Annotated in this window: 47 protein-coding genes, 2 pseudogenes and 1 riboswitch (1 of these 50 running past the window's edge); of the genes and pseudogenes, 36 read left to right on the top strand and 13 right to left on the bottom strand. The window is 50.0% G+C overall.

Going from position 1 to position 57,671, the window contains the following annotated elements; all coding sequences use genetic code 11:
• Together WH45_RS20840 and WH45_RS20835 are read left to right on the top strand one after the other, a co-directional pair.
• Positions 1–1,339, top strand: partial view of an HlyD family secretion protein gene (locus WH45_RS20840; RefSeq protein ID WP_046216341.1) — the 3' portion only. The gene continues 62 nt to the left of window position 1, outside the view; the window shows 1,339 of its 1,401 coding nt (coding positions 63–1,401); its start codon lies beyond the left edge, outside the window; its stop codon occupies positions 1,337–1,339.
• 1 nt (position 1,340) lies between these two features.
• Positions 1,341–2,546 (top strand): ABC transporter permease, encoded by a 1,206-nt coding sequence (locus tag WH45_RS20835; protein ID WP_046216340.1) that lies wholly within the window; start codon positions 1,341–1,343, stop codon positions 2,544–2,546.
• A gap of 270 nt (positions 2,547–2,816) precedes the next feature.
• Here WH45_RS20835 and WH45_RS20830 read toward each other — a convergent pair whose 3' ends face one another.
• Both WH45_RS20830 and WH45_RS20825 read right to left on the bottom strand, forming a co-directional pair.
• Complete coding sequence (locus WH45_RS20830) at positions 2,817–3,788, bottom strand: aldo/keto reductase (RefSeq protein ID WP_200897766.1); 972 nt, start codon at positions 3,786–3,788, stop codon at positions 2,817–2,819.
• A gap of 181 nt (positions 3,789–3,969) precedes the next feature.
• The gene (locus tag WH45_RS20825; protein WP_046216339.1) at positions 3,970–4,704 is read right to left on the bottom strand and encodes an SDR family oxidoreductase; all 735 of its coding nucleotides are present in this window, start codon (positions 4,702–4,704) and stop codon (positions 3,970–3,972) included.
• A 189-nt stretch (positions 4,705–4,893) separates the two neighbouring features.
• Between WH45_RS20825 and WH45_RS20820 the strand changes: the two genes are divergently transcribed.
• From WH45_RS20820 to WH45_RS20780, 9 genes are all read left to right on the top strand, one after another.
• Positions 4,894–5,823, top strand: a complete 930-nt coding sequence (locus tag WH45_RS20820) for an AraC family transcriptional regulator (protein WP_046216338.1) — start codon at positions 4,894–4,896, stop codon at positions 5,821–5,823.
• A 300-nt stretch (positions 5,824–6,123) separates the two neighbouring features.
• Positions 6,124–7,215 carry a D-alanine--D-alanine ligase gene (locus tag WH45_RS20815; RefSeq protein WP_046216337.1) on the top strand — a complete coding sequence of 364 codons (1,092 nt, stop codon included), beginning with the start codon at positions 6,124–6,126 and terminating at the stop codon, positions 7,213–7,215.
• Positions 7,216–7,546: 331 nt separating this feature from the next.
• Positions 7,547–7,864: a hypothetical protein gene (locus tag WH45_RS20810; RefSeq protein WP_046216336.1), complete on the top strand. Its 318-nt coding sequence runs from the start codon at positions 7,547–7,549 to the stop codon at positions 7,862–7,864.
• A gap of 91 nt (positions 7,865–7,955) precedes the next feature.
• Positions 7,956–8,957 (top strand): UV DNA damage repair endonuclease UvsE, encoded by a 1,002-nt coding sequence (gene uvsE / locus WH45_RS20805; RefSeq protein WP_046216335.1) that lies wholly within the window; start codon positions 7,956–7,958, stop codon positions 8,955–8,957.
• 153 nt (positions 8,958–9,110) lie between these two features.
• Positions 9,111–9,971, top strand: a complete 861-nt coding sequence (locus WH45_RS20800; RefSeq protein ID WP_046216334.1) for an inositol monophosphatase family protein — start codon at positions 9,111–9,113, stop codon at positions 9,969–9,971.
• A gap of 185 nt (positions 9,972–10,156) precedes the next feature.
• A complete protein-coding gene (locus WH45_RS20795) occupies positions 10,157–10,405 on the top strand; it encodes a hypothetical protein (RefSeq protein ID WP_046216333.1) in 249 nt (82 codons plus the stop codon).
• A gap of 105 nt (positions 10,406–10,510) precedes the next feature.
• Positions 10,511–11,884, top strand: coding sequence for a stalk domain-containing protein (locus WH45_RS20790; protein ID WP_052723891.1), 1,374 nt, complete (start codon positions 10,511–10,513; stop codon positions 11,882–11,884).
• A gap of 572 nt (positions 11,885–12,456) precedes the next feature.
• The gene (locus WH45_RS20785) at positions 12,457–14,244 is read left to right on the top strand and encodes a sensor histidine kinase (protein ID WP_046216391.1); all 1,788 of its coding nucleotides are present in this window, start codon (positions 12,457–12,459) and stop codon (positions 14,242–14,244) included.
• Positions 14,219–15,778 (top strand): response regulator transcription factor, encoded by a 1,560-nt coding sequence (locus WH45_RS20780; RefSeq protein WP_046216332.1) that lies wholly within the window; start codon positions 14,219–14,221, stop codon positions 15,776–15,778. Before WH45_RS20785 ends, WH45_RS20780 begins: the two co-directional genes overlap by 26 nt.
• A gap of 134 nt (positions 15,779–15,912) precedes the next feature.
• Here WH45_RS20780 and WH45_RS20775 read toward each other — a convergent pair whose 3' ends face one another.
• Entirely contained in the window at positions 15,913–16,371 is a 459-nt protein-coding gene (locus WH45_RS20775) for a copper amine oxidase N-terminal domain-containing protein (protein ID WP_046216331.1), read from the bottom strand.
• A gap of 187 nt (positions 16,372–16,558) precedes the next feature.
• Entirely contained in the window at positions 16,559–17,011 is a 453-nt protein-coding gene (locus tag WH45_RS20770) for a copper amine oxidase N-terminal domain-containing protein (protein WP_046216330.1), read from the bottom strand.
• A gap of 645 nt (positions 17,012–17,656) precedes the next feature.
• Between WH45_RS20770 and WH45_RS20765 the strand changes: the two genes are divergently transcribed.
• The 5 genes from WH45_RS20765 (at position 17,657) to WH45_RS20745 (ending at position 24,454) form a co-directional block, all read left to right on the top strand.
• Positions 17,657–18,946 carry an ABC transporter substrate-binding protein gene (locus tag WH45_RS20765; RefSeq protein ID WP_046216390.1) on the top strand — a complete coding sequence of 430 codons (1,290 nt, stop codon included), beginning with the start codon at positions 17,657–17,659 and terminating at the stop codon, positions 18,944–18,946.
• 275 nt (positions 18,947–19,221) lie between these two features.
• Entirely contained in the window at positions 19,222–20,121 is a 900-nt protein-coding gene (locus WH45_RS20760; RefSeq protein ID WP_046216329.1) for a carbohydrate ABC transporter permease, read from the top strand.
• A gap of 42 nt (positions 20,122–20,163) precedes the next feature.
• Positions 20,164–21,030: a carbohydrate ABC transporter permease gene (locus WH45_RS20755; RefSeq protein ID WP_046216389.1), complete on the top strand. Its 867-nt coding sequence runs from the start codon at positions 20,164–20,166 to the stop codon at positions 21,028–21,030.
• A 681-nt stretch (positions 21,031–21,711) separates the two neighbouring features.
• A complete protein-coding gene (locus tag WH45_RS20750) occupies positions 21,712–22,881 on the top strand; it encodes a rhamnogalacturonan acetylesterase (RefSeq protein ID WP_046216328.1) in 1,170 nt (389 codons plus the stop codon).
• A gap of 442 nt (positions 22,882–23,323) precedes the next feature.
• Positions 23,324–24,454 carry a glycoside hydrolase family 88/105 protein gene (locus tag WH45_RS20745; protein WP_046216327.1) on the top strand — a complete coding sequence of 377 codons (1,131 nt, stop codon included), beginning with the start codon at positions 23,324–23,326 and terminating at the stop codon, positions 24,452–24,454.
• 268 nt (positions 24,455–24,722) lie between these two features.
• Here the strand turns inward: WH45_RS20745 and WH45_RS20740 are convergent, their stop codons facing one another.
• Together WH45_RS20740 and WH45_RS20735 are read right to left on the bottom strand one after the other, a co-directional pair.
• Positions 24,723–25,856, bottom strand: a complete 1,134-nt coding sequence (locus tag WH45_RS20740; RefSeq protein ID WP_152663616.1) for a hypothetical protein — start codon at positions 25,854–25,856, stop codon at positions 24,723–24,725.
• A gap of 147 nt (positions 25,857–26,003) precedes the next feature.
• Entirely contained in the window at positions 26,004–26,915 is a 912-nt protein-coding gene (locus WH45_RS20735) for a DMT family transporter (RefSeq protein ID WP_046216388.1), read from the bottom strand.
• 364 nt (positions 26,916–27,279) lie between these two features.
• On the opposite strand from WH45_RS20735, the gene WH45_RS20730 reads away from it, so the two are divergent.
• Positions 27,280–28,641 carry an aminotransferase-like domain-containing protein gene (locus tag WH45_RS20730; RefSeq protein WP_046216325.1) on the top strand — a complete coding sequence of 454 codons (1,362 nt, stop codon included), beginning with the start codon at positions 27,280–27,282 and terminating at the stop codon, positions 28,639–28,641.
• A 311-nt stretch (positions 28,642–28,952) separates the two neighbouring features.
• On the opposite strand, the gene WH45_RS20720 is transcribed toward WH45_RS20730, so the two are convergent.
• Together WH45_RS20720 and WH45_RS20715 are read right to left on the bottom strand one after the other, a co-directional pair.
• On the bottom strand, positions 28,953–30,269 hold the full coding sequence (locus WH45_RS20720) for a glutamate-1-semialdehyde 2,1-aminomutase (protein ID WP_324292945.1): 1,317 nt from the start codon (positions 30,267–30,269) through the stop codon (positions 28,953–28,955).
• 289 nt (positions 30,270–30,558) lie between these two features.
• Complete coding sequence (locus WH45_RS20715; protein WP_046216323.1) at positions 30,559–31,680, bottom strand: LCP family protein; 1,122 nt, start codon at positions 31,678–31,680, stop codon at positions 30,559–30,561.
• Positions 31,681–31,996: 316 nt separating this feature from the next.
• Between WH45_RS20715 and WH45_RS20710 the strand changes: the two genes are divergently transcribed.
• The 9 genes from WH45_RS20710 to WH45_RS20670 all read left to right on the top strand — a co-directional run bounded on the left by WH45_RS20710 (position 31,997) and on the right by WH45_RS20670 (position 41,340).
• Positions 31,997–33,022 (top strand): ABC transporter ATP-binding protein, encoded by a 1,026-nt coding sequence (locus tag WH45_RS20710; protein ID WP_046216322.1) that lies wholly within the window; start codon positions 31,997–31,999, stop codon positions 33,020–33,022.
• Positions 33,015–33,809 (top strand): ABC transporter permease, encoded by a 795-nt coding sequence (locus WH45_RS20705; RefSeq protein ID WP_046216321.1) that lies wholly within the window; start codon positions 33,015–33,017, stop codon positions 33,807–33,809. The genes WH45_RS20710 and WH45_RS20705 overlap by 8 nt, the downstream gene beginning before the upstream one ends.
• Positions 33,810–33,813: 4 nt before the next feature.
• Complete coding sequence (locus WH45_RS20700) at positions 33,814–34,599, top strand: ABC transporter permease (protein WP_046216320.1); 786 nt, start codon at positions 33,814–33,816, stop codon at positions 34,597–34,599.
• Between the two features lie 454 nt (positions 34,600–35,053).
• Positions 35,054–35,830, top strand: coding sequence for a hypothetical protein (locus WH45_RS20695; RefSeq protein ID WP_046216319.1), 777 nt, complete (start codon positions 35,054–35,056; stop codon positions 35,828–35,830).
• 69 nt (positions 35,831–35,899) lie between these two features.
• Positions 35,900–37,339, top strand: a complete 1,440-nt coding sequence (locus WH45_RS20690) for a TcaA NTF2-like domain-containing protein (RefSeq protein WP_046216318.1) — start codon at positions 35,900–35,902, stop codon at positions 37,337–37,339.
• Between the two features lie 305 nt (positions 37,340–37,644).
• Entirely contained in the window at positions 37,645–38,064 is a 420-nt protein-coding gene (locus WH45_RS20685; protein ID WP_046216317.1) for a universal stress protein, read from the top strand.
• Positions 38,065–38,239: 175 nt separating this feature from the next.
• Entirely contained in the window at positions 38,240–38,707 is a 468-nt protein-coding gene (gene bcp, locus WH45_RS20680) for a thioredoxin-dependent thiol peroxidase (RefSeq protein WP_046216316.1), read from the top strand.
• Between the two features lie 150 nt (positions 38,708–38,857).
• Positions 38,858–40,054, top strand: coding sequence for a DUF3500 domain-containing protein (locus WH45_RS20675; protein WP_162198456.1), 1,197 nt, complete (start codon positions 38,858–38,860; stop codon positions 40,052–40,054).
• On the top strand, positions 40,051–41,340 hold the full coding sequence (locus WH45_RS20670; protein ID WP_046216315.1) for a HupE/UreJ family protein: 1,290 nt from the start codon (positions 40,051–40,053) through the stop codon (positions 41,338–41,340). The genes WH45_RS20675 and WH45_RS20670 overlap by 4 nt, the downstream gene beginning before the upstream one ends.
• A 141-nt stretch (positions 41,341–41,481) precedes the next feature.
• On the opposite strand, the gene WH45_RS20665 is transcribed toward WH45_RS20670, so the two are convergent.
• Positions 41,482–42,135, bottom strand: coding sequence for a DedA family protein (locus WH45_RS20665; RefSeq protein WP_046216314.1), 654 nt, complete (start codon positions 42,133–42,135; stop codon positions 41,482–41,484).
• A gap of 387 nt (positions 42,136–42,522) precedes the next feature.
• On the opposite strand from WH45_RS20665, the gene guaA reads away from it, so the two are divergent.
• Positions 42,523–44,061: a glutamine-hydrolyzing GMP synthase gene (gene guaA, locus WH45_RS20660; protein ID WP_046216313.1), complete on the top strand. Its 1,539-nt coding sequence runs from the start codon at positions 42,523–42,525 to the stop codon at positions 44,059–44,061.
• Between the two features lie 249 nt (positions 44,062–44,310).
• Here the strand turns inward: guaA and WH45_RS20655 are convergent, their stop codons facing one another.
• Complete coding sequence (locus tag WH45_RS20655; protein ID WP_046216385.1) at positions 44,311–45,330, bottom strand: alpha/beta fold hydrolase; 1,020 nt, start codon at positions 45,328–45,330, stop codon at positions 44,311–44,313.
• 145 nt (positions 45,331–45,475) lie between these two features.
• Here WH45_RS20655 and WH45_RS20650 point away from each other — a divergent pair.
• A pseudogene (locus tag WH45_RS20650) lies at positions 45,476–46,380 on the top strand (LysR family transcriptional regulator).
• On the opposite strand, the gene WH45_RS20645 reads toward WH45_RS20650, so the two are convergent.
• A complete protein-coding gene (locus tag WH45_RS20645) occupies positions 46,375–46,878 on the bottom strand; it encodes a MepB family protein (RefSeq protein WP_052723889.1) in 504 nt (167 codons plus the stop codon). The pseudogene WH45_RS20650 and the gene WH45_RS20645 sit on opposite strands and share 6 nt — an antisense overlap.
• A 353-nt stretch (positions 46,879–47,231) precedes the next feature.
• On the opposite strand from WH45_RS20645, the gene WH45_RS20640 reads away from it, so the two are divergent.
• The gene (locus WH45_RS20640) at positions 47,232–47,588 is read left to right on the top strand and encodes a nucleotide excision repair endonuclease (RefSeq protein WP_046216312.1); all 357 of its coding nucleotides are present in this window, start codon (positions 47,232–47,234) and stop codon (positions 47,586–47,588) included.
• Between the two features lie 226 nt (positions 47,589–47,814).
• On the opposite strand, the gene rluF is transcribed toward WH45_RS20640, so the two are convergent.
• Positions 47,815–48,522: a 23S rRNA pseudouridine(2604) synthase RluF gene (rluF, locus tag WH45_RS20635; protein ID WP_046216311.1), complete on the bottom strand. Its 708-nt coding sequence runs from the start codon at positions 48,520–48,522 to the stop codon at positions 47,815–47,817.
• A 451-nt stretch (positions 48,523–48,973) separates the two neighbouring features.
• On the opposite strand from rluF, the gene WH45_RS20630 reads away from it, so the two are divergent.
• From WH45_RS20630 to WH45_RS20605, 7 genes and pseudogenes are all read left to right on the top strand, one after another.
• Positions 48,974–49,573 carry a DUF1349 domain-containing protein gene (locus tag WH45_RS20630; RefSeq protein WP_046216310.1) on the top strand — a complete coding sequence of 200 codons (600 nt, stop codon included), beginning with the start codon at positions 48,974–48,976 and terminating at the stop codon, positions 49,571–49,573.
• Positions 49,574–49,606: 33 nt separating this feature from the next.
• Positions 49,607–49,975 (top strand): hypothetical protein, encoded by a 369-nt coding sequence (locus WH45_RS20625; protein WP_046216309.1) that lies wholly within the window; start codon positions 49,607–49,609, stop codon positions 49,973–49,975.
• Positions 49,976–50,393: 418 nt separating this feature from the next.
• The gene (locus tag WH45_RS20620) at positions 50,394–51,242 is read left to right on the top strand and encodes a helix-turn-helix domain-containing protein (protein ID WP_046216308.1); all 849 of its coding nucleotides are present in this window, start codon (positions 50,394–50,396) and stop codon (positions 51,240–51,242) included.
• Between the two features lie 247 nt (positions 51,243–51,489).
• Positions 51,490–52,527 (top strand): annotated as a pseudogene (locus tag WH45_RS20615) (glycosyl hydrolase family 18 protein); the annotation flags it as partial.
• Positions 52,522–52,725 carry a carbohydrate-binding protein gene (locus tag WH45_RS24165; protein WP_324292946.1) on the top strand — a complete coding sequence of 68 codons (204 nt, stop codon included), beginning with the start codon at positions 52,522–52,524 and terminating at the stop codon, positions 52,723–52,725. The pseudogene WH45_RS20615 and the gene WH45_RS24165, both read left to right, overlap by 6 nt.
• Positions 52,726–52,779: 54 nt before the next feature.
• Complete coding sequence (locus tag WH45_RS20610; protein WP_046216307.1) at positions 52,780–53,568, top strand: lytic polysaccharide monooxygenase; 789 nt, start codon at positions 52,780–52,782, stop codon at positions 53,566–53,568.
• 590 nt (positions 53,569–54,158) lie between these two features.
• A riboswitch (purine riboswitch) is annotated at positions 54,159–54,258 on the top strand.
• A 162-nt stretch (positions 54,259–54,420) separates the two neighbouring features.
• A complete protein-coding gene (locus WH45_RS20605) occupies positions 54,421–55,812 on the top strand; it encodes an NCS2 family permease (RefSeq protein ID WP_046216306.1) in 1,392 nt (463 codons plus the stop codon).
• 325 nt (positions 55,813–56,137) lie between these two features.
• Here the strand turns inward: WH45_RS20605 and WH45_RS20600 are convergent, their stop codons facing one another.
• Complete coding sequence (locus WH45_RS20600) at positions 56,138–57,151, bottom strand: v-SNARE N-terminal domain-containing protein (RefSeq protein ID WP_046216305.1); 1,014 nt, start codon at positions 57,149–57,151, stop codon at positions 56,138–56,140.
• Between the last annotated feature and the right edge of the window lie 520 nt (positions 57,152–57,671).

Raw genomic sequence — 57,671 nt, 5'->3', positions numbered from 1 at the left:
CGGGCTTGTCGCTTTCGGTAAAAAAGGCATCGGCAGCGGTCAGGCCTCTTCACAGCCTACTGCCTATGTGGAGTCCGATACAATCAGCGTCAGTTTCAAAGTCGCCGGCCGAATCAAGGATGTGCTGGTGGACGAAGGGGATATGGTGAAGAAAGGACAGGTCATTGCCCGGCTCGAAAGTCAGGAGCTTAATGACAAGACCGCCCAGGCCCAGGCTGCTTTGCAGGCTGCCCAGGCGAATGTAACCCAGGCGCAGGCAGGCGTATCCCAGGCCAAAGCAGGCATCGTCCAGGCGCAGGCAGGCGTTACGCAGGCCCAAGCAGCGGTTGGTGTGGCCGAGGCCAAGAAGCAGCAGGGCAACGTCGCTGTCAAAGTAACCTCACAATCCGCTGCCAGCAAAATTGCCCAGGCCCAGGCTGCTGCTAACGCCGCCAAAGCTAAATGGGAAGCGGTCAAAAGCGGAGCCAGACCGGAAGAGATCACCCAGGCAAAGGTCAGTGTCGATTCCGCCAAAAAGACACTCAACACTGCGAATAAATCACTGGAACGGGCGCAAAAGTTATTCGATGCCGGACTGGCTGCAGATGCCTCACTGGATGATGCCAAAATGAAGCAGCAGCAGGCGGCCGCCCAGTATGAAGCCGCTGTGCAAAAGCTCAAACTGGCGCAAAATGGAAGCCGTCAGGAAGAGATTGACGCCGCCAAAGCCCAGTACGAGCAGGCACTCGCCGCTGTCAAGGAAGCGCAGGCAGGCGCGGGTCAGGTGGATATTCAGGCCCAGGATGTCAAAGCCGCCGAAGCTTCCGTGCATCAGGCACAGGGAGCCGTATCCCAGGCAGACGGCACCGTCGCTCAGGCCCAGGCTGCCTATGAGCAGGCCCAGTCGATGGTGGAAGCCGCCCGTTCACAGGTCGCCCAGGCGAAGGCAGCGCTGCAGGAAGCCAAGACCTATGTCGGCTATACCGAACTTCGTGCACCGGTGGACGGCGTGGTCAAGTCGCGTTCCCTGCATGCAGGTGAAATGGCCAGTGCGGGTTACACCATCTATTCACTGGAAACGTCCAATCAGCGGTGGGCCAAATTTTATATTAATGAAACCCAGCTGCATGGTCTCAAAGTAGGCGACCCGGTCACCGTGAAGCTATTATCGGATGGCAGTGAAGTGAAAGGCAAAGTCAAAGTGATCGATGCCGCCGCAGACTTTGCCATTCAAAAACCAAGCCAGAGTTCGGGAGATACCGACATACGCGCTTTTGGCGTGAAAGTGCTGTTGACCGGATTGTCTGCGAAGGTGCCGACCGGGGCGACGGTCATTTATCCGGTTCAGGGAGAGCAGTAAAATGAGCCGGCTGAGTGTATGGCATGTATTTCTCGAAGAATGGAGACAGATGGTACGCGACCGCAAGCTACTGGTCATTTTATTGCTTACGCCCATTCTGTATTCCGTGTTGTTCGGGTTCCTGTATTCGCATGAACGGATTACCGAAATGGCTGTCGTCGTGTACGACGGAGATAATTCGCAGCTGAGCCGCCAGATTATCCAGGCCTTTGATGCGACCGATACCTTTGCGGTAAAGGGTCAGGTATGGAATGAAGAAGAAGTCACTCTGGAGGTGCAGAGCGGGGAAGCCAAAGTAGGGATAGTGATTCCCGATAACTTTGCAGCCCGGTTAAAACACGGGGAGAATGTGCCGGTGCTGACACTAATCGATGGCAGTAATATGATGTACTCCAACAGTGCCAGCCGGATCGCCAATCAGGTGATCAGCAGCGTCAGTGCAGGTGCTTCCCTGCAGACACTGGAGCAAAAAGGAATGAACAGCGACCAGGCGTCCTCTGTGCTGAGTACCATTCCATTTCGCTCCAGAGTGCTGTTTAACCCGGTCTATAATTACAAGCTGTTTATGCCGCTGGGTGTGATCGCTGCGGCTCTGCAGCAGTGTCTGCTGCTCGGAATTGCTCTGTCCTGCACACGGGACAAGGAACAGGGAACTTGGGCGCGCTTTGCTGCCTGGCGGTTAACGCCGTGGCGGCTGGCAATAGCCAAGCTGCTGCCGTATTTTCTGGCCGGTATGTTCAATGTGGTGACGACCTTCGGGATCTCCTGCATTGCTTTTCATATTCCGTTTCATGGCGCGGTGCTGCCGCTGATCGTGGTGTCGATCGCATTTAATTTTGCATTATGCGGGCTAGGGTTTGTATTCAGTTTGTTCAGCAAGAGCAGGCTGGATGCGACGCAGACACTGATGCTGATCGCGGTACCTTCATTTATGCTGTCCGGGTATACATGGCCGCTGGAGGCGATGCCTGCGCCGCTGCGCATGATCGGTGAATGTCTGCCGCTGACCTATTTCCTGGAAGCGGTCCGTAACATCACACTTAAGGGACTCGGCTGGACCCATGTCTGGCACGATGTGATGGCGCTGGGCGTGATCGGAATGGTGGGGTTGCTGCTGTCCTTCCTGCTCTATCCATTCGTCTTCCGCCAGCATGCGGCAGAGGAAACGCCGTCCGAGGCTGGCGCAGAGCTGCCGGTCAAAGGATGATTGGATGGAAGAGTGAGTAATGTATCATTTGCAGCGATATAATGGGCAAATATGTGCATAGATGAAATAAACAGATGCATAAGCAAACAAGCCATGTCCGCATATAACGGGCATGGCTTTTTAAGTAGGATGTGATGCCGCATCATGTTAATGGATTGTACAAATAAATGCTATAACTGCCTATTCAGAAAAATCACTCTAAAATAAGGTGTCCGCCACACTCAAATGACTTTGCTGTCACGCCACACATACTCGTACATCCTTCAACCGTTACTCGTAAAAATTGCGTACCCAGCGGTGCTTCTTCAGCAACTCTACCTGTTCCTGCGGCAGACCTTTACCATCACCGATCGCCATATTGCGCTCGACATTGCGTACAGAGCGCATACCCGGAATAACGGTGGAGACAGCCGGATGACTGAGTACATAGCGCAGTGCGGTTTCAGCCATCTGGTCGGTAGAGATGTTCAGTTCCTCGGTGATACGTTGTATCCGATCATATACCTGCTGCTTGCGATCATCACGGAAATAGCGATTGCGGAAGTCGCCCTCCGAGAATTCCGAATCTGGAGTAATCGTACCGGTCAAAGCACCTTCATCCAGAGCGACACGGACAATGACGCCGACATTGTGCTTCTGGCAGGCGGGCAGCAGCTCATCCTCGGGACTTTGATCGAAAATGTTATAGATCACCTGCACCGTATCTACTACACCGCTCTCAATCAGCCGGATCGCATTGGCAGGCTGATGATCATTGATCGAGATGCCGAAATGGCGGATTTTGCCCTGATCTTTCAGTGTTTGCACACCTTCCAGCCAGTCACCCTGACCTACCCATTCATCCGACCAGACATGAAACTGCTGTACATCGATGACATCGAGCTTGAGATGGCTCAGGCTCTTCTCGGTGCTGGAGATAACATGTTCTGCAGTAAAAGCGTCCGATGAAGGGATACCTCCGGGAGCGGGCCAATTTCCATTTTTCGGTGGAATCTTGGAGGCGACATAGATGTGTTCGGAATGCTCTCTGACAACCTGACCGACCAGCTTTTCGCTGTGTCCATCACCATATACAAGTGCCGTATCGATAAAATTAAGCCCCAGTTCAATAGCGCGGTTCAGCGCCTGAAGGGATTCATTATCATCGGCACCGAGCCAGGCCGTTTTGCCGATTCCCCATGCGCCATAGCCAATCTCCGATACATTCAAGCCTGTTTTACCGAGTGTTCTGTAGTTCATCATCTGTTCCACCTCCCTGATAATTGGAATGGTAATCGCTACCATTCTATTCCTTTTAACCACCATACGCCCATTATTGTCGGCAATAGATGGGAAAAATGGTCCACACTACAGGAAAATCAACAAATCATGCGCTCTTACATACAGGAACTGATCGATACATGGATAGACCGATATCGTGAGATTACAGCTGCGCTGTCGGACGGATAATAATCTCGTTCACATCCACATCGTCCGGCTGCTCCATGGCAAAGGCGATTGCGCGGGCGACCGCTTCCGCGGGCATAGCGAGTGCATCGTGGGCTTCTTCCAGGCGGGAGCGGATGTCCGGGTCGGTCACGCCTTCGGCAAATTGGGTACGGGTGATGCCCGGTGAAATGATCGTGACCCGCAGCTTGTCGCCGGCTTCCTGGCGCAGCCCTTCGGAAATGGCCCGTACCGCAAACTTGGTACCGGAATAGACGGCCTGGTTGGGGACGGTCTTGTGTCCCGCTGTCGAAGCGATATTGATGACATGGCCGCATTGCTGATGACGGAATACAGGCAGGGCGGCAGCGATGCCGTACAGCACGCCTTTGATATTAACGTCCACCATGGCGTCCCAATCTTCCACTCGCAGATCATCGAGCGGAGAGATGGGCATCACACCGGCATTATTAATAAAAGCATCCAGCCGACCATACTGCTCGCAGGCCAGCTTGACCAGATTAGCCATATCGGCCTGGCTTCGTACATCCGTAGCAGCATATACCGCCTCGCCGCCCGTGCGGATAATACGCTCTGCCAGTGCTTGCAGCCGGTCCGGCCGTCTTGCGCCGAGCACCAGCTTGACGCCACGTTCAGCAAGCAGGATGGCTGCTGCTTCTCCAATGCCGCTGCTGGCTCCTGTAATGATCGTGACTTTATTGTTTAGACTCATGGATATTCCTTCTTTCTCCTGTTGTATTGACCGGTTATTGGATACACCGGGCTTAACTCAAGGATAAGGAAAAGCCAATGCAGACAGGTAGAATATTGCTGTTCCTCGCTTGCCTATTCCTGTCTGGATTCACTACAATAAGCACCATACTCACCGTCGGCCGTCTGCTGACCCGAAAGGAAAATAACAATGAATCCATTGAGTGCATCCCCGGATATTTCGGTACATCTTCAAGAACTGGCTGCCCTGATTCAGCGGCATACCGGTACAGATGGCACACACATTACAGCCATTCCCGAACTGCGTCTCAGACGCTCTTCCCGACGGATCGAGCCGACGCACAGCGTGCTGACGCCTTCGCTGTGCATCATTGCGCAGGGAGCCAAAATGGCATCGCTGGCTGATGAAAGCTACCATTATGATGCTTCTTCCTATCTGGTCACTCCGGTGCATCTGCCGGTGAGCGGCAAGATTACCGAAGCGTCGCCGAATACTCCTTATCTGAGTCTGCAATTAACGCTGAATCCGGAGCGGGTTCTGGATATTATTCGTGAAAGTAATCTGCAGTGGGATGGACAGACCGGACGCGGCATTCTGGTCAGCCGGTCGGCGCCACCGCTGCTGGAGTCTGCGCTGCGGCTGGTTCGGCTGCTCGACACCCCGGAAGATATGCCGGTGCTGGCTCCGCTGATGATCCGTGAAATCATATACCGGGTGTTGAAGGATGAACAGGGAGCGTGTATTGCCCAGTTTTCCTTTCCCGGCAGTCATGCCCATTCTGTTCTCCGGACAATCCAGCGTATTCATCAGGATTATGCCCGGCCCCTGCAGATCGAGCAGCTCGCCCGGGAAGTCCATCTGAGCCCGTCAGCGCTGCACAAGCATTTCAAAAAAGTAACAGCAATGAGTCCGCTGCAGTATCAAAAGGCGATCCGTCTGCAGTCTGCTCGCCGTCTGCTGCTAACCGAGCATATGGAAGCGGCAGATGCCGGATTCCGGGTAGGGTACGAGAGTCCTTCCCAGTTCAGCCGGGAATATGCCCGGATGTTCGGACGTCCGCCGATCAGCGATATGCGGCATCTGCGTGAGAATGTAGACGCGGCGAATGAATATACTTAATGTATTGTTAGCTGAATATTATGGACATGTTGAGAAGAGGAGATCTGCGGCGTGCAGCGGGCTGGGGGAGAACGAAATGGATGGAATACGACAATCCGGATGTGGATAGGGCCTAGGAGCAGGTGTAACCGCCAAAGTTTTTTTGCAGCCTTCCCTATGAACATTTATACTGAATAGAGGCCGAATTGCGGCCTGTCTGCTTTATCTTTTCATAATGAATCATTCGGTACTGCAGACGATGATAATGGTAACGATAGACGATGAATTTTAACATGCCTAATGACTAACGGGGGTTCCGAAATGACAGCAGCAAAATTGACCGTAGGCCTGATCTACGGAGGCAAATCCGGAGAACATGAAGTATCACTACAGACCGGATTTTCCGTACTGAACGCAATTGACTATAACAAATACGACGTAGTACCCGTATACATTGACAAGGAAGGCCGCTGGAACATGGGCCAGACGTATACAGCAGCACCTTCCCGTCCGGAAGAACTGCAGATCAGCGGCGGACCGGAAGCCACTTCCCAGGCGATGAGCATCCTCTGGCAGAAGCTGAGCGGACAGGAGAGCACGATTGATGTACTGTTCCCGCTGCTGCATGGTACATATGGCGAGGATGGCACAATCCAGGGACTGTTTGAAATGATGGACATGCCATACGTGGGCGCCGGTGTACTGGCTTCCTCTGCCGGTATGGACAAGGTGATCATGAAGAAGCTGTTTGCCCAGGCAGGACTGCCGCAGTGCAAATACGAGAGCTTCATCACTGCTGAGTACGAAGCGAACAAGCATGAGATCCTCGGTGTCATTGAGCACAATCTGGGCTATCCATGCTTTGTCAAACCGGCCAATCTCGGTTCCAGCGTCGGTATTACCAAAGCCAAGGACCGCAGTGAGCTGGAACGCGCGATCGAATACGCATTCCGCTACGATCTGAAAGTAATCGTCGAAGAAAATATCGACGCACGTGAAGTCGAAGTCGGCGTCCTCGGCAATGAGCTGCCGCTCGCATCCGTACCGGGCGAGATCGTGTCCACCAGCGATTACTACGATTACGATGCCAAATACATCGATGGCACCTCCCGCATGGTCATCCCGGCCGAGATCGACAGCGAACTGGCCGAGAACCTGCGTGAACTGGCACTGCGCGCTTTCAAAGCGATCGACGGCAGCGGCCTCTGCCGCGCAGACTTCTTTGTCAGCCGTGTGGATGGTTCCGTCATGATCAACGAAGTCAACACAATGCCAGGCTTCACTGCCTTCAGCATGTACCCGCTGCTCTGGCGTGAGACCGGCAAATCCTATTCGGAACTGCTGGACGAACTCATCCAGCTGGGCATAGACCGCTACAACAAACGCCGCCAACTGCAATTCGGCCGCGATTAAGCCCGATCTATTTGTATTGCATCTGATCTGCTGCCCCATGAAGCAACCATCATAGAGCGAAGGAAAGGGAATGAAGCCAAAGGACGACCTTGAAAAATGGATATTTTCCGCTGCAAGCGGGCATTTCCAATATCTATTCTTAACCGGAGGACGAGGCTTCATCCCTTTCCGCAGCGGATGGTGCACCAGCAAGACGATCGCATGATGCACAACACTAAAGAGCATATTTTAATGCACAATGTGCAGATGATCCAATTCAACACATAACGTATGCTCCGACACAGCATATATTACTTTACAGCCAAATAATGATGTCCAGGGAGGCGAGACAGTGGGATTCCAGACCGAATTCAATTCCGTGTGCAAATTCAAAAACACGCAGGAACTGCTGGATCTGCTCGAATACGGCAGAGGCAAAATGGTCAAACAGGGCTTCCGTGTATTCCCGACCGGCCAGAAAGTAATCGCCTACACGCCGGATAACACCGCAGTTGCGATTGTGAAAATTACCGGATGTATTGCGGAGATTAACTTTCAGGGTAATGAGGTAACAGAAGTGGAGATGCAATTAATCCGCAAATTGACACCGGAAGAATCCAGGGTGCAGACCGACCTCGCATATGAGATGTTTTTCGGGGAGCAGAAGTAATCCTTCTGTATGCAGCATGGCATGGTGATGGAGCGCTGTCCCTGGCTCCGGTGTCCACAACCAGACGGAACCAGAGGAGGCACTCAGCCCTATGATCGTACGATTCGGATATGTGGCGATGTCGCTTGAAGTCAAAGACTCATCGCCTTCCAAAACCATGACCATGGCCAGGTTCAAAAAACTGCCTGACCGTGAAGCCGGGCTGCGATCGCTTGAACAGATCGCCCGCACCAATCTGCATAACACCCTTCGTCTGCTGCGCCATAATGTAGCCGAAGATATTCAGGTCTATCGCATGACCTCCAAAATTATCCCGCTGGCGACTCATACCGATCTGAGCGACTGGGACCCGTACCCGGCGCTGGCCGACTCGTTTGCCGAGGTGGGCGAGTATGTGCGCAGGCACAATCTGCGGGTGTCTTTTCACCCGGATCATTTTACCGTACTGAGTACACCGCGTCCGGAAGTACTGGAATCCTCCATACGCGATCTGCGCTACCATGTGAAAATGCTTGAAGCGATGGGCCTGGATGCCCGTGCCAAGAACAATATTCATATCGGCGGCGCTTATGGGGACAAGCCTACGGCGTCAGAGCGATTTATCGAACATTTCCATCAGCTGGACCCGGATATCCAGTGCCGGATCACGCTGGAAAATGACGACAAAACATTTACTAGCGGGGAGACACTTGCCGTCGCCCAGCGGACCGGACTGCCGATGGTGCTCGATATCCATCATCACATGGTCAACTGTGCCGGTGAACCGGCATCGTACTGGTGGCCGGAAGTCGCTCGTACCTGGGATTCCCCGCTGGCCATGACCGATGTGCCGGAGGGCGTCCATCTGCCACCCAAGATTCATGCGTCCAGTCCCAAGAGTGAGACCGATCGCCGCAGTCATGCGGATGGGGTCGAAGCCGGACCGCTGCTGGACTTTCTGCGGGAAGCGGCACGTACTTCAAGCCATCTCGATGTCATGCTGGAAGCCAAGCACAAGGATGCGGCACTGTTCCAGCTGATGAAGGATCTGCATGCGTACCAGGGCGACGGTGTCCGCATCATCGACAAAGCGAGTATCGAAGTGTTACCGTAAAGGCAGAGCAAAGCAGGGCGGCAGCCGGATGCGGTAACGAACCGCACGACTGTATGCACCGTACTCTGCCGGATAGCCTTTAGACTGCTGGCGAACAGCTGTATCGCATGGCTGTGAGCCGCAGATATTTCATTATATGCAGGGGGATTGAACATGGAAGATAACCAAAAGCAACCCTATGTCGTAAGCAGTAAAAGTCGGGTGGCGGTAGCCATCAACGCGGCATCCAAAACCGGCGAATGGATCAAGACCAAGCTGGGCAGCTACAAGCATCTGGATACCAAGACATCGTCCCAGGATCTGGTGACAGAAGTGGACAAGGGTGCCGAGCAGATGATTCGCAAGCTGGTGCTCACCTACTGCCCGGATGATGAATTTCTGGGAGAAGAAAGTGCCGGCATCGGCGCGGAAGCTTCCATTCAGGCGACCGAGAATGTGCTGGACGCCGACTATGTATGGATCGTGGACCCGATTGATGGTACGACCAACTTTGTGCATGGTTTCCCATACTATTGCGTATCTATCGCAGTCGCCCACAAAGGTGAAGTGATCGTTGGTGTTGTGTATGATCCGACTCATGACGAATTGTTTGTCGCCGAAAAAGGCAAGGGCGCCTATGTGCATGGCAATCGGATGCAGGTAGCCGGCGAGCAGACGCTGGCCGAGAGTCTGGTGGCAACCGGGTTCCCAGCCAATGCCGGTCTGGAGCGCAATACCCGGGCACTCGTGGAGATGGTACCCAAAGTCCGCAGCATCCGCAACGGCGGTTCGGCGGCGCTGCATCTCGCCTATGTGGCGGCAGGACGTCTCAATGCCTACTGGGAAGTCGGCCTGAATGCATGGGATCTGGCTGCCGGAGCGCTGCTTGTGCAGGAATCCGGCGGACGAATCGGTGACATTTCCGGAGAAGATTACACATTGACTGTCCGCAATGTTGCCGCGACGAACGGTCATATCCATGACGAGCTGATTCGTGAACTGCATACGGCTGGTCTGACCGATCTGCCGGTCTGAGTGAATGAAATGGCTGCAGCAGGGTAAATAAAGAGTAGAGTTTATCTTCAGATACTGCAGGGTGGCATCTTGCGAAAGGCGGCTTTATCGGCTGCCGATCATGAGCCAATCGCCTGTAGTCTTGAATAATACTGCTCCAGGTGCTGTGTTGCCTGTCAGATGATCGTGATAAGGAGTGAACCGATATGTCATCATCCGATGAACTGGAACGTAAACTCAGCGAGCGCTTAACCGAAGGACAAATGGAAGAAGAAGAACGGGACAGCCGGGAACGCCGACTGATTCCGCCCAAATACGAAGTACGCATCCAGACGGAGAACGATCCGATTGTGGAAGAGACCCGTCAATACCGTGCGATGGCCAAGGAACTGGACGGACGTTATGATGATTACCTGAACAAGGCCAAACGTCCCGATTCCGAGGACAAGAAATAATCTGGCCGCTAAGGAATAAACGGCTGTTGTAGTCCCTCCGGGCTGCAGCAGCCTTTTTATATTTGGGGATGCATGATCCGAGATAGCCGACAAGGAAAAGGGGAAATGGTGATGCGCAATCTGTTCCAATTGTTCATAGCATTCCGTATACGCAGGGATAGCGCCGCAAGGGCAGCGCAGCATAAACAGGCCGTTACCGGCAATCATTGTCGTCCGGCGAAGGAGGGAATATTTATTTTTATTCAATACTTGATGGTACTCATGCTGCTGGGGTCAGGGAGTGCAGGCTCTGCTTCTACCGTATATGGCGCAGCTGCCACCGGTGCGGACAAGCAGCAGTCTTATGAACATATGGTCTTTCTCGGTGACTCACTCACTGCCGGCTATGAACCGCAGCTTCGTTATGAGGAGTATGACGGGTTCACTACCCGGCTGGCCGAGCAGCAGTTGTTCCGCGGACGTAGCACCGCAGTCAACCATGCGATCCTCGGCCTGACCAGCTCGGGTCTGAAAAATTACATGGATGCGATCAGTGCCGGCCGATCGATCAGCACCGCCAATATCCAGACCGGTCTGCCCGGCAGCAGCCGTACGCTGGATGGCGCGCAGACCGCCCGTGATATTCGTGACGCCGATCTGATCACCATTACGATCGGAGGTAATGATTTTCTCAATGCGCTCGGATCGCTGACTGCACTGCCGGATGATCTGTCCGCTATCGATCTGACTCCGATTACCCGGGGGTATCGCAGCCATATGACGTCGATCATGGATCAACTGACCACGCTTAACCCGCATGCGACCATTGTTATCGCCGATCAGTATCAGCCGGTGCCTCTGCTTGCCGGAGCGGGATTGTATCGCGATCTGAACAAGGCGGCAGCCAGCTTTAGCCGGATAGTGGAAGAGACTGCAGATCATTACAAAGAGCAGGGAAGAGATGTGCGCGTCGCCCATGTGGCCGCTTCGTTCCAGGGCAAGGAATTGGCGATGACCCATATTGGCGAAGGGGATATCCATCCAAATGCGACCGGTTACCAATCGATGGCCGTTGCCTTTAGCCAGGCGATCTGGGGAAGCAGTGGCTATATCACTCCCCCTGCTGCCGGAACCAATGCAGCCGGTACGGTGATCTATACGAATGGCCGCCAGCTGAAGACCGCGGATCAGCCGATCGTCAGAAATGGCCGCACCTATGTTGCTCTGCGCGATGTAACCGCAGCACTGGGAGCCCAGGTCAGCTGGTCGGGAGCGAACCGTTCGGCTGTCATTCGCAGCAGCGGACAGAACATTACCATTCCGCTGAACAGCAAGACGATTCAGGTGGGCGGCAGAGCGGTGCGTACGGACGCAGCTGCCTTTATAAATGGTACGGGCAGCCAGGGCAAAGTCTACGTGCCGCTCAGCATACTGTCGGACAATCTCGGCTATGACGTGAATTACGTCAATCGCTGGAAAGCCGTCTTTATCCGCAGCTGAGTGTGTCCGTAGCATTGGATTGACGTAAGGCAGCAGGGTTATAGGCGAACAAGCGAAAATGATTCGTGATAATCAAGGCCCGAATGAAGCAGCTTTTGTAACGTAGCTTAACGATATGGCGGTCCAGGCATCATCAAGCCATTAATTGTATCTTCATATATATGCAGAAAGGACAGGAGCATCCTGTTCTTTTTATTTGAACAGTATCTTCTATACATAGTAAAAATGTTATACATAAGGACATCAAAGAGCTGGGTTTTCACTTTCTGCTTTGTAAGAACTTTTCACATCTATAGCTTCCACGCTTTTTCGACAATTCGGGCTGAACCATATGCTCAGCGGTTTTTTTCTGGTTCATTAGCCTTGTTTGCCGGAAATCTGCTGTTTTTTACGCAATATCCAAGCTATAATAATATACAGTTAATTACATTTAATTTATATATTTGTAAACGATACAGATGGATGGCTGCATGTATATTCCCGCCATCACGCCCGCTGGGGAGTCGGGCTGCTCCATGCTGCTGCAAGTCACACTTACCACATACTGCATTACGGTAATGGAGGAAGGTATTATGCTCACTCGCTTTAAAAGCGCTTACATTAATCTGGGGATTCACCGTCAGATGCTGCTGCTTATTTCCGTGCTGATGCTGGGCAGTTTTGCTTCTTATCTGCTGGTACTGAATACCGTATACAACACCTATGACAGCCAGATGTACGAGAAGACGTCGGAGCTGCTCAACATGTCTTCGGTGGAGATTGAGAACCAGCTCAAGGATATCGAGAATCTGTCCTTTCGGGTGGTGACGGATGAGCAGCTGCAGCGCTATCTGTCCCAATTGCAGCAGGAATCTTCGATCTACGAGAAAAATGTTATCCGCAAAAAGATCACCAATCGGCTGATCGCCTTTGCCGGTTCGGAGAAATTCGTCTATTCGATGATGGCGATTGACCGTGAGGGAGAGGTCATGTCGGCAGGCAACCGTGAAGGCATCCCGGCCGTGCTGCGCACCGATCTGGTGAGGCTGGCCAAGGACAAAGCCGGTTCCAATTCCTGGTATGTGGGGGAGCAGGGATCGCTGCTCGCTGTGCGGCAGTTCAAGGAGTTCAGCGGGTCTACCTTTACCCTGAACGATCTGGGGACGATTATTGTCCGTATCCGCATCGACCGGATTGTACAGCAGCAGATGGAGAGCAGCTCCGGCAGCCAGCTGATTATCTCGGATGGCGAGGAGATTGTCTATCCGTCCGAACTGGTACCGCCGCTGAACAAAGACGCGATCAGTCAGGAACTGCAGCGCAGTCAGCCGTACGGTGTGGTGACTTTGCCGGAAGAGAGCTATTTCTCGGCACGGATTCAGTCGGCCTATACCGGCTGGACGTATCTGCATATGACTCCATTTGACGAGATGTTCCAGCGGATGGTCTGGATCAAACGTATGGTAACGATTGTATTTATCGGCATCTTCCTGTTGGCGCTGATCTTCGGTACCAAGCTGTCACGCAGCATTACCCGGCCGATGGAGCGGCTGCTGCAGAAGATGCGTACCGTGGAGACCGGTAATCTGGATCAGCTGGGCGAGCTGACGACCGACCCGGTAACCGCCAGTGCGCAGAATGAAGTGGGTATGCTGCATCGTACCTTTAACCGGATGCTGCGGCGAATTCGCGAACTGATCGACGAGAATTATGCCAAGCAGCTGGTCATTCGCGAGACTGAACTCAAGGCACTTCAGGCGCAGATTGATCCGCACTTTCTGTATAACACGCTGGAGTCGATCAACTGGATGGCCAAGGTCAACAAGCAGACTGAGATCTCCCGCATGGTGGAGGCGCTCGGATTTCTGCTGCGCAGCTCGGTCAATATGTCGGACAAGCTGATCCGGCTCGGGGATGAACTGGATATTGTACGCAGCTATGTGACGATCCAGCGGATGCGATTTGAGGAACGGCTGGACTTTACTATTGATGTACCGGAGGAACTGCTGGATACGCAGATCCCCAAGCTGACCCTGCAGCCGCTGGTCGAGAATGCGATTCATTACGCGCTGGAGCCCAAGATCGAGGTATGTCATATCCGCATCACCGCGCGGCTGGAGCAGGATACGGTGCATATTACCGTAGAGGATGACGGACCCGGCATGACTCCGGAATTTCTGGACAGGCTGTATCAGGGACAGGTGCGTACGCGGGGCAAAGGAATTGGACTAAGTAATATCATGGAACGAATCCGGCTGACCTTTGGCCCGGAGTACGGACTGCGTATCGAGAGTGAGCCTGACGTCTGCACTGCATTTCATATTCGCATTCCATACGAGAAAGGGGAAATGTACGATGTACAAAGTGCTGTTGGTGGATGATGAGCGGATGATTCTGGAGGGCATCTCCCAGGTAGTGGACTGGCACGGAAGCGGCACCGAACTGGTCGGTACAGCCCGCAACGGGATCGAAGCGTATGACCGGATCGCCGAGAAGCGCCCGGATATTGTGATCAGCGATATCTCGATGCCGGGTCTCGACGGCATCGGTCTGGTCGCCAAGACGTATGAACATTTCCCGGATGTACGGTTCATTATGCTGTCCGGCTACAAGGACTTTGACTATGCCCGCCGGGCCATGCAGTATGGGGTCAAGCATTATCTGGTCAAGCCATGCAATGAACAGCAGATCCAGGAGGCAATCGGCGAGCTGTTGTCCGAGCGTGCGGCCGAGCAGGAACGCGAACTGTTCGTCAGCAGCATGCGTGAGCAGTTCAACCGGATGCTACCGCAGGTCAAGGAACAGTTCCTCAAGGAATTCATCTCCAACAAAATGTATGGCAGCCGGGATCTGGACTATTATGAACGGCTGTTCCATATGCAGCTCAAGGATCGGCCGGTGCGCATGGTACTGATGCGTGTGGAGGACTCCCATGAATACGAGCACTTATTTGCCCTCAAAAATATCGCCGAGGATATATTGGAAGGCGTGCTGATGGGAACGACGATCCAGATGCAGGATGAACTGCTGCTGCTGATCGATGATCCCCAGGCGATGAGCGGACTGATCGACGGACTGCAGCAGGTCAAGGAAGTGTTCGGTGGCTTTTACAAACTGGAAGTGACCATTGCACTCAGCGAGCCGGACCGGATGATCGATCTGCGCCGGATGTACCGGGATACCCAGCAGTATATGAACCACCGCTTCTATGTGGGTGAAGGTAGTGTCATTACCCGGCAGGATGTGGCGCTGGCCGATTCCCGGGAAAGTACGGGCTTCGAGCTGGATGAGGAGAACTTCACCCTGCTGATGAAGTCGGGTCAGGTGCAGGAGGTCGAGACGGAGATTGACCGCCTGTTCGCCACACTGTCGGCGCTGCGGCTCGATATCGGAGTGACCCGCTCGTATGTACTGCAGCTGTATGCGGTCATGATCCGCCTCTATCCGGCGGAGGAGCGCTCCCGGTACACCAGCCGGCTCGCTGATCTGTCTGTGCTGGAGACGCTCACAGGCCTGCGCGACTTTATCCGCCAGGCCGCTTCGGAGCTGACCGCCGGCTACTACCGCAGCAATATCAACCGCCAGTCCTCGGTCGTGAACAAAATGCTGCAGATTATTGAAGAGAACTATGAGAATGCCGAGCTGTCTCTGAACGGCGTCGCCCATCAGATGCTGTACATGAACCCTGATTATCTCGGCAAAATTTTCAAAAAAGTGACCGGCGACAACTTCTCCCAGTACGTTAACCGTTACCGGATCGAGCGCGCTACGGAGCATATCCGCCGCAGCGGGGATGTGAAAGTATTTGAACTGGCCGAGCTGTTCGGCTTTGGTGGGAATTCGCAGTATTTCAGCCAGGTGTTCAAAAAGGTGACCGGCATGACGCCGACGGAGTACAGGAAGTGCGGGGAGTAGATAGAGGGAAGAGGAAGTATTATCATTTTAAATTTCGCAATGTCTGTCTTTATAGAATACTTTTGTATCAGTAAATAAAAACATGTCATCTCCAAATGTAGCTGCTGGAGATGACATGGCAATTATAATGGTATTTAATTTTTATTCAGATTAGGATTCGTAATATAAATACTAGCATCATTTCCTTTTTTCACCCAAGTGACTTTTGCTCCCGAAGATTCAGCAACAAAACGTAAGTTTACATTAAAACTATTGTTGTTAGGATCAATAAATGGTGGAGCCAACAAATCCACTTTTTCACCATTTACATAAGCTGTATAAGAATTGTTGGTTAATGTAATCGTTGTTTTATCATTTTTGGCAGTTACTGATTTTGTACCACTATCCCAATTTACTGTCATATTAAGCTTTTCGAAAATGGGTCTGAAAGGAACATAAGTTACGCCTTTTGAACCCATGCCAGCAAAGATATCGAGCTGTTGATTGTTTACATAAACCGCTGGTTTTTCGCGCGAGGCATGGACAACATTTAGAGGTGAGGTAAGCAGTATAGCTGATATGATGAGAACAAAAAATAATTTAAATGATTTCATTTGAACCTCCACAGCTTTATTAATGACTACACGTTAAATATTGCAATTAAAAAGTATTCCATCCTATACTGGTCTCAAACTGACCAACATATCGTTGATAGTATAATGTAATTTTCGATAATAAAAACGTCTCATTTCAACCTTGTTTAGATTGAAATGAAATGTTTTATTTGGATCACGTTGTTAATTATTTCAAATTAGGATTTGTGATATAAATATTTGCATCTGTTTCATTTTTAGACCAGTTCACTTTTGCACCTGTGGATTCAGCAACAAAACGCAAATTCACATAAAATAGTTTGGTGTCTGGATTGTAGACTAGAGGGTTGATTAATTGCACGGCTTTACCATTGACATATGCTGTGTAGGAATTATTAGTTAATACGATCGTTGTCTTGCCATCCGTAGCCGTTACTGATTTCTTAGTGTTATCCCAATTGACAGTCATATTGAATTTACTGAAGATTGGTCTGAATGGAACATAGGTAACACCTACTGCCGAAACCGCAGCATAAATATCCATTTTCTCATTATTCACATAGATTCCAGGATAATCACGAGAAGCATCGGCAACATTGAAAATTGGGAGAAGCAGTATTACTGACATCATAAGAGTACATAGAACTTTTAGGTACTTCATTTTTCAACCTCCACTGTTTTATTGTTAATCGACTGCTATAATAAGCAGCTAAATTTATTAACGAACATCGATTATGACAATGATAGGTTTCCATTCCAACAGTTTTGACTAGATCCCCAATTATTGGAATAAGAGAGTCTCAATATCAGCTGTCCATAATCCTATACCATCTGTAGCACCCGCATTATATTCAAATCCGAGTAACAAAATCATATGTACTCTTATCATAAGTTATGATTGGTGCTATTTTTTAAAAAATTGGCAAGTGAAACTCCTGCTCTTTATTGTAACTGCATGAATTAATTTACTCTTTTATTATGAAAAAGTAAACACATAAAATGCATATAACAACGTAATTATATTATTATATTTTCTCTTTAAATCGTAAAAAATTGAGTCCGGAATAGCCAAGTTAATAGGTTCTACATTTTAATATCATACATTCGATTGTTTAGAACACTCTGTTTTTTAAACCAAAACATCGGATTTGTGTATTCATTTGCTTTCCGGCATTTGAGAGAATAAAAGCGTACCCAATATGAAAGCGTTAACAAAATGCTACATAACACTGTTTATACTTGATTCTGGACATGATGTTCACAACTGTACAGCTGCCTAACTACGAAAGGGGAGACTGAAATGAAGATGAGAAAAACAGTAGCACTGGCGACGATGGTCGCGATTTTACTCCTGATTACAGCATGTGGCAATTCCGGCGGAGGCAATGCCAGCGGTGGTGCCCAGGATGGCAAGACGCTGCGGATCGCCTGGTGGGGATCGGATGCACGGCATGAATATACACAGAAAGTCATCGATCTGTACAAGAAGCAGAATCCCGGCGTGAATATCGATATCGAATATGCTTCCTTTGACGACTATTGGAAAAAGCTCGCGCCGCAAGCTGCTGCCAACCAACTGCCCGACATTATGCAGATGGACATCTCCTACATTAGCCAGTACGCCAAAAACGGCCAGCTGGAAGATCTCAAGCCGTATATTGGCAGCAAAATCAAGCTGGAAGATGTCAGCGAAAATGTAGTCAGCACCGGCCTGATCGGCGGCACACAGTACGGTATCCCGACAGGGGTCAACGTGCTGGGCTTCCAGTACAACCCGGAACTGCTCAAAAAAGCAGGCATTAACGAAATCCCTGCCGACTGGACATGGGATGATTACAAGAAAATGGCCATGCAGGCCAAAGAAAAAGGCATTTACTTTGACGAGTCGATGACCGCCGATATTTTCTTCAACTACTTCCTGAGAACCAAAGGTCACACTCTCTATAACGCGGAAGGCACGGCACTTGGCTATGAAGATGATGCGCTGTTCAGCGAATTTTTCGGAACCCTGTCCCAGATGATCAAAGAAGGGGCAGCTCCTTCCCAGGAGACACTGAGCCAGAATAAAGGCATTCTCGAAGAATCCACCGTCGTCAAAGGTACTGGTATCGGTACATGGCAGTGGTCCAATCAGTTTGTCGCCCTGCAAAAGGTAGCCGATCGTCCGATGGCACTCGCGCCAATGCTCGGACCGGATATGGAAAAAGGGATCTACATGCAGCCAAGTATGTACTGGTCGATCGCCAGCAGCTCCCAGTCCAAGGATGAAGCCGCCAAATTTATCGACTTCTGGGTGAACAACGAAGAAGCCAACAAACTGATCAAAGGTGAGCGTGGTGTACCGATCTCCAGCAAAATCAAAGAATCCGTCACTCCGGATCTGACCGAAGCGGAAAAGCAGGTGTTTGATTTCGTCAGCGAAATGGAGCCAAAAGCGTCTCCAATGAGCCCGCCGCCACCGGTTGGTTCGGCAGAAGTGATTGCAACGCTGGCCGACTATGTGGAACAGATCAACTTTGGACAGACGACGCCGGAAGAAGCCGCACCGAAGTTCCGTGCGGATGCCAACGCCATCCTGTCCAATAACCAGCCGTAACAGATCATTTGCGGGTACAGGGTTACATGCTCTGGAGTCCGAAACGATTAAAGTAACTGCGAATAAAATGCAGGAATGTCTGCCATTCACAAGTAGACGGTACGGATAAGATAAGTCCGGGCGTAATGGTAAACGGGGACGGGGAGAAGCGGCGGCAAGGCGGATCAGTATAGCGCCAGGCTGCGCGGTTCTCCTTTTCCCGGCATTATGCTCATCACTGTAACCGAGATTCAGTATTGTCATGCAAGTATCCCCTGAAGGAGGTGCACAGATTCATGCGGAATCATTCCCTCAAGGCCAACCTGACCGGTTATGCCTTTATCAGTCCGTTTATTATCGGGTTTCTCGCGTTCACGCTGATCCCGATGTTCATCTCGCTGTATCTGTCCTTTACGAGCTACAATCTGTTCAGCCCGCCGCGCTGGGTGGGGCTGGATAATTTTGAAAAGATGTTCACCGGTGATCCCAAGTACTGGAACTCGGTCAAAGTCACGCTTTACTACGTATTTATCGGCGTACCGCTGCGTCTTACTTTTGCGCTGTTCGTGGCTATGATCCTCAATACCGGCTCCAAGATGATCGGTACCTATCGTACCATTTATTATCTGCCATCCATTATCGGCGGCAGCGTGGCCGTGTCGATTATGTGGCGCAATATTTTCAGTGAGCAGGGGATTGTCAATGGACTGCTGATGGCGCTGGGCGCTGCTCCTGTACAGTGGTTCGGTGATCCGGGCGCTGCACTCAGCATGCTGATCACGCTGTCGGTATGGCAGTTTGGCTCCTCGATGCTGATCTTCCTCGCTGGTCTCAAAAATATTTCCCCGGAAATGTATGAAGCGGCGAGCGTGGATGGTGCCCATCCGGTGCGCAAGTTTTTCAGTATTACGCTACCGCTGCTCAGTCCGATTATCCTGTTCAACCTGATCATGCAGACGATCAGTGCCTTTATGACATTCGTTCCGGCCTATATCATCTCCAAAGGCGAAGGCGGACCGATGGACGGTACGATGCTGTATTCCCTGTATCTGTTCCGTCAGGCATTCATGTTCAACAATATGGGCTACGCTTCCGCGATGGCCTGGGTCATGCTGATCTTTATCGGTGTGCTGACACTTATTTTGTTCAAAACATCCAAGATGTGGGTGTTCTACGAATCGGAAGGAGGGCGCTGAGTCATGGCTGAACCCAAAGTTCCCGTTAGCGAATATGGCAGTATGGCTGGCACCCGGCTGCAAAAAGGTGCAGTCTGGCGCAAGGTCAAATGGCCGGTCTATCATATCCTCGTCGGTGCACTGGCACTGCTCATGCTCTATCCGATCATCTGGATGTTTTTCAGTTCATTCAAGGAAAGTCGTACGATCTTCACGACGGCGACTACGTTGCTGCCGGCAGACTGGGTCTGGTCCAACTATGTATCCGGCTGGAAAGGCATTGGCGGTTACTCATTCGGTCATTATATGTGGAACTCGCTCGTCATCGTCGTACTCTCGACGCTGGGCGTCGTCATCTCTTCGGCACTGATCGCCTTTGGATTTGCTCGGTTGAATTTCGCCGGCCGCAACTTCTGGTTTGGCGTCATGATGGTCACGCTGATGCTGCCGCATGATGTGGTACTGGTCCCTCAGTACATCATTTTCACCAAGCTGGGCTGGCTGAATACGATTAATCCGATCGTCATTCCGCAGTTCTTCGGCGCACCATTCTTCATTTTCCTGATGGTGCAGTTTATCCGTACGATTCCCAAGGAGCTCGACGAAGCAGCAACGATCGACGGCTGCGGCAAGTTCCGATTGTTCATCCAGATTATCATGCCGCTCATCAAGGCATCGCTGGCGACAGCGGCAATCTTTTCCTTTTACTGGAGATGGGAAGACCTGCTCGGGCCCGTCCTGTATCTGAACTCACCGGACAAGTACACGGTCTCCATGGGTCTGAAAATGTTCCTCGACAGCGAATCGGCCTCCAACTGGGGCGGCATGTTCGCCATGTCGATGGTGAGTCTGTTACCGGTCATTCTGGTGTTCTTCCTGTTCCAGAAGCATATTGTTGAGGGGATTAGCAGCAGCGGGATCAAAGGGTAAGGCTTTATTCAGCTGCTTTGGCGGTGTGGTTCCGCTTGGCAGCAGGATATAAGCAACGTCAATGTTGGATGAAGGAGATCATCCGCTCCGGTAGGGGATCATTCCGTCGACCTCCGGTTAAGATCGGATATCCTGAATGACCGCTTGCAGCGGTGGATATCCGATCTTAAATGTCGGTCTCTGGAATGATTCCCCTCCCTGCGCTATGAGGTGTTCAGTTCATGAGTGGGAGCTGATGACCATTCATGCAGAGCAGAATACTGGAAGTGTGTGCTGCAAACACATGTTACAAGCAAATGCTGCAAGCAAATGTTACAAGTACGTGCTGAGCTGATTAATGCGTATTGCCTAAGCTTTATGGATAGTAGAATGGATTGCAGGAACAATCAGGCGGAATCGATGTAAGTGGCAGTTCACTGCCATCCGGTTGCAATAAACGACGGAGCGAAGGGAAGGGAATCGTCCTGCAAGCCGACATTTAAGATTGGATATTTACCGATGGAATCGGAATTCATACATATCTAATCTTAACCGGAGGCCAGCAGGACGATCCCTTTCCGCAGCGGTGCTGATCACTACATCTCATGCACCAGAACCCCGCTCGTTCCAGCCGATCAAACGCAGCAGACGATGCAACAATAGCTCAAATGAGTTTACAGGATGTCAGGAGGATCATGACGTATGCAGGCAAAAGACAGTGAGGCAGCAGAGCGGATTGTTCCTCACGTATGGCGCTTTGACGCCGGGCCGGGTGAGCCGGTGGAAGGGTATATCGGTCTTTCGCCGAACTGCCGGTATACGGTGGAGCAGGGATATGGATTTCTGGCGGGTGGCGAAGTGTATGGACGTGATCGGAGCGATATGCTCGCAGCCGAGGATGCAGACGGAATCAGTCATGTGCAGAGCAGTTTTTGCATACCGCTGGGGGCTTCGTTTGCGCTGGATGTGCCGGATGGGTGTTACCAGGTGAAGCTGACGCTGGGCGATCTGCTAACGGCGACACATACGGTGATCCGGGCATATGGCTCCCGGCTAATGCTGCCGCCGGTACGTACACAGGCGGGGCAGGTGCTGGAGGTCCTGTTCGCCGTATCGGTACGGGGCGGGCAGCTGCAGCTATCCTTTAGCGGCCGGGCGCCGCGGCTCAACCATCTGGAGATTACAGCGGTTCCGGAAGTGCTGAAGCTGGTGTTGGCAGGAGATTCGACGGTGACTGACCAGCCGGCAAATGGATATCCCTACGCCGGTTGGGGACAGATGCTGCCCGCCCGGTTCCGTCATGATGTGTGCGTCGATAACCATGCCATGTCAGGCCGCAGCTCCAAGAGCTTTATCCAGGAAGGACACCTGGATACGATCCGTGACGTGCTGCATCCCGGCGATTTTCTGTTCATCCAATTCGGTCATAACGATGAAAAGACAGATACCGCGCGTCATACCGACCCATTTACGACGTATAAGCAGTGCCTGACCGAGTACATTATGACCGCCCGGGACCGAGAAGCCATCCCTGTGCTGATCACCCCGGTGAGCCGGCGATCTTTCAACCGGCAGGGGGAATTGGAAGATACCCACGGCGATTACCTGATCGCCATGCGGGAACTGGCAGCCGAACAGCAGGTCCCCTTGATCGACCTGGCCGACCGTACCCGCCAGCTGCTGGAACAGCTCGGTCCCGAACAAAGCCGTAACCTGTTCGTCCAGCTCCATCCCGGTGAATACATGAACTTCCCGGTTGGCGCCCAGGACAACACCCATTTTCAGGAATACGGTGCAGCCCAAATCGCCGACCTGGTCACCCAGTCCATCCGTGATCTCAACCTGCATCCCTTAACCATGTATCTAAGATAAACACGGCCCTGCACCAAGTCATACTTATAACCATAACGCTTCTTATCCAAATCCCAAAAGAGCTTTAAAACTAAAACAAAAAACGATACCTATCATCAATGATCCAACATAATATAACAAATAACCAACCAATCCGCCGCTCACCATGACATCACATACACAGAGTCGAATATGAAAATCACATTCCCATCACCGCCAATCTTTTTTACAACACTTCTTGTCAAGAAACAACGGTGCTGGTTAGTTCTGGACAACGACAGCGGAGGGGACGGAATTGTTCTGAAATCCTCTTTTAAGATTGGATATCCACTGCTGAAAGCAGTATTTCAGGATATCCGATCTTAACAGAGGATGGAAGAATAATCCGTTCCTGGAGCGTCCGTACCTCCAGAACGCCAATCCACCCCGTTTTACTTTAATTCCCCAAAGGAGGATGATTCTCATGCCAGCATTGCAATTTGATGAACAGCATATCAAGCAAGTCATCGATCGTGTCGTCGAACGTACATTCAATATGGATTTTAACTGGGATTGGCCGGGAGGCGTAGCCTTTTACGGAGTGTGTGAAGCTTATGAAGCGACCGGCAAGCGGGAGTATCTGGACAAGCTCCGTGTCTGGGTCGACGAGAATATTGCTGACGGGCTTCCGCCGCTGTCGGTAAATGGTGTATCGATCGGTCACTGTCTGCTGACGCTGTATGAAGCGACCGGCGAAGAGCAGTATCTGCAGATTGCCAAGGAAATGGCCGAATTCCTCGATACCAAGGCCGAGCGTTTTGCCGAAGGCATTTTCCAGCATACCGTCAATTCCGTGACCGATGTATTCCCGCAGCAGGCCTGGGTGGATACGATGTTCATGGCAGGCTATTATCTGCTGCGCATCGGGCATTTGCTCGGCAACCAGCGCTACTTTGACGATGGACTGCGGCAGTACCATGGTCATGAGGAGCTGCTGCAGGACCCGGATACAAACCTGTATTATCATGGCTGGGATCATATGAACCAGAATCATATGTCGTCGATCTACTGGGCGCGCGGCAATTCCTGGGCGGCCCTGACAATGGCCAAAGCACTCAAATTCATCCCGGTTCAGCACCCGTCGTATATGATTATCGATGGTTCGATGCGGGATCAGCTCAGTGCGCTCGTACGTCTGCAGTCACCGGAAGGTCTGTGGCATACGGTGCTGGATGATGAATCGTCATATCTGGAGACATCCGGTTCCGCCGGGATTGCGACAGCACTGCTGATGCAGGGACGCCTTTATAACAAGTACAGCCAGAAGTCCATCGACGGCATCTTGTCCCGCATCAAGGACGATGGTACAGTGACCGGCGTATCGGCAGGTACAGCGGTTATGAACGATATTGACGGCTACCGCCAGGTACCGGAGAAACGCATTCAGGGCTGGGGACAGGGACTGACGCTGACTTTCCTGGCACAGATTCTGCGTACCAAGGAAGATCTGTATGGACAGTCGATGAGCAAATCGACAGCGCCGGAAGCCTCGCAGCCTCTGGATCAGGCGGTGGATACTTCATCCGAATCCAGAACCGGTGTAGAGACGCTCTGATCGGGTTTCCATTTAAGGTATCCAAATTAGGATATCAACGAAATACGCTTAACTCTTCTGCCCGTACCTGAACAAATCCCCCTTTGCATGGACAATCCGCTGTATGCCGGATTCGTCGTGGTGAAGGGGGATTTTGACATGGAGTTATTATGCATATTGATAAAAAGGATAGCCAAAGCATCTAAAATGTCATCAAAGGTGTACCGTCGAAGCCGAAACGGCAGACAGCAGCCGAATCCCGCTCGCTCTCCAAACGGCAATCTGCCAGTTACATCACCGGCATTTTGGCAATGGAGAACTCCCGGTCGATATTTTCCACCAGCAGATACACCATGCCCTGCTCGTATTTGATAAACCGGTAGCTGATCCGTTTGGAAGGCTCGGCCGTTTCCCATATTGGCTTGCCGCTGCGATCATACAGATAGAGCTTGCCGGCAGCTCTGTCAGCAAGGAACAGCTGACCCTGACTGTAATCAGTCTGCCATTCCTTATGCTGATCGGACAGCGTGCGGGTAATCTGAGCCAGCCGTTTACCGGTTTTTACATCGTATCTGACATAGATCGGATACGGCACGTCTGCATTCAGTCCGAGCGGACTGCCCAGAATATTGCTTGTGTAAATGACGGCTGCACCATTCTCCAGCTGCATCTGTGCCTTCAGATTCCATGGTACCTTGACCGTATGCGGCTTGCTGCCAGCCTTGGATGTGTCCAATAGGTCAAATACATACTGCGTCTGCATCAGGCTGCCTGCCTGGTAGGCAATAACCAGATCATTACCCTGATATTCCACCCGGGTGCTGATCAGATTCTCATAGTTACTGCTCTGGCGTGTCGACGTGGTGAAAGTCTGCATCGGCTTTTTCCATGGATACTGGTAAATGTAAATATGGTCGCCTGCCTGAAGCGCCAATTTCTCTTTTTGCCCCGATTTATCTGGAGCGGACCAGCCGATCTGGGCAGACAGGGAGGATTCGTTCTTTAGCATTTTTAGCATGGCATCGGGATAGCTGTACCGGGATAGTGTTTTGCCAGCGGTGGACAGGACGATCTTTTGCAGCTTATTATGATGCTCCACCAGCAGCACAATTTTGGGACTGCCGGGCATGACCTTGTAATTGTAGATATGATCGTACGACTTGTTCCACTCTTCCCTGGACGTCTCGACATCCGCCATATAGATACGCTGATGATCCTTGTCGGCGAACAGCGTATGTCCACCAGCCATGCTGACCATATCCGTTTGGATATAGAAGTCTTCCGGAAAAGACTGCAGATCCTCCGGCAGTCTGCTTTGTTCTACAGATGGAATACTGTCTGCGACTGACGACGGTGCAGCATGGGCAGTCATTGGCAGCGCAAGAGCCAGCGCGAGGAGCAGCGAGGTGGCTTTTTTCATCATGGGTTCCTTCTTTCCGGTTTATGTAGTTAGATAGTTAGGTTAGCAATGTATCTGGTACTCTAACTATACTGCATTTGACGGAGAAAGAGTAATCCGGTGTGAGCACATTGTGCCTCAGTGATATCTGCTTTTTGCTCTCGTGTGATCTTATTTGGAGGAAGCGCCAGGACGCCGCTTGCCGCCCCAGTTGGTGCCGAGCACCCCTATAATGATGAGCACCGCGCCGATAATATGGTAGTAATAGAGCTGCTCCTGCAAGAAGACGGTGCCGGCGATCATCGAAGTCACGGTGGCAAAATTGCTGAACACGCTCATCTGGGTCGCCTTGAGCCGGGACAGTGCATAGCTGGACAGCAGCGTAGTGATCAGGGAAGACAGAATGCCCAGATATAATAACGCAACGACATAATCAACATGCTGCAGAGGTGTGATGTAGGCAGACCAATCGCCATTCAGCATATGTCTGCCCAGTGCGATCAGATTGAAGACGATGCAGGCGACGACCATGGTTACCCAGGTCAGCTCCAGCGGGTTATATTTGCGGGTGAGCGGACGGGCCAGTACGCCATACCCGGCAAAACAGAGCGCCGAACCGGCGAGCAGCGCAATTCCGGTGAGACTTGCAGCAGAGAAGCTGGCGCCGCCTTTCATAGTGAACATAAAGACTACACCTGCGACCGACAGCAGCAGGGACAGCTTTTGTACAATCGACGTCTTTTCCTTCAGAAAATAAGACGCGAGCAGGAGTGTGAATACCGGCGTCATTGCCTGGATAATGCCTGCTTCGGATGAGGAAGCACTGAGCAGTCCATACGCCTGCAGGGTAAAAAAGAGAATCGGTGACAGCAGCGCCAGCGGCAGAATCCGCCATACATCTGTCCAGGCGATCCGAATGCGTATCCAGCCCAGCAGCACCGGGATTCCCATCCCGATCACCGAGATCAAGAAGCGATGACCGAGCACATCGAGCGGATTGGCAATGTACACCGTCATTTTCACGAACAAAAAGGAAAACCCAATAATAAGCGCATATCCCAGCGCAGCCAGATAGGCAGGCATCCGGCTGCTGCTCTGCGGCTGTTCCTGTGTAGATGCCGAATGCCGCAAAGCACGTGCAGATGAATCTGCCGCTTGGGATTGGGATGCGAGTGAATGTCGCTTGGTCATAATATACCTCCAAATGGGAAAGAAATCGGTTGATCCACAAATAATCATTTCATGGATCACTGTATCTGTTGTAACGGGATTGCGGCCGCATATTCAATATATAGGTGCAGCACGATGAACGGCAATGCACCTCATATGCAACTGTACCGATACAGTTCTTTCCGGAGAATAGTACATTTGAGAAGGAGATGGATTATAATTTGTGACAAAAGAACATCATCGTACAGGAGATAAGAACCCGGAGAGGAGTTATGTCATGACCAAACATCTGCAGCTTGCAACGCTGCTGGAACAGCAGATACGCGATGGTACACTATCTGCCGGAGAGAAGCTGCCGTCCATCCGCCAAATGTCGACTGACCGCGGCTGCAGTCCGGCTACAGTTGTTCGTGCTTATGAGCAGCTGGCACGGGATCGGTGGCTTTATGTCATGAATCGCAGTGGCTATTATGTAGCCCGGCAGCAGCTGGACAGCCAGCAGGATCATGGTATACAGCGAATCGATATGGCATCGGCGGCACCTGCTGCAGAGATTTTTCCATTTGAAGACTTCCAAAGTTCGCTTCAGGGGGCTATGCATATTTACCGGGATCAGCTGTTTACATATGGAATGCCGCAGGGCTTGCCGCCGCTGCTGGAAGAAATCCGTCAGCAGCTGGAAGAGGTACAGGTATTCGCCCGTTCGTCACAGCTGCATATCACATCGGGCGTACACCGGGCACTGTCCATTCTGACAATGATGCCATTTCCATCCGGCAGGGAGACGATCCTGATCGAGCAGCCGGGCTATCATCTGCTGATCGAGATGCTGGAGACGCTCAATGTATCGGTACAGGAAGTACAGCGCACGTCCGAGGGACTGGATCTGGAGCGGGTGGAGGAGTCGTTCCGACAGGAAGAAATCAAGTTTTTTTATGTGATGCCAAGGTTTCATAATCCGCTGGGCACCTCACTGACGAAGCGGCAAAAGAAAAAGCTTGTTGCCCTGGCTCACAAATACGACGTCTATCTGGTTGAGGATGACTACCTGTCCGATTTGGAACAGCAGTCGTCCAATGACCCGCTGTATGCCTACGATATGTCCGGTCACGTTATTTATCTGAAAAGTTATTCCAAAATTCTATTCCCTGGTCTGCGTATCGGCGCTGCTGTGCTGCCGGATGCACTGATCGATACATTTGCCCGGTACAAAAGCATGCTGGATGTAGACAGCTCGGTATTGTCCCAAGCGGCACTGCATGTCTATATCCAAAATGGCATGTTCGCCCGTTACCGCCGGATCGTCCTGGATGCCTACCGGGAACGAATCCAGCAGCTTCGCCATGCCCTGCAGACATTGGCAACCGATCATCCATTATTTGCCGGTGCTAAACAGACCGATACGATTCATACCATCCTGCCGCTGCCTGCCAACTTTCCAACCGGCATGCTGATTCGAAGGCTGGCCGAACAGCAGATCACGGTTGATTCTACAGATCGCTATTTTCTGAGCAGCAGTTTGTACCGCTCCAATCAGCTGCGAATCAACGTATCCAATGTGCCGGCGGAACAGATCGAATCGGCTCTGCGCACCGTTGCACATGAAATTGATCGTCTGCTGATATCTCCCCGGAACTAGCCGGCTGTCCAGACGAGCAGCAGGGCCATCTGGATTCCAATCCGCACTGGGAAGGTACAGAGGAGTTTATTACTGTATTTGACGGAGAACTTGTTCTTACAGTGGGAGGAAGAGAAATATGCTCTTACTAATGGGGATTCTATTCGCTTTCGGGCTGATCGGCCTCACAAATATGCCAATAACAGTGACCAAATGTCCGTATCAGTATGATGATTCATTATCCAGGCTAAATAAAGCAAAAGCACCCTTTCCCGGGTGCTTTTGCTTTATTTACTTTATTTATTTGCTGCAGTTTTGATCAAATGCTGCTATTATTTGTCCTCGGCAACCAGCTTGAGCGATTCATCAGCTGCCTGCAAGGTCAGGTCGATGTCCATGTCCGTATGGGCAGTGGTCAGGAACCAGGCTTCGTATTTGGAAGCGGCGAGACAGATGCCCCGATCCAGCATATGACGGAAGAAGGCTGCGAACTGCTCGCCATCCGTATCCTGTGCCTGATCATAGTCAGTTACCGGATGATCACAGAAGTGAGTCGAGAATGCACCGCGAATCCGGTTGATCGTCAGCGGCACACCGTACCGCTGCGCTGAAGCCTGGATGCCATCGGTCAGGCGAATCGCGAGACGTTCCATCTCCTCATAGACGCCTTCGCCCTGCAGTACTTCCAGACAGGCGATACCGGAGGCGATAGATGCCGGATTGCCTGCCATCGTACCTGCCTGATACGCAGGACCGAGCGGAGCGACCTGATCCATAATATGCTTGCGGCCGCCATAGGCACCGATCGGCAGCCCGCCGCCGATAATTTTACCGAGCGCTGTCAGATCGGGCATGATCTGTTCATGATTGTCCAGACCGCTGTACGTCTGGGCAGAGCCATAATGGAAGCGGAAAGCGGTAATGACTTCATCGTAGATCACGAGTGCCCCATGATCATGAGCGAGCTTGCACAGTCCTTCGAGGAACCCTTTCTCCGGCATAACCATACCGAAGTTGCCGACGATCGGCTCGACCATAACGGCAGCCACTTCATCTCCCCAGCGTTCCAGGGCAGCCTGCAACCCTTCCAGATTGTTGAAAGGCACGGTAATCACTTCGCTCGCGATGCTGGCAGGTACGCCCGCGCTGTCCGGCGTACCGAGCGTGGAAGGACCGGAACCTGCAGCCACCAGCACCAGATCGGAATGACCATGGTAACAGCCGGCGAATTTGATGATTTTCGTACGGTTGGTATAGGCACGTGCCACGCGGATCGTGGACATAACCGCTTCGGTACCGGAGTTGACGAAGCGTACTTTGTCCATCGACGGAATGCTTTCTTTGAGCATCATCGCCATCTGGATCTCCAGCTCGGTCGGTGTACCATACAGTACGCCATTTTCCGCAGCACGGGTAATCGCCGCTGTAATATGCGGATGGGCATGCCCGGTAATGATCGGACCGAATGCCGCGAGATAATCAATATATTTATTGCCATCCACGTCAAAGAAATGAGCGCCTTTGGCCGAAGCCATGAATACCGGCGCGCCGCCACCTACGGCCTTGAACGAACGGGAAGGGCTGTTCACTCCGCCGACAATATGCTTCTGGGCCAGTTCATACAGCTGTGCAGACTTGCTGCGATTCATAGTAATCTCTCCTCTGGCACTTCCCGGATCGGAAGCGCGATAATAATAAATGCGGGCCATTTTGCGATGTATACGCCATGTGCATCATCATGCTGCTTGTTTGCTCATGAAGTTACCAGCGCTGGCGCCGTAATGTGCACAGGGCAGACATAATAAAAAGCGCCCATGATCTGGGCGCTTTGCTTGGATCTCATGTATTTCGTATCAATGCCAGACCGTAACCATTTTAACACGATTACCGGTCCGGGATGAAATGAATAATGTTACTGCATGTTCCGGATCGGACGAATTAATGGCTGGAGCTGCCGGACAGGCTGGTCGCTCCGGGAATGGAGGCTGGCGAATGAGTTGAACCGGACGACGAATCGGAAGTGGTACTTCCCGTACTGCCGGAGCTGCCCGTTCCGCCGATGGTGCTGTCTTTGCCGTCAGCGGAGACAGGGACGAGCTCGGTTGTGTTTTTGTTCAGGGTGTCCTGAATGAACTGCTTGAGCTCATCCTCGCTCTTCACACCAATGACGGCTGCTCCGTCTACATGCTTCTCGGCCAGCAGATCATTTGGAGGCAATTGCTCACTGCCGCTCATTTTGCTGTCATAGGCGACGCTTGCGAGCTTCCACAGATCATCGGTACTCAGATTGGTATCAATGTACGGATTGATCTGCTCGAGAATATCCGGCAGGTTCATGATGGATGTGGTAGACTTCAGTTTGTCGCCTACCGCAGTCAGAAAAGCACGCTGCCGCTCGGTACGGGTAAAGTCGGATGTGGCATCGTGACGGAAGCGAACGTACTGGAGTGCCGTTTTGCCATCCAGATGCTGCATGCCGGCTTTGAGATCGATATCATACTCGTGTTTGTCGGCTGCGCTGGTGTAGTGCATATCTTTTTCTACATTAAAATCAATACCGCCTACCGCGTCCACCAGCTTGATAAAGCCCTGGAAGTCGGTGTATACGTAATACTGTACCGGAATGCCGAGCAGGTCGCTGACTGTCTGCATTGCCGTATTCGGACCGTGGGTGATTGCAGCGTTGATGCGGCTCTGGCCATGACCCGGGATATCCACATACGTATCACGCAGGATGGAAAACAGATGAATCGTTTTTTTGACCGGATCGAGCGAAGCGACCAGCATGGTGTCCGAGCGCGGAATCTCGCCGTCGTCGGAACTGCGTGAATCGACGCCCATTAGCAAAATATTGACCGGTTCGGTACCGGTCCAGACTGGTGGCGCTGCCGCTGCAGCCGTATTGGTAGGTACATTTTTGAATGGAGAGGCATCCCCTGTTTTCTGCAGGGCATCAATCTGGTTATATACAGCTGTAAAATAATAAATCGCATAGCCTATGATCGCGACGGCGATAATGCCGAGGCTCCAAAGCAACGTTCGCTTTGTTTTTACATTCATGCACGTTCTTCCTTTCAACGATAAGGTTTGCCATGTATCGGATGTGTCTTCTGTCTGCTGTCATATGTAGATTGGTAGGACAGACAGCTGACGGGGTATTCTGCGAAATACCCGGTGGGGAAAAGTTAGTTACTTTGCATTGTCTTAACAACACCCGTACATTATAATTTCTTTTCAGGCAACAATCAATTATCACATAACCATGGAACAAGTAAGTTAGCTAGTGTCAACCCCTGGCTCTGTGTGTGATTATACTGTTCACTTGTACTACAAAAAAGACCTCAAAAGTTACAAACGGGTCACAAAGGAGACATTCATGCAGGCAATAGAGGTACAGGATCTACGCAAAACCTTTCGGATTCAGCAGAGCCGGGGCGGGCTCAAGGGCGCGTTGCAGGATTTGTTTGCTCGCGAGTATCACGAGGTCGCAGCGGTTAACGATATCAGCTTTACGATTCCACAGGGCGAGATCTGTGGATACATTGGGGAAAATGGAGCCGGCAAATCGACCACGATCAAGATGCTGACCGGCATTCTGGTGCCGACTTCCGGCCATATCCAAGTCAACGGCTATGTGCCTTACCAGGAACGCGAGAAGTTCGTCCAGGGCATCGGTGTAGTGTTCGGCCAGCGCAGTCAGCTGTGGTGGGATATCGGGGTAATCGAGTCCTTCCAGCTGCTGCGCAAGGTGTACCAGGTGTCCGAAGCGGATTATAAAAAAAGACTGGATGAGCTGGTGGAGCGTCTGCAATTACAGGAGCTGCTGAGCCGTCCGGTGCGCAAGCTCAGCCTCGGTCAGCGGATGCGCTGCGAGCTGGTCGCTGCGCTGCTGCATAATCCGTCGATTGTTTTCCTTGATGAACCGACGATTGGACTGGATATTGTCGTCAAATCGGAGATTCGCGAGTTTCTCAAGGATCTGAACCGTACACAGGGCACGACCATTCTGCTGACGACCCATGATCTGCAGGATATCGAAGCGCTCTGTTCACGGGTTATTATGCTGGACGCCGGCAGCATCATTTACGACGGGGGACTGAATGAACTGAAGACCCGTTGGGGACGCGGACGCGAATTGCGCTTTCAGTTTGGTGGTGCGGTCAAGGCTGAACAGCTGAATGGCTGGACGATGGGACTGCCGGTTACGTGGACCCAGGAGAGCGATCTGGTCGCGACAGCGCTCGTACCGGCGGATATGGCGGTATCGGATGTATTTTCCCGTATTCTGAGCCAGGCGGAAGTGACGGATGTGCAGATTTCGGAGACGAGTACGGACGAGATTGTACGCCAGATTTACAGTTCCGGCTCGGCAGAGAAGCCGGAGGTCAAGCTGCATGTCTAGTCTGTATCTGGATTTTATTCGTATCCGGTTTCTGACGATGCTGGCATACCGGGTCAATTATTATTCCGGCATTCTTGTGTATACGCTCAATATTGGGGTGTACTATTTTACATGGCAGGCGATCTACGGCGGCAAGGAACAGCTCGCCGGCTTTACCGCTGCGCAGATGACCACGTATGTCGCCGTATCCTGGATGGCACGGGCGTTTTACTTTAACAATCTGGACCGGGAGATTGCGACCGAGATTCGTGACGGTACGATCGCGATCCAGTTTATCCGTCCGTATAACTACCTGCTGGTCAAGATGATGCAGGGGTTTGGGGAAGGCATTTTCCGGTTCACGATGTTTATGATTCCGGGCATGATTATTGCGGTGTTGCTATTCCCGGTGCAGCTGCCGACGAGTCCGGTATCGTGGATCGGATTTCTGGTCATGCTGTTTTTCAGCTTTTTGATTAATTCGCAGATTAATATCCTGATCGGCCTGATGGCCTTTTTTATCGAAAATAATGATGGACTGATGCGCATGAAGCGGGTGGTGGTCGATCTGTTCTCCGGTCTGCTGATTCCGATCAGCTTTTTCCCGGGCTGGCTGACCGGCATCATGAACTTCCTGCCGTTTCAGGCGATTACGTATCTGCCGGGTTCGGTCTTCACCGGACGTGTGCAGGGCACAGGGATTCTGGAGGTACTCGGCATTCAGGTGATCTGGTTCCTCATCCTGCTGGTACCGATCTATTTCACATGGCGCGCTGCCCGGGTGCGGCTGTTCGTACAGGGGGGTTGAGTCGATGTTTTATTTGGGATTAATATGGGAGTACTTTACCAATTATGTGAAGACAAGACTGACCTACCGCGCCGATTTCTGGGTGGAAGTGATCTCGGATCTGCTGTTTCAGGCGACCAATCTGATCTTTATCTTCGTTGTCTTCGCGCATACCGAGACGCTGGGCGGATTTACCGAAGCGGAAGTGGTCTTTGTGTATGGTTACTTCATGGTACCGTACGGATTGTACAGCTGTTTCATTAACCTGTGGAATTTCGGTGACCGCTATATTGTCAAAGGCGAAATGGACCGTATCCTGACGCGCCCGGCACACAGCCTGTTCCAGATATTCCTGGAAAATCTGGACCCGCCGTCCCTGATCGGTTCGGTGATCGGTATCATCATCATGATCTGGAGCGGCGGACAGCTGGGGCTGGAGATGGAATGGTGGTACATCCCGGCGCTAATCATTATGACGATTGGTTCAACGCTAATCTATGCGGGAATCTACATTATATTGACGTCGGTGTCCTTTTACTCGGATTCACCGACAGGCATTATTCCGCTGATGGTGAATATCCAGACGTACGGACGTTACCCGATCACGATCTACAACCGCGCGATCCAGATCATCCTGACCTGGGTGCTGCCATTTGCCTTCGTCGGTATCTATCCGGCGGCGCTGTTCCTGCAGCGCGAGGAGATGATGGCGATGGCCTGGCTGACGCCGGTGATGGGCCTGTTGTTCTTCAGTGTGAGTCTGCTGCTGTGGAACAGCGGGGTGAAAAGGTATCGTGGAGCGGGGTCCTGAACACGCACGCTGTTGTATTTACATCATCTTCATCATGCATGCCGGCGCTCGCCAGTGTCGCAATTGAGTGCGATTATGAGTGAGCAGCTGATGTTGAGGTTAGGACTTGCCACAGAATAAGTTAAATTTAAATGCCAGCAAGGCGGATTAAGCGCCTGTGCTGGCATTTTGTATATTTAGATGCATTTTCTCTATCCAGCATATTACGCCCAATTGACCTCCCCCTCTTCAGTAGATAACGCAGTTCCTCTCAACATACAGGTCGCCGGCAGAATCCCTTCCTGCAGCGGTGTCTATCCCACCTCCACACTAGCGTTATCCACTCCATCTCCCACTACATTTGCTAATTATAAAAAGGATTGGAAACTCTTCAAGTAACATGCTACTATATACAACGGGTCAGAAATAGACAATATGACCTAGTTCATTTTAACTACATATTGGAGGAATAAAAATGGCTTTTTGTACAAAATGTGGTACACAGCTTTACGAGAATGAAATACATACCTGTATGGCGGAACAGCCTCCGGCTGGGGCTGCAGCACCAGCAACCGCAGCGCCAATGATCACAACAGCCAGAGAACAGCTGGCACGAGTGGATCGTCACAAAATTCTGAATCTGCTGAAACGTCCGATGTCTGCTCTGCAGTTAAGAGGAGATAGCGATCTGTTGTACGGTTTGCTCGGTATTATCGCGTCACTGGTCGGATTTGTGCTGTGGTCTTGGTCGTTCAAGCACCAGCTGATCAAAGCACTGATTACACAGTTTGGCGGTAGGCTCGATGATTACGAGGAATCCTACAGCAGCGCCAGCGAATATTTGCCGATTGTGAATCATATGCTGGTGCTTGGTCTGGTGTCCCTGATCGTGATACTGGCAGCAGTCTTCCTGCTGGGCAGCAAGCTGGGTGCCCAGCGCCATGGATGGAAGGACAGTCTGGTGAAGCTGGGCGGTCTGCAGTGGATTACCGGTGCTGCGTTGATCCTGTCCGCGCTGGTTATGTTCGTTTCCGTGAAGTTTTCCTTTGTCCTGCTGCTGACTACCGTAATCGCCACACTGGTCTTAACGTTGTATGCAGGTATAGAGATGTTCCGTATACATCGGGATCGTGCAGTCTGGTTCATCGGGGCAGTGGTATTGATTCAGGTGGTCGCTGTACTGCTCGTATTTAACTCGTTCGGTGCGGAAATGGTAGATGAATTGAAGGAGATGGGCGGAGGCCTTTTCTAACAGCATCACAAGAGGTTGACTATTATTACCATTAAATGAACTATTTTCTATATAAGGAGAGAAGTATATATGTACTGTGGACATTGCGGTACCCGGACGGAGCCGGATTGGGTGTTTTGCAGAGAATGCGGACATCGCCTGGAGCCTGAATCCGCTGCAGCGAGTACGACCGATACAACGGCTTATTCACAGCCGCAGCCGGTCAGGGAGCCGATTCAGCTCTCGCCACGAACCAAACGCATGCTGATGATCGGAGGCGGCGCGCTTGTCCTGCTGCTGATCGCTTTCTTCATTCTGCGGGCAACAAACGGCCCATCAACGCCGGAAGAACTGGCCAAGCAGCTGACTGCTGCTGTAGAGGCAGGCGATGTAAATGGACTGGTCAAGCATCTGGATGAGCCGGATTCACCACTGCGGGAGGAGCAGCGGCTGGCGCTGTTCACTGAGTCACTACAGACCGAAGACACCAAGTCATCCTATGTGGAACAGATTGATAATGCGCTCCAGAGCACCGAAGCCCATGAAGACGCAGGTTCAGCAGTGGTTGAATCTGTCAGAACCCAGATCCGTAATAGCCTCAACCAATCCTACTGGATGACACTCGTACCGGTCGATTCCTGGCGGGGAACGCGCTGGATGGTTCATATCGAACCTGTAGATGTCAAAGCGGCACTGGTCTATATGAACGAGACGCTTACCACCTCCATGGCGATCGGCAATCTCAAAGCGGACCATGATACGATCAAGGATCTGTGGCCGGCGGTGTATACCTACCAGGGCACGATCAGCAGTGCATATGCCGACGTACCGGTAACGGATAAAGTGGAAGCATTTAGTGTGAATCAGCCGGCCCAAGCGACATTGGACTATACCAAGATGGCTTCCCTGGATCTGCGTCTGCCGCAGTCCGAAGCGACAGTTATGCTGAATGACAAGCCGGTCACCGGCGATCCGAGTCAATATATTCAGATTCAGCCTGCTCCGCAGCAGTCTCATATTACAGTAAAAATGACTGCTCAGGGCAAAGATATTACAGGCGAAGTCACCCTGAACCCGGCCGAACAGGACACCTACGATCTGAATACTGTCGTACAAAAGCCAATTGCCGAGCAGGCGCTGGATATCGTATACGATGCGTCCACCAGTCTGGCGGAAGCGATCAATACAAGCAATGCCAAAGCACTCAAAAGTGTCAATCCCGACTCCGGTTACTACAACCATGCGACCTGGGAGATGAACGATTACTTTTCCGGCAATCGCAAATACAAGCTGCAAAAAGTCGTCATCGATCTGGACTCCGTTGAGATTGACAAAGACAGCATCGAGCTGAGTGCGACCCAAGTATACAAAGTCACCAATGAAGATGGCAGCGTAAGTGACAAAAATATAGACTGGACGTATGATATCACCCAGCAGCCTCAAAAAGACAACTGGTGGATTAATGCTGCCTATCCGAGCTGGAGCAATGCCATCGGCTCCAAACATACGATTGAAAAATCAGCTTCTTAAAAGAAAGTTATATGGAGGTAGAACTTGCATACGAGGACATCCACGCTGCGGATCTTCCTAACAAAGACAACTGTAGAAAGAAAGATTCTATCATTATAGAAGATTACAGTTAGCGCATTTAACAGTACAGTAAAAAAGCGATCATCCGGGAGAAGACTCCAGGCATGATCGCTTTTTTGACTCATACTAATACAATAATAGGTGTTCTTCAGAAGTTTGAGGGGATTGTATACTTGCATCTATGCAGTTGGGTACATTATTAATATAAGCATGCAGAAGTTTGAATAGAAAAGGAGTGAGGCTTGATGTTTCAGCATATTTTGCTCGCGGCCGATGGGTCGGACAATTCCATTCGGGCAGCGGCAGAAGCCGTCAAAATCGCTTCGCTGTCGTCGGATGCTGTCGTAGAGATTCTGTTTGCCGCTGATCCGTCCAAAGTCAAAGACGAAGTGCTGCATTCTCATACCCACGATGAGATCGAATTCAGACGCCGGCAGCGACTGCAGTCGGTCGAAGAGGTGCTAACCGCAGCAGGTCTGCAGCCCAAGGTCACCATCATCAATGGTGATCCCGGCCCTACGATTGTCAAATATGCAGACGAGCATCATGCCGACTTGATCATAATCGGGACACGAGGACTGAATGTGCTGCAGGAATTCGTGCTCGGTAGCGTTAGCCACAAGGTCGTCAAGCGGGCCCATTGTCCGGTACTGATCGTAAAATAATCCTTCAGTCGAGATAAACCAACCTCAAGTCGAGTTCAGCCTATGAGTTAGCAGGCTGTACAGCAAGCGGCCGAGGTTGAAGTCATCGCAGAACTGGGATACATTGAGAACTACCGACCATATATCATAAGCCGGAGTAGTGCTCTATTCCATACGGCAAAAAGGAGTTATCGACATGAGCGAATTACAGCAGGGACAGCCTGTTCCCGATTTTACCCTGGAGGCGTCCGAAGGACGTGAAGTCTCCCTCAGCGACTACCGCGGCAAGAAGGTGGTACTGTACTTTTATCCGAAAGACAATACGACCGGATGCACCCAGCAGGCGTGCGATTTCCGTGACAGTACAGCCGGATACGAGCAGTACGGCGCTGTTGTGCTCGGTATCAGCCCGGACAACGTCAAGTCGCATGACCGCTTCAGTGCCAAGTACGAACTGCCTTTCCCACTGCTGTCCGATCCGGATCATGCGGTAGCCGAAGCCTACGGCGTCTGGCAGCTAAAAAAGATGTACGGCAAGGAGTACGAAGGCATCGTGCGCTCGACCTTCCTGATCGACGAAGAGGGCAACCTACAGCAGGAATGGCGCAATGTGAAAGTGAAAGGTCATGTGGAAAATGTGCTGGCAGTACTTCGGGGAGAGTAGTAGATCTGATGTAAAGTAAAATTATTTTCCATGAATACTTCCATTTGTCATTCCTATGTATTAATTTTCAATTATTCTCCTGTTTGTTCATTATCTGTTCATCATCCTCCGATACTATTTAACAAGAAAGGTATTTCAAAGGGGGACAATATGAAAAAATCATTAATACAAGGGCTTATTATTGCAACAACGTGTACTGCTATTTTAAGCGGCTGTGGAAGTACGGAAGAGAATCAAACTGCAGAAGAAACAGCAACAGAGGAAAGTACTGCTCAGCAGCAAGGCGGACCGCCAAATGGAGGGCCTCCTGGTGGCATGGGTTCAGCCAATGTAGATACGGACAGTATTGTTACTGATGTCGCTGCAACCCTTGATGAAGAAGTGTCGGTTTCTAATGACAGTACTTCTGTTGATACACAGGCAACTCAACTGGCTCAAGCCTTTTTAGATACATTATCCGATGAACAGAAGAAGTCCATTCAGTATGACTTGACGGCTGAAAATGCAGCCACATGGTCGAACTTGCCGGTAAACGCAGTTCAGCGCAATGGAATTTTGCTGGGCAGTCTTTCGGAGGAGAGCCTAAAAGCAGCCAAAAAATTGTTTTATGTGGCTTTGGGTGACGAAGGTTACAAGCAGCTGATTATGAATCTGGAAGCAGAAGAAGTATTGGGAGAGCAAAATGAAGGATATGATGCCGACCTGTATTATATTTCTTTCTTGGGTGAGGTATCTGACTCTTCTGCCTGGATTCTTCAGGTGGGCGGTCATCACTATGCCAATAACTTCACTTTTAATACCAAACAAACAGGTGCTACCCCTTTCTTTATTGGGATAGAGCCTCAGACTTTTGAAAATGCCGCCGGAGAAACTGTCGAACCGCTAGCCACACGCAAAACGGCTATGTATTCCATGATTGATTCGTTGAGTGATGAGCAGGAAGCCAAGGCAGAACTCACCGATAAATTCGATGATGTACTTGTTGGACCAGGAAATGATGGCAATTTCCCGACAGAACATGGCGGAATTCCGGTTTCCTCTTTAGATGAAAGTCAGCAAGAACTGGTAAAGGAAGCCATCAAAACCTGGGTGAGTGATGTAAATGAAGAAGATCAAAAAGAGCTTCTGAATGCGTACCTGTCTGATGAAGCACTTGCACAAACGTATGTAGCTTGGTCTGGTTCTACAAGCTCGGAGGATCAGGGCTCCTATCTTCGTATTGATGGACCTCGTGTCTGGATTGAATTTACGGTTCAGGGTGGCATTGTCTTTAGGGATCAAGTTCACTTCCACACCATCTGGAGAGACAAAACGGCCGATTACGGCGGAGAATTCAGTTCCCAATGATTAGACTTGTTGTGCTGACGTGTATGAGCTGGATGATGGTGCTGTTTTTTCTGGCACCGTTATCCACTTCTGCACACTCCATGCCTACTTCTGCTGTTTTCTTGGACTTTTCAGAGAAAAATGTGACAGCCGAGTTAGTGATTCCTATTGACCGGCTGGAAGTTGCTTTTGATCACAACCTGACCGATGAACCGGAAAAAGCCATTAAGAGCTACCATAAGGAGCTTGTAAGTTATATAACAAACCATATCAGCGTAAAATCGCCAGAAGGAACAGAATGGTCCATACAAATCGGAGAGATGTCGGTGTCCTACCCTGAGGTCACCACAGATCCTACGGATTTAATTGTGAGTACAATCCTCACGCCTCCATCGGGTGCACCTGTTGACTCCTTTACGCTGAATTATGAAGTGGTTGTCAGAGAACTTATTACTCACGTTAGCACACTTACTATTCGAAGCGACTGGAATAATGGAATCTATACCAGTGAACCTCAATTAATTGCCAACATTATTCATAACAATACAACCGTCCAAATCAATCAATCAAAAGGTAATACATGGAGTGGATTTACCAGTATTGTAAAATCGGGCATGGCACATATTGCTGAAGGTGTGGATCATTTACTATTTTTGCTGGCTTTGTTATTACCGGCGCCATTATTAGTGAAAAATAATAAATGGGATACGTTCGCTGGAGTAAAGCCAAGTCTCAAGAAACTTTTAAAAATCACCTTTGCCTTTACAATTGGCCACTCGATCACTTTGATTATTGGTTCAACCGGCTGGGTCTCCATTCCAAGCCAGCCCATCGAAATTCTGATTGCCATATCCATTTTGATTTCAGCTATTCATGCTATACGGCCTATTTTTGCCGGGCGCGAAATTTATGTCGCCTCTGGATTTGGGCTGGTACATGGCCTGGCTTTTGCAACACTGGTTACAGATTTAGGTGTAACCCCGATGAGAATTGTATTGAGCGTATTAGGTTTTAATATTGGTATAGAGCTTATGCAGCTATTTGTTATTGCTTTGATTATGCCATGGCTGCTGCTGCTCAGTGTAACCAAGGCATACCGTTCTGTTCGAATGGTTGGAGCGTTATTTGCAATCGCTGCTTCCATAGGGTGGATTCTGGATAGAGCTTTTGCAATTTCAACTCCTGTCGATACAATCGTTAATGCATTGGCGCAAAATGTGATCTGGGTAGTGGTCATTCTCGCATTATTCTCTATTATCAATATTTACTTTACGAAAACCAGAAGAGCATCGATAACAAGAAATTGATTAAAAGAACAAAAAGGTCTTATCAACGGTCGTCTTCATAATAGGACGGATTTGTGATAAGACCTTTTTATTTTCTGCTGCCATACATTAATAGTATGCTTGCTTCTAAAATATCTGCATATATTGTGCAAAATTATTAATTTACTCCTCCGTCGACTTCTCCGGTTTCTTCTTCCCAAATCGGTTCACCAGATAAATACCCAGTCTCCGGCGGAACTTTACAATGATCGCCGCCAGGATCAGGCCGACCAGAATGGCCACGGCTTCAACGGAATAATCGTGAATCCAGTGGAATACCTGCGTCCACTGCGGTCCGAAGATTTTCCCCAGTGCCAAAAACACACCTACCCAGATTAGCGCACCGCTGTAAGCGTACGCTGCGAACCGCCAGAACTTGTAGTTCATAATCCCGGAGAAATAACCCGTAAAATGACGCACCCCCGGAATGAAATAACCGACGAATACGAGCGTATAGCCGTATTTATTAAACCACTTCTGTGCCTTGTCCAGTTTGTGCTCCGGCAGCAGAATCCATTTGCCGTATTTGCGCATAAAAGGCAGACCTGCCTTTTTTCCAATAAAGTACGTAATGGTCATTCCGATCGTCGTCCCTGCAAAAGCGCATAGGAGTAGGAGTGCCATATTAAGAGTGCCCATATAGGATAAATAACCCGCGTACGCCATCGTCGGCTCTCCGGGAAAAGGTAACGCGATAAATTCAAGCAGCAGCCCCAGAAATAGCACCAGATAGCCATGCTCGGTAAGAAGTGATTGTAGATAGTCCATGAATCCCATAGATTGCCCCCATGCCAAGTTGTAATATCGTCTTATTTTGCCGGATGCTCTATATATCGGTTCATACCCGCAGCAAAATAATGCGCTAAACGTATTGTCCATTTTCTGTTATATTTTTACTGTAGTTGTATCTTTACTATCATAATCGTTTGGATAGGGCAAAGTCCACCAGTAGAGCATTCGCAGAATGTCCACTGGATGCGTACACGATCCGTATTTTCTTTAAATGGAAACGCTTGGAAATCCATGTCATACGCCCGTTTATCCATGATATGAAAATCAAATTGCAAATTTTTGAAAAATGCTGAAATCATAAGGCTTTAAGCCTTGACGGTCTCTTTTCCCCATAGGTATAATTAGACTCATTGAAAAGTGGGAGGCACATGAATGAACAGTCCAAATGAAATAATCGTTGTCCTTGATTTTGGTGGACAATACAATCAGTTAATTGCAAGACGTATCCGTGATCTTGGTGTATACAGTGAGTTACTGCCGTTCAACACCCCTGTCGAGAAAATCCGTGAGCTGGCACCCAAAGGTATTATCTTCTCCGGCGGTCCATCCAGCGTGTACGCGGAGGATGCCCCTCATGTCGATCCGGCGATTTATGATCTGAATGTGCCAATCTTCGGTATTTGTTATGGTATGCAGCTAATGGCTCAACAACTGTCCGGTAAAGTAGAACGCTCCGCCAAACGCGAGTACGGCAAGTCCGATGTGGACTTCATGCCGCACTGCGCACTGAACAAAGGCATGGAATCCAGCCACACCGTATGGATGAGCCATGGTGACCATGTTGTCGGTCTGCCGGAAGGCTTTGTCGTGGATGCCAGCACCGAGTCTGCCCCAATCGCAGCGATGAGCAACGCAGAGCGTCATCTGTATGCGGTGCAGTTCCACCCGGAAGTGCGTCACTCCGTGTTCGGTAACGAGATGATCCGCAACTTCCTGTACGAAGTATGTCAGTGCCACGGCGAGTGGAGCATGAAGACATTCATCGATGATACCATTCAGGAAATCCGCGACCAGGTGGGTAACAAGAACGTACTGTGCGCACTGAGCGGCGGCGTGGATTCTTCCGTTGTAGCGATCCTGCTGCACAAAGCGATCGGCGATCAGCTGACCTGTATGTTTATCGACCATGGTCTGCTGCGCAAAGGCGAAGCAGAGAGCGTAATGGAGACGTTCGTCGGCAAGTTCGATATGAAAGTAGTCAAAATCGACGCACAGGAGCGCTTCCTGTCCAAACTGGCAGGCGTAGACGATCCGGAGCAAAAACGTAAAATCATCGGTAACGAGTTTATCTATGTATTTGACGAAGAATCCAAAAAGCTGGGCGACTTTGCCTATCTGGCACAGGGAACCCTGTATACGGATATCGTAGAGAGCGGAACCGCTACAGCACAGACGATCAAATCTCACCATAACGTCGGCGGCCTGCCGGAAGATATGGAATTTGAACTGATCGAGCCACTCAAAGCACTGTTCAAAGACGAAGTACGTAAAGTCGGCGAAGAATGCGGCCTGCCGCGTGCCATCGTATGGCGTCAGCCGTTCCCGGGCCCAGGTCTGGCGATCCGCGTCCTCGGCGAAGTAACCGAAGACAAACTGACTATCGTTCGTGATTCCGACTACATCCTGCGCGAAGAAATCGCCAAGGCCGGTCTGGAAAATGAAATCTGGCAGTACTTCACAGCGCTGCCGAACATGAAGAGCGTCGGCGTTATGGGTGATGCACGTACGTATTCCTACACCGTAGGTATACGCGCCGTAACCTCCATCGACGGCATGACTGCGGACTGGGCACGTATTCCATGGGATGTACTGGAGAAGATCTCCGTACGTATCGTTAACGAAGTGGATAACGTCAACCGCGTGGTGTATGATATTACTTCGAAACCACCAGCAACGATTGAGTGGGAATAGGATTTACACGAAATAGATGACTCCAGGGAGCAGTCTGGTCTTGAACCAGGCTGCTTTTTTATTGGATGCGAAAGAAAGCCCTGTGATGTCCTCACTGCATAAAATATATATCGAAGAACCGGTCGAACACTATTTTCGTCTGGCTCGAAGCGTAGATATGTATACCTGGGCAACAACAAATACTCCTGTGCATATGCAGTCAGTCTGCAAGTACACAGGAGTATTTTTATATAATGAAGGAGCAATAATTTATATACGTGGTTCAAGCATAAGCAGCTGCTTCAGGTTATTATTAATAAACGTATTATCTGCCTGATTGATTCCTCGACCGGCGAAATGTCCCCAGATCGAATGGATCGGATTGAACATGGCGTATGGTATCCTGTCCGCTTCATATTTATTGTCATCCGCTGTGCAGAATAGATCAGTACTGCCGGGCATAATGCAGGAGAGCGCTCGGATGCTATGAAGGGCCCGGTCAAAGTCCCCATCATACATAGCGTTGTCACTAATATCGGCATATTGACCTGTCCAGAGCATAGCCAGCACATTATGCGGATTCATTTGCATAAAGCTGTTTTCCCAGACACCGGTCATAAAGTCTGCCACAGAGTCATATCCCATCTCCCGATATAGTTCCTCCCGGTAAAATGCCTGCGATAATCCCCAGCCTGCGTATACACGGCCGACTGCACGCATATGGACAGCAGTCAGATCATCCAAACGTTCTGTATCAAAATCGATCGCTGCCAGCAGTGCAGCTTTCATGCCTTCGAGCATCACCAGCGTGTGAGGCCAGGTTTTGGCTGCTCCCGCAAAAGGTGCAATCCGCTCGACCCGATCAGGATAGCTGGCTCCCCACTGAAAAGCCTGAATGCCTCCCATCGACCAGCCGACCACAAGTGCAATTTTCTCAATACCAAAATTTTCGGTTACCAGCCGATACTGGAATTGAACGTTATCATAGACGCTGATGTGCGGGAATCGGCCTCGGTCAAAGGGGGCAGGGGTATTGCTCGGAGACGAAGATAATCCATTGCCCAGCAGATTGGGAACGATAATAAAGTATTTTTGCGGATCCAATGCCATATCATTTCCAATGAGCCATTCATTCTGAACATGCTGATCACCAAAAGCCGTTGGATATACGATCACATTGTCTTTCTGTTCGTTTAATTCTCCATATGTTTTATAAGCGAGAAAAGCATCTGGCAGTATGACGCCTGACTGCAGGGTTACATCCCCCAATTTAAAAAGATCATAATCCATTTCTATTGCATCTCCCTTCAGCATTGAAACTGCATCCATATGGATGTAATTCTTGTTGTCAGTATAGAGCTGTGCTACGCTCAAGAAAAGTGAACAGAATTCATAACAGCATTCAATATTATTGATAGTTGAAGGAGAGGATATTATGGAATTACGACAGTTAAATACCTTTCGTACCGTTGCCTTCACGTTGAATTTTACCCGGGCTGCGGAAGCGCTGAATTATGTACCTTCCAATGTGACTATGCAAATCAAGGCACTGGAGGAGGAGCTGGGGGTTCGTCTTTTGACCGACTGGGCAAACAGCTGGTGCTTACAACAGCAGGAGAGCGCTTTTTAACACATGTTCAGGGTGTACTTGACCAGCTGGAACAGGCCCGCAGCATTGTTCACGATCAGGATGAATTGACGGGTACACTGACGATCAGCGCCAATGAAGTGCTCTGTGCATATCGGCTGCCGGGTGTATTTCACTTGTTTCGTTCGCGCTATCCGGGAGTGCAGATTGTTTTCCGTTCAGTCTCCAATTTGCAGCTGAAGCAGACGCTTTTTGACGGTACGGCAGATATAGTCTTTATGCTGGATGAACCGATCCGTTCCAGCGGGTTGACCGTGGAGCCAATGGTGGAGGAGCAATTCCGTTTCTTCGCTGCGCCGGATCATCGGCTTGCAAATCGGACGAGCCTGCAGCTGGCAGATTTTCATGACGAAGTATTTCTGACCAATGAAAAGGGATGTACCTACCGCAGCATGTTTGACCGGGCATTTGAGAAAGAAGGTATAGACACTATTACACATCTGGAATTTCAGAATGCGGAAGCTATTAAGCAGTGTGCAATGGCCAGAATCGGTATTGCCTTTTTACCCGAGGTGACTACAAAAGCTGAAGTCGAACGTAACGAACTGGTTGCTCTCCCGTGGAATATTCCCGATCTGCATGTATATACACAGATGTTATGGCACAAAGACAAGTGGCTCTCACCCATCTTGTCGGCTTTTATCGGGGCAGCAAGGGAAGTTATGGCGGCGGAGAACAGTATGAATCTATAATTGCAAATATCGTTTTCGCACATCAACAGAATCGGCAGCAGCTATCCCATTTATAAAATAGAGCAGCTGCCACTTCTGCGTACGCCTGGCAGCTGTATTCAGTTCATCTTCCCAGTCGGGGTATACCCGCATTGCCATTTTCCCTTTCTGATCACCACTCCGCAAGATTCCGTGCTTCAGCAGAATTTCTCTGGGGAAAATAAACTGTCCCTGTTTATCATGATCCATCACATTAACAATCACTTGATCGGGGCACTCCTTATCACTGTACGCCCGATTGTTGTTATCAATATCTTTTTCCCAGAACACCACAAAATAGCCTTTCTTTTTGGGAGTGTGTTTGGCGAGTCTGCTTCGGAATGTATGTGTATCTATTTCAAAAGTCATGCCTTCATAGGCTGCGTTCTGACTTTCAATTTGCAGATTCGTTATGTCCGGAATATTCGCCTGCAGTAGAATAGAATGTATCCACTGTAACGATGCAAAATGATTATCCATGTACTGACCTCCCGGTGTGATATGTAGTTGAACCAGCGCTATACTGCAATGTACAAAATGAATAATTTAACACAACTCTAACTTATACAGCGAGCACGTCATATGCTGCATCACTCACGCAGCGCAGGAAAGGGAATAGGACAAAGGACGACCTTTAAGGCTGGAGATCATCTGCTGCAAGCGAACATTCATGATCTCCAGCCTTAACCAGAGGACGTGTCCTATCCCTTTCTGGAGCGAATGCCCCGAAGCGCGCCAATCTTTTACTTTTGCAGATTTGAATTCGATGATATCAATCCCGCCTCATTTATGGTAGGATGAACACCTATATTGAATAAGGAAGTGAACTGCAATTGATCCAGATTACCATCCCTACGCCTAACGTATCGATTACCAAGCAAATTAATCCGGAACTTAGCCATATCTATGGTTTTACCGATTTTCATCTGATCTCCCGTGAAGTGGGCGGCATCTATATGTTCTACAACGAGCAGGATGAGCTGCTGTTTGTCGGTAAAGCCCGCAAACTCAGACCGCGTATCAAAAAGCATTTCGAAGATACCGTATCTCCGATCAAGGACCACCGCGACGAGGTTACCCGTATCGATGTATGTATCGTGGAAGACCCGACCGAGCGCGAGATTTACGAGACGTATATTATCAACAGTCTGCAGGCCAAGTACAATGTGGACAAAGTCTTTTACAAATAAGAGACCATAGCGACGCCTCCCGGAGAACGTTCTGCTGTGCATCACGTTAACCACATCTGAGGTGTCTCTCGATCACCTTATACGATAGGTATGTTGCAAGTACACGCTAATGCATGTCCTGATAGCGATAGATCCCTATCAAAAAAAGCTGCTCCTGTTCACGGAAGCAGCTTTTTGCGTTTTGGGCGCAGAATGCCATTATGGGCAGCCCGCCTGCATGAATAAATCAATGTGATCTCGGTGTATAATCCAGATCGCGGAACAGCTGATCCAGTTCGGCAGATGTCAGATCACGCCACTGGCCGATCGGCAGATTGCCCAGATGGATATTCATGATCCGGGTACGGCGCAGGCCGTGTACTTCATAGCCGAGCGCTGCACACATGCGGCGGATCTGGCGGTTCAGTCCCTGGGTCAGGATGATTTTGAATACATATTTGGACTGCTGGGTCACTTTGCAGGGCAGGGTCACCGTATCCAGAATCTCGACGCCCGAAGCCATCTTGTTCAGAAAAGCCGGCGTGATCGGACGATCCACGGTAACGATATATTCCTTTTCATGCTTGTTCTCGGCACGCAGGATTTCATTGACGATATCCCCATCGTTGGTCAGCAGGATCAGTCCGTCCGAATCCTTGTCCAGACGTCCGATATGGAAGATGCGCAGTGGATGATTCACAAAGTCCACGATATTGCCTTTCACATGCCGCTCGGTCGTACTCGTAATGCCTACCGGCTTGTTGAGCGCGATATAGACATTTTCCTGCTCTACCCGGATCGGCTTGCCGTCTACCCGCACATCGTCGCCGGGTTCTACCTTGCTGCCGAGCTCTGCTACTGTACCGTTGATCGTTACCCGGCCTTCATTGATCCATTTGTCTGCTCCCCGGCGGGAAGTAATGCCGGATTCGCTAATATATTTATTAATTCGCACGTATCGCACACCTTTAACTCTTTTTTTGGAAAAACAGCGGTTCGCTGATTCCAGTCTATATCTAAGATACTCTTTTTACAGCTTTTTTGAAAGGTCACAGCGCTGAAAAGGCAGAGGATATACCGACAGATCGCGGGATATACAGTGATCCTTATGTAGAAAACGCCGTGCATGAATGTTCGGAAGACAAGTGCGGTTGGCTGAGAGCGTTCATGGTTAAATCTACACAGACCCCTGTATGCTGCTTGACCGTGCGGATCGCCAGGCAGCATGAACAGCGAAGACAGGAAGCCGCTTTGTGATAAACAGGGAACAGGTCATGTACAGTAGAGAATATTTTCACGTACGAATCCCCTGCTGATCTGGTAATATACTCAGTGATAGCGTTTTCGGCATGCCGTTTACGCATACATTTTCTGTAATGTAGATTCCTTTTAAATGAGGTGATGGTATGCAATATATTCCGCATCATACAGACCGTCTGCAGGAGATGTTTCCGCCGGAACACAGAGCGGTAGAGCAGGATCATCTGCTGCTGCGGAGTCGGCCGGATACGGATTTCTGGATGAGAACCCATTACGGGTTCGAGCGATATAACGGGCATGTGTTGTACGATGAGATCAAGGGCAATTTTGAAGCAATTGCCGAGCTGCAGATGCATCCGCAGCGTACGTATGATCAATCCGGCATTTTTATCGGTATCGATCCATCCAACTGGCTCAAGACATCCGTAGAATTTATCCCGGAGAAAGCTTCGCATCTGGGCGTGGTTGTCACGCAGCGCAGTTATTCCGATTGGTCGACACGTAATGTGGACAACAGCATTTTTAGCCAGCGTCTATCGTTCCGCGTGAGACGGGAGGGCAATGACTTTTTCGTCTATTTCCGAGAGGGAAGTGCCGATCTGGCTGCAGAATGGGAGCAGCTGCGCATTACCCATCTCGATTGCCCGCCAGGCCAGCCGCTGCGTGTCGGCATTTATTCGGCCAGTCCGATGGATATGGGATTTGATACCGCCTTTTACCATTTTGAGATTCAGCATGTAGATTAACAGCCTGTCCGGTCTGGAAAAGGAGTGGTGTGTATGGACCCTCATACGCTCATCATCAGCTGTGTGCTGCTGCTGATCGTATTTGTGCTGGCTGTTGTAGTACTGCCTGCCCTGCAAAAGCGCGAGAATGTGATAGAGCGCATCATTCAGGATGGTTATACGGCGCGCGGACGTATCCTGAATATCGAGCCTACCGGTAACTACAAAATGGGTCAACCCGAGCTGCGGCTGGATCTGCGAATCGAGAAGCCAACCCAGCTGCCATTTGAAGCGGCTGTGACGGTAACCGTGTATACGATCCACCGTTCCCGTTTCCAGGAAGGCTCTACCGTCAATGTAAAAGTACTGGAAAACCGCAAAGGCCGGCATATCGCTGTCAAAGGAACAATGGAATACCCTTGATCCTCAAAAGCTCAAACCTTTCAAACTAATCGGTTCTTCCATATTTAAACTCCAATGCAACGCTTCGCTGAAAATTCCGAAATTCACAAAAACCGCCTATAGCAATGCTGAGGCGGTCTTTGTCATGTATCCAATGTACTCGCCATATACTCGCTATATATCGTAACAGCGCTGTCCTTCCTTTTATTCTTCTCCGCCTCCTGGTATCACTGCTGCATAGGCACAACCAGATCGCAGTATCCCCATATAAAGATAGCGAATTGTCCACTCTCAGATGCATATCCTTAATGTTATATAAATACAAGGTGTAAAACTCGCCGAATTCCTTCTCAACTGCGTACTTTTACACATTATTTTTATATAGTACAGCCGCTAAGATATAAGGGAGAAGACATACGGGCAAAGGAGAGGAATGGCAATGAATCTCATCGGCGACAGTATGCTTGATTACCGTTATATCGGACAGCGCATCCGGGAAGTCCGGCAGCAGCGCGGCATGACCCAGCAGCAGCTTGCCATGGGTATTTGCAATCAATCCCAGATCAGCCGAATTGAGAAAGGGGTGGAGTCCGTCTCGGCGGATACGTTGTACCGGATCGCCCGCAAGTGCGGAGTGGATGTACGCATATTTTATGATATGGCCCAGAATGAGATCAGCGAGATGCAGAATATCCGCAAAAACATCCTGTATTTGCAGCGGCAGCAGATGTACCCGGAGCTGATCGAATATATTGAGCACTGCCAGACAGAAGAGAGTGGACGCCTGTCAGTAATCGACCAGCAATTTATTCTCTGTCAAAAGGGATATGCCTATCTTCAGCTCGGACAGATACCATGCGGATTCCAGATGATTCAGCAGGCGCTGAAGCTGACCTACCATACCGATCGTCTGCCTGCGCTATATGAAGTGGAAGTGATCCTGGCGCTGGCAGCCGGTTATGCACTGCAGGGTGATCAGCGTTCCTGCATCAGCTGGCTGCACAAATGCCGTCAGTCGCTCCACCAGTACCGGGAGCTGGATTACCGTTTTCCCGAGGTGTTCTACTGTCTGGCGAGAGCCTATAATGCCAGTGAAGATTACCGTCTCGCGATCGAATATGCTTCCCAGGGTATCCGCTATTGTGAAGATCATCGATTCTGTCACTGTCTGGAGAAATTGTACTATGAGTGCGGCTATAGCTACGAACAGCTTGGACAATCTGGCAAAGCCGAACGCTGTTACGCCAGATCACGTATGCTGAGTGAGCTATTTTGCCTTCCGGAGTAAATAATAAATCGGTATATTTATGCACTTTTGACACTTTAGCTAACGTCGTTCATGACTTTGCCTCCAAATATGCGGATATACATAAGTTTTTCACAATTCAAACATTATAATGAATAGTGAAACCAACACCGTTATGGAGGGAAAAGGAGGGATACATAACAGGAGGTTTACAGACGGATCAGACGGCTTGGCATCATTGGGTTTACGATCACATACTATTGCTGAAGGAGTGTATTACATGACCGTAATGCGTACACGTAAATTAGGCAAATGGCTGATGGCTGGAGTAATGACCTGTTCCATGTTGGGGATGGCAGCACCGAGTGGATATGCAGCGGAAGACAGCGCGGCTGCCATGCCGAGCATTGCCGGCAAGAAAGTGATGGTAGGGTACTGGCAGAACTGGTCTTCTTCAAGTGGAGACGGGTATGCCGGCGGCACTTCCCGCACGATCCAGCTGAGTGATTCTCCGGCTGCCTACAATGTAGTCACGGTTGCCTTTATGACCGGAGCCGGTATCCCGACGTTCAAGCCGGAAGGCATATCGGATGCGGCATTCCGCCAGCAGGTGGGTACGCTGAATGCGAGAGGTACAGCCGTTATTCTATCGCTGGGCGGAGCAGGGGCGCATATTCAGCTGAGTGCCGGACAGGAGCGAGCTTTTGCCAATGAGATTATTCGTCTGGTGGATACCTATGGATTCGACGGATTGGATATCGATCTGGAGCAGAGCGCCATTCAAGCCGGAGCCAATACAACCGTCATCCCGGGTGCACTCAAAATCGTCAAGGATCACTACAAAGCCCAAGGCAAAACCTTCCTCATCAGCATGGCTCCCGAATTCCCTTATGTAAAACCGGGTGGTGCCTATGAGCCGTACCTGACCAGTTTGGCCGGCTATTACGATTTCATCGCACCGCAGTTGTATAACCAGGCTGGTGACGGACTGTGGGTAGACGAAGTGAACAAATGGGTCTCCCAGAATTCGGATGCCGACAAATACAACTTCCTCTATTATATGGCCGATTCCTTTATCCACGGTACACGTGGCTTCCTGCAGATCCCGGCGAACAAGCTGGTGCTTGGACTGCCAGCCAATGCCGATGCCGCTGGTAATGGTGAAGTCAAAGACCCGAGCGTCGTATACAAAGTATTCGCCGACCTCGCTGCCAAAAGCCAGCAGCTCAAAGGCGTCATGACCTGGTCGGTCAACTGGGATCTGGGCAGCAATGCAGCGGGAACACCATATAACCAGAAGTTTGCCCAGTCTTACGATGATCTGATTTATGGTAGCGCTACCACGCCAACTAATCCTCAGCCACAGCCACAGCCACAGCCCGGCCAGCCCGGTGCTGCCGCATGGAGCGCTTCTGCCATCTACGTAGGCGGAGACACGGTAAGCTACAACGGCAAGACATACAAAGCCAGATGGTGGACAACCGGAGAGACACCAGGCCAGGCAGAGGTATGGCAGCTTGTCTGATAACAGCAACGTCATTTAACCCCATTCAACTATTTTATAACTGGAGGGAATACAATGAATTTGAGAAAAACCCTGACCGCCGTAGTCGCTGCAAGTACCTGCATGATGATCCTCAGTACTTCTGTTTTTGCCCATGGATACATCTCCCAGCCGGCCAGCCGTGCCTATAAAGGCTCCAATGCGGTTGGACTGAATACGAATGTAGGCAGTGCCCAATATGAACCGCAAAGTATTGAAGCGCCCAAAGGCTTCCCGAATGCAGGTCCTGTAGATGGCAAAATTGCCAGTGGCGCACTGGCAGGATTTGCTCCACTCGATGACCAGACAGCTACCCGCTGGCACAAAACAGATATCAAAACAGGTGCGCTGAATATCACCTGGAATCTGACCGCCCAGCATGCTACAGCGGGCTGGCAGTATTATATGACCAAGCCGGGCTGGAATCCCAATCAGCCATTGACCCGCAGTTCACTGGAGCGAATCGCCTATATCGATGATGGAGGAGCCAAGCCGGCCAAGAATGTATCTCATACAATCAATGTTCCATCCGACCGCAGTGGTTATCATGTTATCCTCGGGGTATGGGATGTTTATGATACCGGCAATGCCTTTTATCAGGTAATCGATGTTAATGTAAATGGTCAAGGCGGCACTGTACCGACACAACCAACCGAACCAACAGAGCCGGGCCAGCCATCCGCCAGTGCATGGAGTCCGACAGCCATTTATGTAGGCGGTGATCTGGTCAGTTACGAAGGACGTACCTACAAAGCCAGATGGTGGACTACTGGTGAAACTCCGGGAACCGCAGAAGTATGGGAACTGCAGGGCAAGCTGCAATAATACCTGTTCTGCACGCGGTGAATTGATAATTCGGTGTCGGGTAACCTGATAGCTCCGATCTTCCCGGCAGTCTCCACACCAGATGATAGAGATCTTACTATCCAGGAATAAAAACAAATATTTATGATGCCGATTAATGTATGAACATGCAGAAGAGTGCAGAAGAGCATCGTCAACCTTTCTATCCCGTCCGACATCACTATCAGATCAGCATAGTTATCGCCTACTCAGCCCGTTTTCCTTTCCGTCAGAACCTTGTGAGGATCTGTTATGGAAAAGGAAAACGGGCTTTGTGCGGTTATCCTCTATGTAGTTTTATTCAATCTCCGGCCGCTTATGAGTTCCACGAATAACGTATATTTCCGAACCATTTCCTGTCCATTTACTCTATATTAATTCCGAACCGTGAACTGCCAATTCCACTTCATAATTTCCTGCTTTTAGAAGCTATAACTATAGCCGAACGTTATGCACGCGCTTGCAAAACAACATTCGTATTTTTAGATTGACAACAATAATATCGTCCCCTAGAATGTAACAGGTAAAGCTGTTTATACACAAACAACATGAAGCGCGGATGTATAATAAAGTCTTCGACAGATTAACATATTCGTATAATCCTGCGGATTGGCGCAGGAGTCTCTACGTGATCACCGGAATGATCTCTCTACGGAATTCAGTATCTGCCAGCGCTCCCTTTTGTCGCTTATTATTAGAGCTGCTATTTGCTTTGATATACAGTCAGCAGGGGAGAACTGTCTAATGCTGACCCATGAGACCCCGATGAGCATATTGTCATCGGGGTTTTTGTCGTTTTCTTTATCTATTGCCAAGAGGGGGAAAAGTATAACAATGGAGCGTTTCTTTAAGCTGCGGGAGCATGGAACGAATGTAAAAACAGAGATGATTGCAGGTCTGACCACCTTCATTACCATGGCTTACATTTTGTTCGTCAATAATTTATTTCTTGGACCGGATGGAGCGGGCATTCCTGCACAGGGCGTCTTTTTTGCGACGGCTGTAGGTGCGGGTCTGGTAACGATACTGATGGGACTATTCGCCAACATTCCGGTAGCACTGGCACCGGGAATGGGCTTGAATGCTTATTTCATGACCGTCGTCCTGGGCTCCAACGGTATGATTACGTGGCAGGCAGCATTGGGAGCAGTATTCCTGTCAGGGATTATCTTCATTATTCTGACGATTACACGGGTAAGACAGCTGCTGCTCGTCGCTGTACCGCAATCGCTCAAGATGGCGATCACCGTCGGGATCGGATTGTTTGTAACGATTGTCGGCTTGAAGCTGGGTAATGTCATTTCCGTCTCGGCTACTATTACCGGTGTGACGGATGTGAGTCAGCTGGCTGGTCCGGTTACCGTAAGAGGCAGTGACTTCCAACTGGCGTTGGGTGATTTTGTGCATAACCGGGATACACTGCTGTCGCTGATCGGACTGTTTGTAATCGGCGTGCTGATGGTTATGCGGATTCGCGGAGCGCTGCTGATCGGGATTATTCTGTTGACACTGATCGGTATTCCGATGGGGCTGACGGATGTAAGCAGCCTGTCTCATGCCCAGTGGCTTCCTTCTTTTGATAATCTGGCTGTTGGTCAGCTCGATATCAAGGGCGCGATCGGTCTGGGGCTGTTCGAGATCGTGTTTATCTTTACCTTTGTAGAGCTGTTTGATACATTCGGTACGCTCGTCGGCACAGCAGAGCGTGCAGGTTTGTTCAAGAACCGCAGAGAAGGCGAGAAAAAAGTCAGCAAAGCCATGCTCGTTGACGCAGTAGGTGTCAGTGCAGGTGCGGTGCTAGGTACAAGTACGATCACTTCTTATGTAGAAAGTACTTCCGGCGTTGCAGCCGGTGGACGTACAGGTCTGACAGCAGTAACGACAGGTGTACTGTTTATCTTGGCTCTGTTTATTGCTCCACTGGCGCTGATGGTACCTTCGGCAGCTACAGCTCCGGCGCTCGTAATCGTTGGTGTACTGATGATGAGCCAGGTGCGTCATATCGTATGGGATGACTTTATGCAGGCATTCCCGGCATTCCTGACCATTATCTTTATGCCATTTACGAATGGTATCGCCAATGGTATCTCTGCCGGTATTATCGCTTATGTTATTCTTGGTTTCTTCTGCAACGTATTCACAGGCCACAAAGTAAAAGTACACTGGCTGATGTGGGTTCTGGCGATTATCGTAATATCCCGCTATGTATTCCTCGGATCTGAATAACCGAAGTTTACAGTAACGGGAGCAGAACAATACTTATACAACGATAGCAAAACTATATTCCATAACGACAGCAGAAAAATACTCAACAACCTGCAGCTGACTTGCCAGCTGCAGGTTGTTGAAAAAGGCTCACCCTCTGATCGCAGCAGCGTGCAGAGGGTGAGCCTTTTTTATCTATTTTCCTTTCGTTATCTATTTTCCTTACTTTTCATCAAGGCATTATCTCTACTAACCAATCTCTTTGATACACGGAATTTTATATACAGAAAGAGCCGTCTATCTACCATACCTACGAATGCTGGGAAACATACGAATCATGCAAAAATCATAACCGAATAATCCGGCGATAATGCATATATCCAATCCAATCAGACCATTGCAATGTATCATTATAAGCATTCCGATAATAGGTAGCCACCGGCAGGTACCCAAGCATAACGCCAAGCCCACCGCAAATTCCGCTCCCGTCATCGCCGCCTTTGCCCAAAATTATATTATTCGTATCTACTGTTAGCTCCACCTGATAGGGATCGCCAAGAAAGCAAAGCCCAAACACATTGGGCAGTTCCAAATCATACATATTCTCCTGGTTATCTGGTGTTAATTCTTTATTTTCAGTGCTGCCATCCAGATGACCAAAGTAGCGAACATTCATCGTATAGTCAAAGCTGTCTCCCCACGGGAACAAGGTCCGGCATCCGCCTCCATATAAGTATTCCCATTCGTCTTCGGTAGCGACAGCGAACGGAGGCTGCATATGTTCCTCAGACCATTCCGCAAAATGCTCCGTTTCATCAAATAGATAGATCCGGATATGTTCGTCTTCACGCTTAAACCTATAATCTTCATGCACTTCATAAGAACTCAGATCGGATGCAGCAAACTGCCCAAGCTGCTTTATAATATCTGCATCTTCCTTAAGGTCCAGATCTGCTGGAGTTATTTCTTTCCAGCCGACCGACTGTGTATGTCTTTCTGCAAGCATCGGTCTGATAGATACTTCACGAACCGGGGACATCTGCTTGTTCAGCAGCTCGTCCGCCTCGGATAACTCACGATCGATCTCATTCAGCGCTTGAGCAAGATCTTCACGGGTGGCTTCATCCATCTGACCGATCCCGTTATTCCACCCGAGAGTGACCGTATCTCCAGGGACGAAGACAAACTCCTTCCCATGGTAATCGAAAATACCGGTTAGCAATGCCTCCCCATAACGTTCAAACCGCTGCAGCTGCTTAAAAATAAATCCCTCCGGCAGCTTAGGGAGCAAACCATATAACGCAGCTTGCTGTTCCTGCTCACTCATACCTTGCCATACCGAACGCATGAAAGGGTCCATGCTATACCTCCTCCTCGTAGTATTCCTTTTTCTTCTTGTAGTATCCCTTTTCTATAGAAGCATGAAATCTAATCTATTGATAGAAGAAACAGAGACAAGTATTACGGATGGAGTCAACATAAGGAAGCATCCAAATCACGAACCCTTTTATTTTCATAGTCCAACATCTGTCTCCGTATCTATCCTAAGACTCCGTAATGCCTAGAACTTTGTTAAGATTAGAAGAGCATTTTACAATATGATTATCAAACAAGTTATTGTGAATTTTCGCCTCAGCAGCTTTATGACAGCCTCGCTTAAACCTTAATTAAAACCATAAATAATAATTTCAAAAAAGGTGTTGCAATAAAAATACACACATGCTATACTCTAATTCCGGCCAAGAAATAGCCGGTCATCATGAAAGCACACAGCACTATGTGCTGAATCGTCATCAAAAACTTCTTCAAAAAAAGTTGTTGACAGATGATTGCGAACATGATAAGATATAAAAGTTGTCACCGAGAGACACGGCGACGAT

The organism is Paenibacillus wulumuqiensis (genome assembly GCF_000971965.1).
Classification (GTDB): Bacteria; Bacillota; Bacilli; order Paenibacillales; family Paenibacillaceae; genus Saccharibacillus; species Saccharibacillus wulumuqiensis.
The sequence above is the reverse complement of the archived record's forward strand: the minus strand, read 5'-3'. Positions and strand labels throughout refer to the sequence as shown.

Excerpts from the sequence above, each read along its gene's own strand:
- WH45_RS20835 (WP_046216340.1), top strand. The coding sequence starts at position 1,341 with ATGAGCCGGCTGAGTGTATGGCATGTATTTCTCGAAGAATGGAGACAG.
- WH45_RS20830 (WP_200897766.1), bottom strand. The coding sequence starts at position 3,788 with ATGATGAACTACAGAACACTCGGTAAAACAGGCTTGAATGTATCGGAG.
- WH45_RS20825 (WP_046216339.1), bottom strand. The coding sequence starts at position 4,704 with ATGAGTCTAAACAATAAAGTCACGATCATTACAGGAGCCAGCAGCGGC.
- WH45_RS20820 (WP_046216338.1), top strand. The coding sequence starts at position 4,894 with ATGAATCCATTGAGTGCATCCCCGGATATTTCGGTACATCTTCAAGAA.
- WH45_RS20815 (WP_046216337.1), top strand. The coding sequence starts at position 6,124 with ATGACAGCAGCAAAATTGACCGTAGGCCTGATCTACGGAGGCAAATCC.
- uvsE (WP_046216335.1), top strand. The coding sequence starts at position 7,956 with ATGATCGTACGATTCGGATATGTGGCGATGTCGCTTGAAGTCAAAGAC.
- WH45_RS20800 (WP_046216334.1), top strand. The coding sequence starts at position 9,111 with ATGGAAGATAACCAAAAGCAACCCTATGTCGTAAGCAGTAAAAGTCGG.
- WH45_RS20795 (WP_046216333.1), top strand. The coding sequence starts at position 10,157 with ATGTCATCATCCGATGAACTGGAACGTAAACTCAGCGAGCGCTTAACC.
- WH45_RS20790 (WP_052723891.1), top strand. The coding sequence starts at position 10,511 with ATGGTGATGCGCAATCTGTTCCAATTGTTCATAGCATTCCGTATACGC.
- WH45_RS20785 (WP_046216391.1), top strand. The coding sequence starts at position 12,457 with ATGCTCACTCGCTTTAAAAGCGCTTACATTAATCTGGGGATTCACCGT.
- WH45_RS20780 (WP_046216332.1), top strand. The coding sequence starts at position 14,219 with ATGTACAAAGTGCTGTTGGTGGATGATGAGCGGATGATTCTGGAGGGC.
- WH45_RS20775 (WP_046216331.1), bottom strand. The coding sequence starts at position 16,371 with ATGAAATCATTTAAATTATTTTTTGTTCTCATCATATCAGCTATACTG.
- WH45_RS20770 (WP_046216330.1), bottom strand. The coding sequence starts at position 17,011 with ATGAAGTACCTAAAAGTTCTATGTACTCTTATGATGTCAGTAATACTG.
- WH45_RS20765 (WP_046216390.1), top strand. The coding sequence starts at position 17,657 with ATGAGAAAAACAGTAGCACTGGCGACGATGGTCGCGATTTTACTCCTG.
- WH45_RS20760 (WP_046216329.1), top strand. The coding sequence starts at position 19,222 with ATGCGGAATCATTCCCTCAAGGCCAACCTGACCGGTTATGCCTTTATC.
- WH45_RS20755 (WP_046216389.1), top strand. The coding sequence starts at position 20,164 with ATGGCTGGCACCCGGCTGCAAAAAGGTGCAGTCTGGCGCAAGGTCAAA.
- WH45_RS20750 (WP_046216328.1), top strand. The coding sequence starts at position 21,712 with ATGCAGGCAAAAGACAGTGAGGCAGCAGAGCGGATTGTTCCTCACGTA.
- WH45_RS20745 (WP_046216327.1), top strand. The coding sequence starts at position 23,324 with ATGCCAGCATTGCAATTTGATGAACAGCATATCAAGCAAGTCATCGAT.
- WH45_RS20740 (WP_152663616.1), bottom strand. The coding sequence starts at position 25,856 with ATGATGAAAAAAGCCACCTCGCTGCTCCTCGCGCTGGCTCTTGCGCTG.
- WH45_RS20735 (WP_046216388.1), bottom strand. The coding sequence starts at position 26,915 with ATGCCTGCCTATCTGGCTGCGCTGGGATATGCGCTTATTATTGGGTTT.
- WH45_RS20730 (WP_046216325.1), top strand. The coding sequence starts at position 27,280 with ATGACCAAACATCTGCAGCTTGCAACGCTGCTGGAACAGCAGATACGC.
- WH45_RS20720 (WP_324292945.1), bottom strand. The coding sequence starts at position 30,269 with ATGAATCGCAGCAAGTCTGCACAGCTGTATGAACTGGCCCAGAAGCAT.
- WH45_RS20715 (WP_046216323.1), bottom strand. The coding sequence starts at position 31,680 with ATGAATGTAAAAACAAAGCGAACGTTGCTTTGGAGCCTCGGCATTATC.
- WH45_RS20710 (WP_046216322.1), top strand. The coding sequence starts at position 31,997 with ATGCAGGCAATAGAGGTACAGGATCTACGCAAAACCTTTCGGATTCAG.
- WH45_RS20705 (WP_046216321.1), top strand. The coding sequence starts at position 33,015 with ATGTCTAGTCTGTATCTGGATTTTATTCGTATCCGGTTTCTGACGATG.
- WH45_RS20700 (WP_046216320.1), top strand. The coding sequence starts at position 33,814 with ATGTTTTATTTGGGATTAATATGGGAGTACTTTACCAATTATGTGAAG.
- WH45_RS20695 (WP_046216319.1), top strand. The coding sequence starts at position 35,054 with ATGGCTTTTTGTACAAAATGTGGTACACAGCTTTACGAGAATGAAATA.
- WH45_RS20690 (WP_046216318.1), top strand. The coding sequence starts at position 35,900 with ATGTACTGTGGACATTGCGGTACCCGGACGGAGCCGGATTGGGTGTTT.
- WH45_RS20685 (WP_046216317.1), top strand. The coding sequence starts at position 37,645 with ATGTTTCAGCATATTTTGCTCGCGGCCGATGGGTCGGACAATTCCATT.
- bcp (WP_046216316.1), top strand. The coding sequence starts at position 38,240 with ATGAGCGAATTACAGCAGGGACAGCCTGTTCCCGATTTTACCCTGGAG.
- WH45_RS20675 (WP_162198456.1), top strand. The coding sequence starts at position 38,858 with ATGAAAAAATCATTAATACAAGGGCTTATTATTGCAACAACGTGTACT.
- WH45_RS20670 (WP_046216315.1), top strand. The coding sequence starts at position 40,051 with ATGATTAGACTTGTTGTGCTGACGTGTATGAGCTGGATGATGGTGCTG.
- WH45_RS20665 (WP_046216314.1), bottom strand. The coding sequence starts at position 42,135 with ATGGGATTCATGGACTATCTACAATCACTTCTTACCGAGCATGGCTAT.
- guaA (WP_046216313.1), top strand. The coding sequence starts at position 42,523 with ATGAACAGTCCAAATGAAATAATCGTTGTCCTTGATTTTGGTGGACAA.
- WH45_RS20655 (WP_046216385.1), bottom strand. The coding sequence starts at position 45,330 with ATGGATTATGATCTTTTTAAATTGGGGGATGTAACCCTGCAGTCAGGC.
- WH45_RS20645 (WP_052723889.1), bottom strand. The coding sequence starts at position 46,878 with ATGGATAATCATTTTGCATCGTTACAGTGGATACATTCTATTCTACTG.
- WH45_RS20630 (WP_046216310.1), top strand. The coding sequence starts at position 48,974 with ATGCAATATATTCCGCATCATACAGACCGTCTGCAGGAGATGTTTCCG.
- WH45_RS20625 (WP_046216309.1), top strand. The coding sequence starts at position 49,607 with ATGGACCCTCATACGCTCATCATCAGCTGTGTGCTGCTGCTGATCGTA.
- WH45_RS20620 (WP_046216308.1), top strand. The coding sequence starts at position 50,394 with ATGAATCTCATCGGCGACAGTATGCTTGATTACCGTTATATCGGACAG.
- WH45_RS20610 (WP_046216307.1), top strand. The coding sequence starts at position 52,780 with ATGAATTTGAGAAAAACCCTGACCGCCGTAGTCGCTGCAAGTACCTGC.
- WH45_RS20605 (WP_046216306.1), top strand. The coding sequence starts at position 54,421 with ATGGAGCGTTTCTTTAAGCTGCGGGAGCATGGAACGAATGTAAAAACA.
- WH45_RS20600 (WP_046216305.1), bottom strand. The coding sequence starts at position 57,151 with ATGGACCCTTTCATGCGTTCGGTATGGCAAGGTATGAGTGAGCAGGAA.